At 48.2% G+C, this 56,929-nt stretch carries 54 protein-coding genes and 3 tRNA genes; 27 read left to right on the plus strand and 30 right to left on the minus strand.

Annotated elements, in window-relative coordinates; genetic code table 11:
• Positions 1–165: 165 nt before the first annotated feature.
• The 6 genes from AC5I6P_RS00050 to AC5I6P_RS00075 all read right to left on the minus strand — a co-directional run bounded on the left by AC5I6P_RS00050 (position 166) and on the right by AC5I6P_RS00075 (position 5,287).
• The gene (locus AC5I6P_RS00050; protein ID WP_495691711.1) at positions 166–690 is read right to left on the minus strand and encodes a PAM68 family protein; all 525 of its coding nucleotides are present in this window, start codon (positions 688–690) and stop codon (positions 166–168) included.
• Positions 691–700: 10 nt separating this feature from the next.
• Positions 701–1,024 carry a 30S ribosomal protein S15 gene (gene rpsO / locus AC5I6P_RS00055; protein WP_495691712.1) on the minus strand — a complete coding sequence of 108 codons (324 nt, stop codon included), beginning with the start codon at positions 1,022–1,024 and terminating at the stop codon, positions 701–703.
• A 54-nt stretch (positions 1,025–1,078) separates the two neighbouring features.
• Complete coding sequence (locus AC5I6P_RS00060; protein ID WP_495691713.1) at positions 1,079–1,783, minus strand: hypothetical protein; 705 nt, start codon at positions 1,781–1,783, stop codon at positions 1,079–1,081.
• A gap of 19 nt (positions 1,784–1,802) precedes the next feature.
• Entirely contained in the window at positions 1,803–3,464 is a 1,662-nt protein-coding gene (locus AC5I6P_RS00065) for an alpha-amylase family glycosyl hydrolase (RefSeq protein WP_495691714.1), read from the minus strand.
• 203 nt (positions 3,465–3,667) lie between these two features.
• Complete coding sequence (locus AC5I6P_RS00070) at positions 3,668–4,606, minus strand: 4'-phosphopantetheinyl transferase family protein (RefSeq protein WP_495691715.1); 939 nt, start codon at positions 4,604–4,606, stop codon at positions 3,668–3,670.
• Positions 4,607–5,287 (minus strand): DUF2834 domain-containing protein, encoded by a 681-nt coding sequence (locus AC5I6P_RS00075; RefSeq protein WP_495691716.1) that lies wholly within the window; start codon positions 5,285–5,287, stop codon positions 4,607–4,609.
• A 68-nt stretch (positions 5,288–5,355) separates the two neighbouring features.
• Between AC5I6P_RS00075 and cutA the strand changes: the two genes are divergently transcribed.
• Together cutA and AC5I6P_RS00085 are read left to right on the plus strand one after the other, a co-directional pair.
• Positions 5,356–5,685: a divalent-cation tolerance protein CutA gene (cutA, locus tag AC5I6P_RS00080; RefSeq protein WP_495691717.1), complete on the plus strand. Its 330-nt coding sequence runs from the start codon at positions 5,356–5,358 to the stop codon at positions 5,683–5,685.
• Positions 5,682–6,170 (plus strand): GNAT family N-acetyltransferase, encoded by a 489-nt coding sequence (locus AC5I6P_RS00085; RefSeq protein WP_495691718.1) that lies wholly within the window; start codon positions 5,682–5,684, stop codon positions 6,168–6,170. Before cutA ends, AC5I6P_RS00085 begins: the two co-directional genes overlap by 4 nt.
• Before the next feature lie 26 nt (positions 6,171–6,196).
• On the opposite strand, the gene AC5I6P_RS00090 is transcribed toward AC5I6P_RS00085, so the two are convergent.
• A complete protein-coding gene (locus AC5I6P_RS00090; protein WP_495691719.1) occupies positions 6,197–7,693 on the minus strand; it encodes a TM0106 family RecB-like putative nuclease in 1,497 nt (498 codons plus the stop codon).
• Between the two features lie 121 nt (positions 7,694–7,814).
• Here AC5I6P_RS00090 and AC5I6P_RS00095 point away from each other — a divergent pair, with 121 nt between their 5' ends.
• The 6 genes from AC5I6P_RS00095 (at position 7,815) to AC5I6P_RS00120 (ending at position 12,907) form a co-directional block, all read left to right on the plus strand.
• A complete protein-coding gene (locus AC5I6P_RS00095; protein WP_495691720.1) occupies positions 7,815–9,002 on the plus strand; it encodes an aminotransferase class V-fold PLP-dependent enzyme in 1,188 nt (395 codons plus the stop codon).
• Between the two features lie 105 nt (positions 9,003–9,107).
• Positions 9,108–10,190, plus strand: a complete 1,083-nt coding sequence (locus AC5I6P_RS00100; protein WP_495691721.1) for a glycosyl transferase — start codon at positions 9,108–9,110, stop codon at positions 10,188–10,190.
• Positions 10,191–10,578: 388 nt separating this feature from the next.
• Entirely contained in the window at positions 10,579–11,064 is a 486-nt protein-coding gene (apcA, locus tag AC5I6P_RS00105; RefSeq protein ID WP_162424136.1) for an allophycocyanin subunit alpha, read from the plus strand.
• A gap of 68 nt (positions 11,065–11,132) precedes the next feature.
• Positions 11,133–11,618 (plus strand): allophycocyanin subunit beta, encoded by a 486-nt coding sequence (apcB, locus tag AC5I6P_RS00110; protein ID WP_495691722.1) that lies wholly within the window; start codon positions 11,133–11,135, stop codon positions 11,616–11,618.
• 371 nt (positions 11,619–11,989) lie between these two features.
• Positions 11,990–12,187, plus strand: a complete 198-nt coding sequence (locus AC5I6P_RS00115; RefSeq protein ID WP_495691723.1) for a rod-capping linker protein CpcD domain-containing protein — start codon at positions 11,990–11,992, stop codon at positions 12,185–12,187.
• Positions 12,188–12,496: 309 nt separating this feature from the next.
• Positions 12,497–12,907, plus strand: a complete 411-nt coding sequence (locus tag AC5I6P_RS00120) for a YggT family protein (protein ID WP_495691724.1) — start codon at positions 12,497–12,499, stop codon at positions 12,905–12,907.
• Between the two features lie 178 nt (positions 12,908–13,085).
• Here AC5I6P_RS00120 and AC5I6P_RS00125 read toward each other — a convergent pair whose 3' ends face one another.
• The 5 genes from AC5I6P_RS00125 to murA form a co-directional block, all read right to left on the minus strand.
• The gene (locus tag AC5I6P_RS00125; RefSeq protein WP_495691725.1) at positions 13,086–13,415 is read right to left on the minus strand and encodes a Dethiobiotin synthetase; all 330 of its coding nucleotides are present in this window, start codon (positions 13,413–13,415) and stop codon (positions 13,086–13,088) included.
• Between the two features lie 61 nt (positions 13,416–13,476).
• Positions 13,477–13,671 carry a hypothetical protein gene (locus AC5I6P_RS00130; protein WP_495691726.1) on the minus strand — a complete coding sequence of 65 codons (195 nt, stop codon included), beginning with the start codon at positions 13,669–13,671 and terminating at the stop codon, positions 13,477–13,479.
• A 23-nt stretch (positions 13,672–13,694) separates the two neighbouring features.
• A tRNA-Leu gene (locus AC5I6P_RS00135) sits at positions 13,695–13,776 on the minus strand.
• The gene (locus tag AC5I6P_RS00140; RefSeq protein WP_495691727.1) at positions 13,755–14,627 is read right to left on the minus strand and encodes a M48 family metallopeptidase; all 873 of its coding nucleotides are present in this window, start codon (positions 14,625–14,627) and stop codon (positions 13,755–13,757) included. The genes AC5I6P_RS00135 and AC5I6P_RS00140 overlap by 22 nt, the downstream gene beginning before the upstream one ends.
• A gap of 207 nt (positions 14,628–14,834) precedes the next feature.
• Positions 14,835–16,250 carry a UDP-N-acetylglucosamine 1-carboxyvinyltransferase gene (gene murA, locus AC5I6P_RS00145; protein WP_495691728.1) on the minus strand — a complete coding sequence of 472 codons (1,416 nt, stop codon included), beginning with the start codon at positions 16,248–16,250 and terminating at the stop codon, positions 14,835–14,837.
• Between the two features lie 189 nt (positions 16,251–16,439).
• Here murA and AC5I6P_RS00150 point away from each other — a divergent pair.
• Positions 16,440–16,523 (plus strand) — tRNA-Leu (locus tag AC5I6P_RS00150).
• A 183-nt stretch (positions 16,524–16,706) separates the two neighbouring features.
• Here the strand turns inward: AC5I6P_RS00150 and AC5I6P_RS00155 are convergent.
• The 7 genes from AC5I6P_RS00155 to AC5I6P_RS00185 form a co-directional block, all read right to left on the minus strand.
• On the minus strand, positions 16,707–17,384 hold the full coding sequence (locus tag AC5I6P_RS00155; RefSeq protein WP_495691729.1) for a hypothetical protein: 678 nt from the start codon (positions 17,382–17,384) through the stop codon (positions 16,707–16,709).
• A gap of 96 nt (positions 17,385–17,480) precedes the next feature.
• The gene (mdh, locus tag AC5I6P_RS00160; RefSeq protein WP_495691730.1) at positions 17,481–18,434 is read right to left on the minus strand and encodes a malate dehydrogenase; all 954 of its coding nucleotides are present in this window, start codon (positions 18,432–18,434) and stop codon (positions 17,481–17,483) included.
• A gap of 176 nt (positions 18,435–18,610) precedes the next feature.
• Entirely contained in the window at positions 18,611–18,829 is a 219-nt protein-coding gene (locus AC5I6P_RS00165; protein WP_495691731.1) for an NAD(P)H-quinone oxidoreductase subunit O, read from the minus strand.
• A gap of 54 nt (positions 18,830–18,883) precedes the next feature.
• On the minus strand, positions 18,884–20,233 hold the full coding sequence (locus AC5I6P_RS00170; RefSeq protein WP_495691732.1) for a hypothetical protein: 1,350 nt from the start codon (positions 20,231–20,233) through the stop codon (positions 18,884–18,886).
• Between the two features lie 229 nt (positions 20,234–20,462).
• Positions 20,463–20,936, minus strand: coding sequence for an RNA recognition motif domain-containing protein (locus tag AC5I6P_RS00175; protein WP_495691733.1), 474 nt, complete (start codon positions 20,934–20,936; stop codon positions 20,463–20,465).
• 697 nt (positions 20,937–21,633) lie between these two features.
• On the minus strand, positions 21,634–23,985 hold the full coding sequence (locus AC5I6P_RS00180) for a zinc metalloprotease HtpX (RefSeq protein WP_495691734.1): 2,352 nt from the start codon (positions 23,983–23,985) through the stop codon (positions 21,634–21,636).
• Between the two features lie 117 nt (positions 23,986–24,102).
• Entirely contained in the window at positions 24,103–24,663 is a 561-nt protein-coding gene (locus AC5I6P_RS00185; protein ID WP_495691735.1) for a YIP1 family protein, read from the minus strand.
• 118 nt (positions 24,664–24,781) lie between these two features.
• Here AC5I6P_RS00185 and AC5I6P_RS00190 point away from each other — a divergent pair, with 118 nt between their 5' ends.
• Entirely contained in the window at positions 24,782–25,789 is a 1,008-nt protein-coding gene (locus AC5I6P_RS00190) for a hypothetical protein (protein ID WP_495691736.1), read from the plus strand.
• 31 nt (positions 25,790–25,820) lie between these two features.
• Here AC5I6P_RS00190 and AC5I6P_RS00195 read toward each other — a convergent pair whose 3' ends face one another.
• Positions 25,821–26,486 (minus strand): SRPBCC family protein, encoded by a 666-nt coding sequence (locus tag AC5I6P_RS00195; protein ID WP_495691737.1) that lies wholly within the window; start codon positions 26,484–26,486, stop codon positions 25,821–25,823.
• A gap of 190 nt (positions 26,487–26,676) precedes the next feature.
• Here AC5I6P_RS00195 and AC5I6P_RS00200 point away from each other — a divergent pair, with 190 nt between their 5' ends.
• The gene (locus AC5I6P_RS00200) at positions 26,677–27,453 is read left to right on the plus strand and encodes an SIMPL domain-containing protein (RefSeq protein WP_495691738.1); all 777 of its coding nucleotides are present in this window, start codon (positions 26,677–26,679) and stop codon (positions 27,451–27,453) included.
• A gap of 100 nt (positions 27,454–27,553) precedes the next feature.
• Here AC5I6P_RS00200 and AC5I6P_RS00205 read toward each other — a convergent pair whose 3' ends face one another.
• On the minus strand, positions 27,554–27,922 hold the full coding sequence (locus AC5I6P_RS00205; RefSeq protein ID WP_495691739.1) for a single-stranded DNA-binding protein: 369 nt from the start codon (positions 27,920–27,922) through the stop codon (positions 27,554–27,556).
• Between the two features lie 416 nt (positions 27,923–28,338).
• Between AC5I6P_RS00205 and AC5I6P_RS00210 the strand changes: the two genes are divergently transcribed.
• The 3 genes from AC5I6P_RS00210 to mreD all read left to right on the plus strand — a co-directional run bounded on the left by AC5I6P_RS00210 (position 28,339) and on the right by mreD (position 30,847).
• The gene (locus tag AC5I6P_RS00210; RefSeq protein WP_495691740.1) at positions 28,339–29,343 is read left to right on the plus strand and encodes a rod shape-determining protein; all 1,005 of its coding nucleotides are present in this window, start codon (positions 28,339–28,341) and stop codon (positions 29,341–29,343) included.
• Positions 29,344–29,459: 116 nt separating this feature from the next.
• Positions 29,460–30,293 (plus strand): rod shape-determining protein MreC, encoded by an 834-nt coding sequence (gene mreC, locus AC5I6P_RS00215; RefSeq protein ID WP_495691741.1) that lies wholly within the window; start codon positions 29,460–29,462, stop codon positions 30,291–30,293.
• Positions 30,290–30,847 (plus strand): rod shape-determining protein MreD, encoded by a 558-nt coding sequence (gene mreD / locus AC5I6P_RS00220; protein WP_495691742.1) that lies wholly within the window; start codon positions 30,290–30,292, stop codon positions 30,845–30,847. The genes mreC and mreD overlap by 4 nt, the downstream gene beginning before the upstream one ends.
• Before the next feature lie 19 nt (positions 30,848–30,866).
• Here mreD and AC5I6P_RS00225 read toward each other — a convergent pair whose 3' ends face one another.
• From AC5I6P_RS00225 to AC5I6P_RS00235, 3 genes are all read right to left on the minus strand, one after another.
• Entirely contained in the window at positions 30,867–32,519 is a 1,653-nt protein-coding gene (locus tag AC5I6P_RS00225) for a B12-binding domain-containing radical SAM protein (protein WP_495691743.1), read from the minus strand.
• A gap of 80 nt (positions 32,520–32,599) precedes the next feature.
• A complete protein-coding gene (locus tag AC5I6P_RS00230) occupies positions 32,600–33,391 on the minus strand; it encodes an SAP domain-containing protein (RefSeq protein ID WP_495691744.1) in 792 nt (263 codons plus the stop codon).
• Between the two features lie 3 nt (positions 33,392–33,394).
• Entirely contained in the window at positions 33,395–34,915 is a 1,521-nt protein-coding gene (locus tag AC5I6P_RS00235; RefSeq protein ID WP_495691745.1) for an AAA family ATPase, read from the minus strand.
• A 452-nt stretch (positions 34,916–35,367) separates the two neighbouring features.
• On the opposite strand from AC5I6P_RS00235, the gene AC5I6P_RS00240 reads away from it, so the two are divergent.
• The 4 genes from AC5I6P_RS00240 to AC5I6P_RS00255 all read left to right on the plus strand — a co-directional run bounded on the left by AC5I6P_RS00240 (position 35,368) and on the right by AC5I6P_RS00255 (position 39,711).
• The gene (locus AC5I6P_RS00240; RefSeq protein ID WP_495691746.1) at positions 35,368–36,312 is read left to right on the plus strand and encodes a ParA family protein; all 945 of its coding nucleotides are present in this window, start codon (positions 35,368–35,370) and stop codon (positions 36,310–36,312) included.
• A gap of 168 nt (positions 36,313–36,480) precedes the next feature.
• On the plus strand, positions 36,481–37,212 hold the full coding sequence (locus tag AC5I6P_RS00245) for a glutathione peroxidase (protein WP_495691747.1): 732 nt from the start codon (positions 36,481–36,483) through the stop codon (positions 37,210–37,212).
• 99 nt (positions 37,213–37,311) lie between these two features.
• Positions 37,312–37,803, plus strand: coding sequence for a hypothetical protein (locus tag AC5I6P_RS00250; RefSeq protein ID WP_495691748.1), 492 nt, complete (start codon positions 37,312–37,314; stop codon positions 37,801–37,803).
• Positions 37,804–38,541: 738 nt separating this feature from the next.
• A complete protein-coding gene (locus AC5I6P_RS00255; RefSeq protein WP_495691749.1) occupies positions 38,542–39,711 on the plus strand; it encodes a DUF4114 domain-containing protein in 1,170 nt (389 codons plus the stop codon).
• A 103-nt stretch (positions 39,712–39,814) separates the two neighbouring features.
• On the opposite strand, the gene AC5I6P_RS00260 is transcribed toward AC5I6P_RS00255, so the two are convergent.
• Positions 39,815–39,885 (minus strand) — tRNA-Gly (locus AC5I6P_RS00260).
• A gap of 494 nt (positions 39,886–40,379) precedes the next feature.
• On the opposite strand from AC5I6P_RS00260, the gene AC5I6P_RS00265 reads away from it, so the two are divergent.
• The 5 genes from AC5I6P_RS00265 (at position 40,380) to AC5I6P_RS00285 (ending at position 45,301) form a co-directional block, all read left to right on the plus strand.
• Complete coding sequence (locus tag AC5I6P_RS00265; RefSeq protein ID WP_495691750.1) at positions 40,380–41,216, plus strand: Npun_R2479 family HD domain-containing metalloprotein; 837 nt, start codon at positions 40,380–40,382, stop codon at positions 41,214–41,216.
• 102 nt (positions 41,217–41,318) lie between these two features.
• Positions 41,319–42,464, plus strand: a complete 1,146-nt coding sequence (locus AC5I6P_RS00270) for an AI-2E family transporter (protein ID WP_495691751.1) — start codon at positions 41,319–41,321, stop codon at positions 42,462–42,464.
• Positions 42,465–42,494: 30 nt separating this feature from the next.
• A complete protein-coding gene (locus AC5I6P_RS00275) occupies positions 42,495–43,634 on the plus strand; it encodes an ABC transporter permease (RefSeq protein ID WP_495691752.1) in 1,140 nt (379 codons plus the stop codon).
• Between the two features lie 4 nt (positions 43,635–43,638).
• On the plus strand, positions 43,639–44,586 hold the full coding sequence (gene pip / locus AC5I6P_RS00280; RefSeq protein ID WP_495691753.1) for a prolyl aminopeptidase: 948 nt from the start codon (positions 43,639–43,641) through the stop codon (positions 44,584–44,586).
• Positions 44,587–45,001: 415 nt separating this feature from the next.
• On the plus strand, positions 45,002–45,301 hold the full coding sequence (locus tag AC5I6P_RS00285) for a ferredoxin (RefSeq protein ID WP_495691754.1): 300 nt from the start codon (positions 45,002–45,004) through the stop codon (positions 45,299–45,301).
• Positions 45,302–45,618: 317 nt separating this feature from the next.
• Here AC5I6P_RS00285 and AC5I6P_RS00290 read toward each other — a convergent pair whose 3' ends face one another.
• Positions 45,619–47,166 carry a SpoIID/LytB domain-containing protein gene (locus AC5I6P_RS00290; RefSeq protein ID WP_495691755.1) on the minus strand — a complete coding sequence of 516 codons (1,548 nt, stop codon included), beginning with the start codon at positions 47,164–47,166 and terminating at the stop codon, positions 45,619–45,621.
• Positions 47,167–47,564: 398 nt separating this feature from the next.
• On the opposite strand from AC5I6P_RS00290, the gene AC5I6P_RS00295 reads away from it, so the two are divergent.
• The 4 genes from AC5I6P_RS00295 to AC5I6P_RS00310 all read left to right on the plus strand — a co-directional run bounded on the left by AC5I6P_RS00295 (position 47,565) and on the right by AC5I6P_RS00310 (position 49,840).
• Complete coding sequence (locus AC5I6P_RS00295) at positions 47,565–47,828, plus strand: ParB N-terminal domain-containing protein (protein WP_495691756.1); 264 nt, start codon at positions 47,565–47,567, stop codon at positions 47,826–47,828.
• 113 nt (positions 47,829–47,941) lie between these two features.
• Positions 47,942–48,427, plus strand: a complete 486-nt coding sequence (locus tag AC5I6P_RS00300) for a Dps family protein (protein WP_495691757.1) — start codon at positions 47,942–47,944, stop codon at positions 48,425–48,427.
• 54 nt (positions 48,428–48,481) lie between these two features.
• Entirely contained in the window at positions 48,482–49,135 is a 654-nt protein-coding gene (locus AC5I6P_RS00305; RefSeq protein ID WP_495691758.1) for a helix-turn-helix domain-containing protein, read from the plus strand.
• A gap of 159 nt (positions 49,136–49,294) precedes the next feature.
• A complete protein-coding gene (locus tag AC5I6P_RS00310) occupies positions 49,295–49,840 on the plus strand; it encodes a Dps family protein (protein ID WP_495691759.1) in 546 nt (181 codons plus the stop codon).
• 79 nt (positions 49,841–49,919) lie between these two features.
• Here AC5I6P_RS00310 and AC5I6P_RS00315 read toward each other — a convergent pair whose 3' ends face one another.
• The 4 genes from AC5I6P_RS00315 to AC5I6P_RS00330 form a co-directional block, all read right to left on the minus strand.
• Positions 49,920–51,533: an alpha/beta hydrolase gene (locus tag AC5I6P_RS00315; RefSeq protein WP_495691760.1), complete on the minus strand. Its 1,614-nt coding sequence runs from the start codon at positions 51,531–51,533 to the stop codon at positions 49,920–49,922.
• A 221-nt stretch (positions 51,534–51,754) separates the two neighbouring features.
• On the minus strand, positions 51,755–53,002 hold the full coding sequence (locus AC5I6P_RS00320; protein ID WP_495691761.1) for a glycosyltransferase family 2 protein: 1,248 nt from the start codon (positions 53,000–53,002) through the stop codon (positions 51,755–51,757).
• 240 nt (positions 53,003–53,242) lie between these two features.
• Complete coding sequence (locus tag AC5I6P_RS00325; protein ID WP_495691762.1) at positions 53,243–55,441, minus strand: GumC family protein; 2,199 nt, start codon at positions 55,439–55,441, stop codon at positions 53,243–53,245.
• A gap of 188 nt (positions 55,442–55,629) precedes the next feature.
• Entirely contained in the window at positions 55,630–56,502 is an 873-nt protein-coding gene (locus AC5I6P_RS00330; protein ID WP_495691763.1) for a WecB/TagA/CpsF family glycosyltransferase, read from the minus strand.
• Positions 56,503–56,929: the final 427 nt, after the last annotated feature.

The raw sequence follows: 56,929 nt of genomic DNA on the forward strand, positions 1-56,929 counted from the left end.
ATAATGACTCAACTTGACCAGACCCTACTCCTAGCGTCACTGCGTAAGTCCTGTCAAAGCAATCTTGCACAGACAGTTGGGGCAGGATTTTGATGAGATAATCCTGCCCCAGTGCTACTTTCTTAAATTTAACTATCTACTCCCTAGCTCATAGGGCTGACCTATTCAATCTTGAGTCTTCCGCTTCCTTGCCGACTTCCAAGCGTCTGTTAACCGCCCGAAATTGGTTGAAAACTCTTGGATCCCTAGTAAGCTTCCGGGCTGCTCTTCGTCCCAAGAGGCGGAAAGGAGCCCGTAAGATAGACCGACGACTCCTAACCCAAAGAATCCAAGGCTAATCAGCAAAACGGCTGAATTTGGCAGCTTGAATAACCCCTTCGTTACGACAAAATAGCTCACAACAAAGGTGAGCATTCCAAGACTGGTTGGAACACCGCAAAAGAACGCCATGCGCCCTGCCATTCTACGGCTGACCACATCAGGAATTTGCATTTCTTCGCGTTGACGGGCGGAGCGTTCTACTTTCTTTGCCTTTGTTGGTGAAGCAGTTCCTGCGGGGTTGCGTGCTCTAATTGCAGGAGCTTTAGCGGACTTAGCATCCTTTTTGCGAGTTGGCTCGAAGGGCAAGAGAGCCTTTGGAGCCTGGCTTTGCCCTTCGCTGTTTCCAGATTCTTTGGGTTTAGAGGACATAAAAAATAGCCTAACCGCGAATACCGAGGCGACCGATGAGAGCGCGATACTTTGAAGGGTCTTCTTTCTGAACGTATGCTAATAGGCGCTTGCGGCGACCGATTAGCTTCAGCAATCCGGCGCGGGAGGAGTGATCTTTCTTATTGGTTCTGAGGTGCAGGCTGAGTTTGTTGATGCGCTCGGTTAGCATTGCAACCTGAACATCGGCAGAACCTGTGTCGGTCTCATGGACTTGGTAGTCGGAGATAATTTCTTGTTTGCGCTCTTGCAGCAGTGCCATTGGGATGAGTCGTCCTATCGTAGTAATGAATACGCCAGTTTCTAATGGTATCACAGGGGTTTGGGGAATGAGCAGGGAATTGAGAAGATGCAAGATGACGGAAAAGGCCTAGCGATCAGGGAGAGGGGGGCGGACGCAAAGATAAAAAAGAGGACCTACGATCGGCACTAAAGCGACCGCCCAAAATAGACGAGCATCGCTTAAGCCCCGACGTTCCATATCATCTCCAAGTAATGTGGGAAATAAGAATGCGAAGAGACAAAACGCTAAACTCATACCGTGGATGAATTTGTTGGTTTGCCATTCGTAAAGAAATGCGCTCCAATCGCCAAAGAGCAGTGCGAAGAGGAAGAGTGCGATCGCGCTGATGCTGAGTTGAACGCCTGTCGCTCGGGCATCACAGAAGCGCAACCAACTATCTTTTTGACCCGAAAAATTGGAGTTTGGTTCTCGCAAGGCCAAGTAGGGAATTAATCCGATAACGCCACTGCCGATAGAAAGCAGCATAAAAATCCAGGCTCGAATTCGCTGCATCCTGCCGTCTGCAAAGATCAGACAACTATAAATCAGCAGCCAAATGCCAATCATGCTGAACAGGGAGATGTGGACTGGGTTAATGAAGGGAATTTGCCCTGAGAGAAGCGTTTGCAGGGGTTGAAAGGTGTCTGATTGAATTGGAGGCGCGAACTGAATGATGTAGACAATAAAGCTGACCCACAAAATCCACAACCCGATTCGACGCAGCCATGGATTGCGTGGAATGTTGAGGGAGCGGGAGGATCGACTTTGAGTCGAAAAGGTTGATGGGGGCATAGGAGTGTTTTATAGAGTGTTACGTTTGCAATAGAATCAATGCCGTGTGATTGGGAAGCGTAATGACAACCTTTTTATCTTTTGCGGTGATTTGTTCATCACTGAGCCACTTCCGCCAAGTTCCGTCTGCTGGAAAATGAGGCAGTTCATAGTGATCAAACGATTGGTCGGAGAAGTTGGCAACGACGACGACCCGTTCTCCAGAATCATTCCAGCGCACGTAAGCCAGGATCGGGTGATCTGGGTGTTCGTGGAAGAACTCGATGTTTTCGGTGCGGAGAGAGGATTGCTGTTTGCGGAGAGCGATTAGATGTTTGTAGAACGTCAATAGATCTTGATTGAACTCGTGGTCGAGGAGTGACCAATCGAGCGGATTGGGTTCGGTTGTCTGCTCGGCTTTGTGGGTCGGTTGAGCGAATTCGTCGCCCATCCATAGCATGGGAATGCCAGGAGAGGTGAATTGTAGAATTGCACCAAGTTTGACGCGATCGCTCGCCGCCTGATCAAAAATTCCTTGATCGCCTAATTCAACGATCATGTGTTCGCGATCGTGGGAGGCAAGATAATTAATCACGCTAGTCGTATGCGCGTAGCCTTGTGGTTGAGCCGCGATCGCGTTTTTGAATTCGTCTCGATCAACAGATTCTCCGAGTAGCGCATCTTTTAAAAAGTATCGGAAACTCTCGTGCCAGCAGCCATCAAACATGCCGTTGGGTTTACAGATATCGGCAGTGTCAGGAATGTGTTCGGCAATTTGATAGAACGGTTTGTGACTGACAGTCGATTCTATTTGATGAAATAGCCATTGGAAGAAGTCGTAGTTGTTCAATTGCCGAACGGCGTCGTAGCGAATGCCATCGAGGTGATATTCATGAATCCAGAATTGAACAACATCTCGAACAAATTCCCAAGTCGGACGAATGTTGCGCGTTTCGTCGTAATTGTCGTAATTGAATTCAGGGCCCCAGTAGTTTGCATCGTCATCAGGATAGTGGCGATCGTGATAGTACCAGTAGTCGCGATCGATTTTTAGGAGCGGGCTGTGATCGTCAGTGTGATTGTAGATTCCGTCTAGGAAGACGCGGATGTTGCGGACGTGGCATTCGTCTACGAAGTGCTTCAGGTCTTCGGGTTTGCCATAGCTACTTTCTAAGGCAAAGAAGTAGCGAACGGAGTAGCCCCAGCGATAGTTTCCGGCGTATTCCGTGAGCGGCATGAGCGCGATCGCATTGGTCCCTAAGTCACTCAAATAGTCTAGTTTTTTAACCGCTTGCTTAAATTTGTTTGGCGTTTCTAAATCGACTCCTTCGCCGCAGAAATCGGTGATGTGCATTTCATAAATGATCAGTTCTTCATTGGAAGGAAGTGATGCATTGTCGTGTTGCCAAACATACGTGTCTGATATTCGGTTCCCTTCTTTGATGCGAACAACACCCGTTTCGGTTTGCAGATCCATTTCGGTCATGTAGGGATCATTCAATTCAACCCACTGATCTTTTAAATTTGGGCTGTTAGATTGCACTCGAAATTTATACTGATACTCGTTGTCTTCTAGGTCAATGTTGGTTCGGAAATATCCATCTTCTCCTTTCTGCATTGCAATCTCTTGCCAATCGGAGAATGAACCAACTAATGCAACCTTCTGATTACGAGGTGCAAATAATTTAAATTCGACTGCCATGTATCTAGAAACTTAATAATGTAGATACGTTTAGTATTCGATGGTGGTTTAAGGATCAGCATCACACCGATGAAGGATTGCTCCCATGAATCTGTCTATCGGATTCAATCGTCAGGGGGAGGCTAGAACGAAGTGGCAGCGGATTTGATAGCGGATGTAACGGATGGTTTTCTGGGTTGAATTGCGACGCCGAGCTAATATCTCTAACTGAAGAAGCTAAACTGTCGAAGATTCAAAGATTGTCCTGGTAACGTAGCAGTGGTTTTCTCTAAATTGCGCTTTGCGCTAATTGCGCCTACAAACTCTCCTAAGTCCAATTCCTGAAGATGCCAATCCTGAATCTGTTGGTCGGCTGGCAATCGTTTGAGTTGAGCCGCTTGGGCCATTGGCAAGGCGATTTCTAATTCGCCAAGCTTTCCAAGTCCATCGCCTGTTGCTTTTAGAAAAGATTCTTTGCACGTCCAATAGCGGAAGAACAAGCGGGCTTGAGCGTCAGGATCTGCACTGCAAATTGCGGCGTGCTCGCTCGGTAAGAAGAAGCGACGAGTGAGAGATTCTAGGTTGTCAACGGGTCGGATTTGTTCAACATCGATTCCGACAAGGCGATCGCGGCTAAATGCATACAGTGCGAAGTCCTGCGAGTGCGCCACATTAAATTGTAATGACTGACAATCGAGATGTGACGGCTGCGAATCGAATTGTGATGGCTGCGAATCGAATTGTGATGGCTGACAATCGAGTTGTGATGGCTGCGAATCGAATTGTGATGGCTGACAATCGAGTTGTGATGGCTGCGAATCGAATTGTGATGGCTGCGAATCGAATTGTGATGGCTGCGAATCGAATTGCGATCGCTGAACACTCAATAGCATCGGTTTGCCATGTAGTGCGTAGCCGAACGTCAACCCGTCCGGCGAACAACCGAGGTAACGGGACAGGAGCAATCGCAGAATTCCGCGTCCCGCAATGAAGCGATCACGATGCACCTCAAATTTGAACCGCCTTGCCCTTTTGTGTTCATCGGCTGACAGCGTTTGCGCGAATACCTTTACCTGAGCGGGCGGAACGTCTAATCGGGCTTGCCAAATGTGAACGTCATTCGGCTCTAGCGTCAGTTCATCCGGGGGTGCTTGCCAGTCCATTCACGCGGCAACCTTTGTCGTTTCAAGCGACTGAGCGCGAGATTGCTCGATCGTAGGAGGGCGCAGCGCTAAATAGGCGAGAGTGCCGAGCAACGGAACTAATGTCACCACCCAAAAGACTTTCGGATCTTTAATTCCCCGTCGTGCCATGTCATCTTTTAGCAACACTGGAAACAACAGAACCAAGGTACAGAAGTCCAGACTCATGACATTGATAAACCGGCTCGTCCGCCACTGCTCCGCAAAATCAGTCCAGTTGCCTTGACTAATGCCGTAGAAGAGCAGCCCGATCGCCGCGATCGCAACGAATGCTCCGGTAATGCGTGAATCTAAAATTCTCAAAAACCAGTTCTTTTCACCCTGAAATGTCGGATTCGGTTGGCGAAAAATTAGATAAGGAAGCAGTGCAAAGGCTCCGACGCCAAACGAGACGCTAGTGAACAGCCAAGCCGGAATCTTTTGTCCTCGTCCGTCCAGAAACGTTAGACAACTGTAAGCCAGGGGCAGCACACCCATGATGTTGAACAACGCCACAATCAATGGATTGATGCCCTCAATCTTCCCGGTAGACATATCTTTGATCAAATCAAACGTATCAGGCTGATTCGGTGGTGCCAGAAAGAACGCATAGCCCACAAATCCAATCCACACTAAAGTCAGGACAATTTTTCTAGTCATCATAACGATCGCATTCGTCGCGCTCAGCTTTGTACACTACAGAAGAACGTTAGGTTTTATTGTAATTGCCCATGTCAGACCAAACCGGACACTATGGAGTAATTTTGGTAACGGCTCCGTCTCAACAAGAAGCAGAGATGATTGCTGAAACCCTAATTGGAGCAAAACTCGCCGCATGTGCAACGATTCTTCCTGTTCAGTCGGTTTACACGTGGCAAGGAGAAGTCCACCACGACCAAGAGTGGCAGCTACTGATTAAATCGGAACTGAGTCGCTTCAAGGAACTAGAAACCAAGATTAGGCAAATTCATCCCTACGAAGTGCCAGAAATTATTGCAGTGCCCATTGTGGCTGGCTCGCAGCCCTACCTAACGTGGATTTCTCAGCAGGTCAGCCCATGAGAACCATTCGAGATGCCACCGAAGCCGATTTACCTGCGATCGTCTCGATTTACAACAGCACTATTCTTAGTCGCATTGTCACTGCCGATGTCGAGCCGGTCACTGTTGAAAGTCGCCTCGCTTGGCTACGCAATCGGTCACGCCAGCGTCCTTTGTGGGTGATGCAAATTGATGAGCAGATTGCGGGTTGGCTCAGCGTTGGCTCGTTTTATGGCAGACCCGCCTATGCAGAAACAGTGGAATTGAGCGTTTATGTTGCCGATCCCTATCGGCGTCAAGGCATTGGCAAAGCCTTATTGGAGCATGCGATCGCACTCAGTCCAACTCTACAGATCACAACACTGCTCGGCTTCATCTTTGCTGAGAATGTCCCGAGTGTAACTCTGTTCAAGCAGTTTGGCTTTCAGCAATGGGGTTATCTGCCTACCGTCGCTCGGTTTGGTGCAGAAGAACGAAACTTAGTAATTCTCGGCAAGAAACTTTAGCCGCTATTAACTCGGCAATCAGCAACTCACGCTGCGCCTTCTTCCGCCATTCTTTGAAGCGTCGAAGCTCCCATCGCACTTTCTAGAAAGGCCGTCAGCCATTCTTTAACGACATACGTGGCGCGACAGTCATCCTCGTTGTAAATCAAAATCGAATCTAAATACTTGCGATCGCGCGTTTCCAACCACTGGGCATACCAATAGATGGACTGCGCTCCATTGGCCGTCGAATCGCGCCAATCAAACCCAATCCAGCGAGCAATATGCTTAAGCGCATAGCTCTCGACTGGAAGCGTCACCGTTTGAGTCACGCGATCGTGCAAATCCACAAATCGGCTCAGCAACGGTCGAATCAATTCATCCGGTGTCTCATACAGTTTGCCAAGCCGCTCAACCGTCTGCGTCTCGTAGGGGCAAAAATGAAAAATGGGCGCATCAGGATACGCCCACACTAAATCTAAAAATTGTTGCCACACTATCGGTTCTTGGTCTGGAGCTTCGGCAAGCAGGGGATGAAACGTTTGAGTTTGTTTTATTCGGTCAACCACTAATATGCCGTGAAGGTAAGCGAGATTCAGTCCTGGCTCAGCTTCAATGTCAAAGTAAAGTTCTATCGGAGCCGTTGGAATCGATTGAGCGTAGAAGTGACCGGAACCGTAGGCTAAACCCTCGTCCAGCAGCGCTGAATTGTAGAGCGTTGATCGGGCTTGCCTTACAAGGTTATAAGCCGTTTCGCGCCCGAATCCTGCCAAGGGTTCTAACAGCGTAGGTGATGTGTGAGCCAAGGCTTCAACGGTGGTCAGATTGAGAGCTTGGAGTTGCGCGTAGCGGCTTTGAGTCACCCCAGGCAGCAATGAGAGATGATGATTGGACTTCGCGATCGCATAACAATGGCTATACCAATGACATAAACTACAGCGGCTGCGAGAGATGAATACTTCTGGCTCTTGCGCTTGCCTCAGAGCGACAAGACAACCATTCACAATCTCCTGCATTCGGGGAACCGCTTCCCACAGATCGACCTCAAACAGTCCTCGTCCTCGCAGTTGCAGCCATGCCGTTTCACACCACTCTTGCTGAACTGCAGCCAACACCATCACATGATACGCCGCAATAATTTGATATTCCTGCTTCGGTCGTTTGCTCAGCTTCACATCCGTTGGCACATACAGCCAATCGCCAAACACTGAATAGCCTGGCTGCTTGATCAGCAAGTCAGGAATGCTAACAAGTGTAATTCCTTCATCCTCTGTCGTAAGAACGCCTTGCGAAATGCACTCCACCCCTTCTTGCATCAACTTCAGCGTTTCTTGCGCTCCAGCTATCCAATCTCCGCTGGCATACTTCGGTCGCCGATAGGCTTGGCTCTCTAGCACTTGGCGTCGATGCGCGGTACTGTCTTGAATTAACTTTGCCAGATAATCGTTTGGAGGATCTTTGTGCTGAGCATCTCCAAAGGTATCGAGGAACGCTCGACGGCTGCATCGTTGATAGTTCAGTAGGAGGTCAGCAGTTAGAAACATGCCTATAAACTAACAGAAATTAGCTAAAACAGACGAAGACTTGAAGCGAGATGCGTGAAGACGATTAATCTCAATCGCTAACAATTAGTATTGATTTGTTTAGTTTAAAGCACAACCTCGAATGACAAGTGTTTCTTCAGCAACACCTGAGATAGAACTCCTGCGATCGCGCTTTCCCTATTTAGGGGAAAAGGCGTATTTTAACTACGGCGGTCAAGGCCCAATGCCAAGAAGCGCGATCACGGCCATCATCGACGCTCAAGATTATATTCAAAAGGCAGGGCCGTTTTCAGGGGCTGTGAACGGCTGGTTGAGCCAAGAGGCGAGTCAAACGAGAAGCGCGATCGCGCAAGAACTCGGCACCACTCCAGACACCATTACGTTGACAGAAGATGTATCTGTCGGGTGCAATATTGCGCTGTGGGGCATGGACTGGCAACCCGGCGATCAGATTTTGATGACCGATTGCGAGCATCAAGGCATCATTGCCGCTGTCCGCGAACTCCAGCGCCGATTTGAGCTAGACGTTTCAATTTGTCCGCTGTTAAACACGTTGAATTCAGGCGATCCGGTCTCAACCATTCAACAGCATTTAACGCCCAAAACTCGGTTAGTCGTTCTCAGCCACATCCTATGGAATACTGGGCAAGTTCTACCCTTGGCTGAAATCGTAAAGGTGTGTCATGAATTCTCTGCTGATCAGCAGATTCGGGTGTTAGTCGATGCGGCTCAATCGGTCGGCGTTTTGCCGTTAAATTTAACCCACTTAGAAGCAGATTTTTATGCGTTTACTGGACATAAGTGGTGGTGCGGCCCGGCGGGAGTGGGTGGGTTGTATGTGCGTCCCGAAGCACAATTGAATCCGACATTCATCGGTTGGCGCAGCGTGATTACCAATGCAGCAGGCGATCCAGTATCGTATCAATCTGACGGGCGTCGCTACGAAATTGCCACCTCTGCAGTTCCCCTGTATGCCGGACTGCGTAGCGCGATCGCGCTACATTCCCAATTCGCCCCCGCCGAAGAACGGTATCGATTGCTCTGCGATCGCAGCGCTTATCTTTGGCAACGGCTAACCGATCTTCCCAACGTCACCTGTCTCAAAACTTCTCCTCCTGAAGCAGGCTTAATCTCCTTCCAAATCGACAGTGGAAAGCACCAATCTTTAGTGCAATTTTTAGAAGAAAAAGATTGCTTTGTTCGCACAATTCTCAATCCAAACTGCATTCGCGCCTGCGTTCACTATTTCACGACCGAATCTGAAATAGATGCTCTAATTGACCTAATCTCGTACCAGCTCAATCAATAACTGCGACAAATCATCGATCAACGCAACCCCGTACAGACGTTTCGCCGAAACGTCTCTTCACAATTTCGCACCCTCATTTCAGCCGCCTCATTCTAATCTTTTTCCATGCCCCAACCCATTCTCTATCTCGCCATCACAAACCACGGTTTCGGTCATGCAACTCGTGCCGCCGCGATCGCGGCTGAAATCCAACGGCTTGCCCCAGACATGGTTCTAATTCTGGCAACCACTGCCCCTCGCTCGGTTCTCGAAGCTTACCTTCCCGGCGACTTCATTCATCGTCCTCGCGGGTTTGATGTTGGCGTGGTGCAAAGCGATAGTCTCACGATGGACAAACCCGCCACGCTGACCAGGTTAAAACAAATTCGAGACCAACAGCGATCGCTGATTGCGTCCGAAGTGACGTTTCTTAAACAAAACCGCGTTGGTCTTGTCCTAGGCGACATTCCGCCCTTAGCGGCTCCGATGGCAAAAGCCGCAGGCGTCCCAGGATGGATGATGGGCAACTTTGGCTGGGACTTCATCTACCGCGATTGGGGCGGCGAATTTGTTGAAATGTCGGATTGGATTGGCGAATGTTTTAGTCAGTGCGATCGCTTGTTCAGAATGCCCTTCCACGAAGCGATGAGCGCTTTTCCCTCTGTTGAAGATGTTGGTTTAACGGGGGTTAATCCGCGCGTGGATGCAGCTGAACTAAAATCCAAATTTGGGTTAGAAGAAACGCCGAAAGAAAACATCGTGCTGATGACGTTTGGCGGGTTAGGACTCGATCGCATTCCCTATGAGAATGTTCAGCACTTTCCTGACTGGACGTTTATCTGTTTCGATCTGTCGGCTCCAGACTTTTCAAATTTAATCAAAATTGACGATCGCTTTTATCGTCCGATCGATTTCATGCCCTTGTCGGGTCGTCTCATCTCCAAGCCTGGCTACAGCACCTTCTCGGAAGCCTGCCGCTTTGATGTGCCGATCATCAGCCTCACTCGTGAAGGATTTGCCGAAGCTCCAATTTTGCTTGAAGGCATTCAAAATTATGCTGCTCACCAAATCATTACGCCCGATGACTTCTTCAAAGGAAACTGGGATTTTCTAACTCAACCGATGAACCCGCCTCGTCAATCAGCGCCGCTTGCTAAAGATGGAAATTCTACGATCGCTCAAGTAGTCGTAGATTATTTTGAAATCTAGAGCGGACTTTAAACCGGCTAGCTTTGAATGCTTCGTAAGCTCAACTAGCCCAAAACCATAGCGAATTCAACCGTGTAACAACCTCTCCACAAAGAAAGATCCCCCTCTACCTCAATGCTGAGGAAAATCATTAAAAAATGTTGCGGAACGACGAGGAAGGTGAACAAAATGCCGCAGAATGATTGCGGAAGGTAGTTAAGTTGAAACGCTTGCATAGCCAAGATCACCAGGAAGGGGTGTCAGGCAATATGTTAAGTATTTCCGGACCAAAACCTGTTGACTGGATTCTCAGGAAATAGGGGTGGCTCTCAGTAAATAGACTTAACCAGCCATTTGGGGAACTCCCGTTTAAACACAGTCGGTTACATTCTTTCGGAGGAATCCATCAATGAGTATTGTCACGAAGTCAATCGTGAACGCTGACGCTGAGGCTCGCTATCTCAGCCCCGGTGAATTGGATCGGATCAAAGGCTTTGTCACCACGGGTGAAAGACGCCTACGCATCGCTCAGACCTTGACCGACTCTCGCGAGCGCATCGTTAAGCAAGCTGGCGACCAACTGTTCCAAAAGCGCCCCGATGTGGTTTCCCCCGGCGGTAACGCTTATGGCGAAGAAATGACCGCAACCTGCTTGCGTGACCTCGACTACTATCTGCGTTTGGTCACCTACGGAGTCGTTTCCGGCGATGTAACCCCGATCGAAGAAATCGGTATCGTGGGCGTCAAGGAAATGTACAACTCCTTGGGAACCCCGATTCCTGCTGTTGCAGAAGGCGTTCGCGCAATGAAGAACGTTGCCGCTTCTCTCTTGTCTGGTGAAGACGCGTCTGAAGCTGGTGCTTACTTTGACTATGTAATCGGTGCAATGCAGTAATTGGCCTATGCCACTGCTGTTAACCGGATTCTTTTGATCACTATTACGCGACTTACGGGAATTTAGACATGCAAGACGCAATTACTTCTGTAATCAACACTTCTGACGTTCAGGGTAAGTACCTGGATTCTTCCGCTCTCGAAAAGCTTAAGGGCTACTTTGCAACGGGCGAACTGCGCGTTCGTGCAGCTACCAGCATTAGCGCTAACGCTGCCGCGATCGTCAAGGAAGCAGTTGCGAAGTCCTTGTTGTACTCGGACATTACTCGTCCCGGCGGCAACATGTACACCACCCGTCGCTATGCAGCTTGCATCCGCGACCTCGACTACTACCTCCGCTACTCCACCTATGCAATGTTGGCGGGCGATCCTTCCATTCTCGATGAGCGCGTTCTCAACGGCTTGAAGGAAACCTACAACTCCTTGGGTGTACCCATTGCAGCTACTGTTCAGTCGATCCAAGCGATGAAAGAAGTGACTTCTGGCTTGGTTGGTGCTGATGCCGGTAAGGAAATGGGCGTTTACTTCGACTATATCTGCTCTGGCTTGAGCTAATGAAGGCTACTTGCAGTTAGCAATTAGCGTTCTCTAAGGGTTTGGAAGTCCGGAGTGAATATTAAATCGTCAAAGGCTGATTGACCTAATTTGTAGGATTTTTAGTTTTAGCGATTTAAAGTTGACTCTTGACTTCCAACCTTTTAAACAAGAATTTGGTTTAACCAAACAAACAATTGTGTAATTGTTTTGAGATTTGTTAAGTCACTCTCAGCAGTGTGATCTCGACAATTATTTTTCAGAATTTTCTAATTTTCATCTATTGGGCAGTTGAGTGGTGTTCATCCCTCAACCTTCCCTTCAAAGTGTTGCCGTAAAGCACCCCTCATCCCCGTTTTAGCCTACTTCAGGAGAGAAGAAGATCCATGAGAATGTTCAAGGTTACTGCGTGCGTTCCTAGCCAGACCCGCATCCGCACCCAGCGGGAATTGCAGAATACGTTTTTTACCAAATTGGTTCCTTACGAAAACTGGTTTAGGGAGCAGCAGCGAATTCAGAAAATGGGCGGCAAGATCGTCAAGGTTGAATTAGCAACGGGTAGACCTGGAGCAAATACAGGTCTTGCATAGCTTGTGAAGATAGGCTAGTCAAGCCATTTAATTTTGCTAACTCTGAGCATTGGCAGGAGGTCGTAATTGACCTCCTTTTTTGTGTTTAGAATTTTTTGCATTGAAGTACTACAAAGTATTCTTCAATGCAACTTCCCTTTAGCGAGCGCTCTACCGAAAGATAGAGCAGCACGTCTTTGCCTCCTCCTATGGGTCAATTGGCAAAGAGATCCTTTTTCGGATATCCGTATAGCATGTAATAAAAAGTCTCATCCCTCCATCAACTACAGAGATGATTCCTATCTAAAATTATAAAGTGGAGAACGATTTATGAGCCGCGACCCCTATGACCCAGATAACCTTGCTCGTCAGCGAGGGCTTCAGCGTGAAGAAGAGGCGTTTCGGCTCCGGCAGGAAGAGCGTCGGTTAGAATTGGCTCGACGCAACTCTTCCTTAATTTGGCTCATCAACGGCGTTTGTTTACTAGTCGGATTGCTAGAGATTCTGCTTGGACTGCGCTTTTTGCTGCGCGTGACTGGAGCAAATAGCGGAAACTCCTTTGCACAGGTGATCTACGATCTTTCTGCTCCGTTTGTTGCGCCATTCTCGACTTTGTTTGTTAGCCCAACATCCGGCGATGCCGCTAATATTTTTGATGTCAACGTCTTGATTGCAATGGTGGTGTATGCCATCTTGGGTTGGATTGTGGTGGCGCTAATTCGATTTGTGCAAGGTCGATGATGAGAGGTGTAGCGATAATCTAGCTAAAACAGTTTGCACTTCTCTATCTATTAATGCAGCTCTAAATGCAGGCTAATGGCTTCATTTAGAAGACTCCTCTGATCGCGATCGCGTAGAGTTGCGATCAGAGCGGTTCTTTATTTCACTTCAACTGGGAATGTTATCTTGGCTCGTGGCATCAAACTCCAGAGAAAATCGTTTTAACAGCGATCGCAATTCGTTCGAGGTCTTCATTCAACAATGGCGGACAGTCTAAACTTCTGCGCAGTCCAGCATCAAATAAGCGTCTACCTTCACTAGAGAGGAGAAACAAGGCATTCGCAAGGTTGCGATCAATGTGGGTTTGTCCCTTCAATCCTTCAGACACCACCTTTAACGCCAGCAGTATCGAAGTGACTTGACCAGGAACGGGGGACTTGTCCTGACGCAACCGAGCCAGAAACGTATCAGCGTTTAGATTATCGTCGCTTTGATCGATCAGTAAGCGGCACGCGGTTTCATAATCCACGATCAAACAATCTTGGGAATGTTAACTGAATCACTGTAACGTGAATCTGACAATACTTTTCTCATGCCGCCAAAAAATTAGGGGAAAGAGTTAAATTCTCTTTCCCCTGTTGATTCGGTGTGGAGCCGTTTTGAAGTTTTCGGCGGAGTGCCTGAGTGCGTTTCTTCAGCTGGCGTTGCCTGGCAGAACCGCCGCGACCTTTATCGTTTCGCCCTTCGTGGCGGGGAGATTCCCATCGCTTTAGCTGTCGAGCCATATATAACTCTCCTCTAGTTGAAATGGGCGGAGGGAGAATCGAACTCCCATACCTTTCGGTGCCACATTTTGAGTGTGGTGCGTCTACCAGTTTCGCCATCCGCCCTTGGATTGCGCTTTACTATCATAACCCATAGAGCGCGTTTGAAGCAAGCTTTGATAGTTTTGCGATCGCGCCCAATCATCAATTTCTCTTGCCCGCAGCACCGGAACCGGATGGCTCAGTTGCGCGGTTTGCAGTTGCTTCAGCATGTCTCCGATTTCAGTTTTGCTGACCTCGTCGTAGGCGCGAGCTTGATTAATAAAAGCGTCTAGGTTGAGTTGGCCCACAAGCGAGGGCGAGCCTCCTGTGAGTTTCATCAGCACCGACATCATGATTCTTGGATCTTGGGTGGCGAGCAGCGCGGCGCGATCGCAGGTGAATTCTGCACATCTTACCCACGTCATGATCTGAGTTTGCAATCCTTGAGTGATCAGCGTTCCGCCCGGCAACTGACCTGCCGCCAAGACGAGAATGTTTGCCAGAGTCAGATAAACGCCGTGATCACATTTCAAATGTCCTAGTTCATGCGCAACTACCGCTTGAATTTCTTCAGGAGTCAGCAGCTCGATCAAGGAGGTGTGCATCACAATGAAGGGTTGCTTACCCCGCATTGCAAACGTATAGGCATTGGGAACCGGATGCTGACGAACGTACAGTTGAGGCGGTTCTAAGTCCAGCACCCGACAGGCTTCGATCAACAGCTTGTGCAGCCAAGGAAGCTGTTGTTCTCCCACTAAAATGCTTGAAGCAATATTTTCTAGATAAAAAAACTGTTCCGCTACAGGTCCTAACAGATTTCGGATAATCAGATCTAATCCAGGCAACTGTTTGAGCGAGTTTGTTGCCTCTAAATCTAAGGGGTGACGAAACTGATCCGCCTTTAAACCAATCAAAAGAGACTTTGGGAAAGACATACTCAACCGTAGACAACCTTACCGCTCAGTATAGCGAGAAGGAAACCAGAAAGGGAGAGTTACGGCTTGCACGAGCAAGCAAACGCAACACTCCCAGCTTGGGTCTACCAGTCTGGGCCTAGTAGTCTGTCAGTTTTGAAGCGAGGGATGAAGGATGATGAAAAAATCAGGATCTACTTGATCCCTCATGCCTAGTCTGACGAAGGACTAGGTTGCGGATTGAATCGGAGCAGAAGATACGATCGTTGGTGCTGCTAAACTCTCAAGGACTGGAGCGGAAGTATCCTGAACCCGTTGTAGTTTGGCTCCTAAGCCGCGCAGCTTGTCTTCAAGATGTTCATAGCCGCGATCGAGGTGGTGTAACCCTTGAATTGTCGTCATGCCTTCTGCGGCTAAGCCTGCCACAACAAGTGCTGCCGAAGCCCGCAAATCAGTTGCTAAGACAGGCGCACCAGAAAGTTTTGCAACCCCTCGAACGATCGCAATGTTGCCCTTCATCTTGATATCAGCTCCCATCCGGTTCAGTTCTGCCACATGCTGAAGACGATTCTCAAACAGTGTCTCTGATACCATTGAATTTCCCTCTGCCAAGGTCAGCAAGGACATAAACGGGGCTTGCATATCGGTGGGAAACCCAGGGAAGGGAAGCGTTTCAATATCGGTTCCAGTATGGGAAGCAGAGGGGATAACTCGCAGTTGATTTGGAGCGTCTGACACGACGCTGATGCCAATTTCCTTCAGTTTGGCAATCACGGCCATTAGATGATCGGGAACAACGGGTGAGAGCATAATTTCCGATCGTGTGATCGCTCCAGCAATCAGAAATGTGCCTGCTTCGATGCGATCAGGAACCACCATATAATCAGCTTCGTGGAGCGTTGGAACGCCGTCGATCACAATCCGATTTGTGCCATCGCCGCGAATGCGTGCGCCCATGGCTCGACAGAAGTTTGCTAAATCAACGACTTCTGGCTCCTGTGCTGCATTCTCGATGATGGTTTCACCCTCAGCAAGCGTCGCCGCCATCATGATATTTTCGGTTGCCCCAACGCTGGGGAAGTCGAGATAGATACGTGCGCCCGTCAGCCGCTTGCGTCCGCCGCGAACATAGGCATTCACCATGCCATGCTCAATTTGAACTTCCGCGCCCAGGGCTTGCAGACCCTTAACGTGAAGATCGACAGGGCGATCGCCAATCGAGCAGCCGCCGGGTAATGGTACTCGTGCCACTCCTAGACGCGCCAACAATGGACCTGTTACAAAGAAACTTGCTCGCAACTGACTCACTAACTCGTAAGGAGCCTTGGAGCTAGTTAAATCAGCCGCATTGAGGACGAGGGCATTATCTTGGCGAGTGACTTTCACACCCAACGCCACCAAAATTTCACAAATGCGCGAAACGTCTACAAGAGAAGGAACATTTCGCAATCGGCAGGTCCCGGAGCAAAGCAAAGACCCTGCTAGTAGCACGAGTGCTGAGTTCTTCGCGCCACTAATGGTAACTTGCCCTTTGAGAGGCGTTTTACCCCAAATTTGAAGCACAGGACTATCTTCTTCAGATGAAGAATGAGAATGAGATAAGCTAATCGCCGAAGTAATGGGTCCGTCCTCCTGGGTCAACATTCTTACAACAACTTTAAATTTGGTTTTGATTCTACCGGAAACTTGGCAGATGTCCAGACTATCAGTTGGCAGCAATCAAATACCCTTTCTAAGGTGAGAGGTGCTTGCTTTAGAACTTGAGGGGAGTAACCCTTGACAAACTGGCTGACATAAAGCATAGTAGGAGATTCTGATGCGTAAAGCGTTCAAGCGGGACTGGCGGAATTGGTAGACGCGCTAGATTCAGGTTCTAGTGTTCGCAAGGACTTCCGGGTTCAAGTCCCGGGTTCCGCATTCAAGAGTAAATCTCTGAATGACTAGTTGAAAATAGAGCGGCTTCCTTAAGAACTGTTAGGGTTCTACTTATGGGGGGTCGCCTTTTTGTATAGAAAGTTTAATCATTGGTAGATAGTGAAAAGTTTGAGTAGATAACTTAAGCTGCGTGTTTCTTCTAGCAAATAGCAGACTGATATGAGCTTACAAGCGCCCCGAAATCGGTTGACAAGTGTCACTTTGGGCTGCTTCAGAGTTTGGAAAGTCAATTTCATCTCGCTGCAAAATCTGATTGTCAGCCCCTAAAACGCGCACATCGCAGACTTGGGTTGCGCCCGACGACACGAGTAGAAATAGACCATCAGTAGTACTATCTCTTAGAATCTTGCCATTGTTAAACGTCACCTCGATCGCAGAGACCTTTGGCGAAAGCACTTGTCCAAAAAAGACGGCGTACTGGTTTGCGGCACGACGTTCTGACGATTGATTCCCATTCTCCGAGGTTTTGCCAACGCCGTAGTCAATCAACTCTGAAGTCGATCGAGACTCATCACTCCAATGATTGCCGCTTCCGATCGCTTGCCATTCTGCCCCCGCCCGTTTCACCACGCGGTAACTGAGAACTGATTTGTCAGTTCTCGGCTCACTGGCAAATCCTTTTTCCTGAGTTGGACAGGCTCCACGGTAAAGCGCAACGATTCCTTTTTCCCACTTTCGGACGCTGAGGACTTGAAAGTTTTTTGCGGCAACACTGGGCTGGTCAGGACAGGCAAACGGGCGACGCAGCATTTCTTCTGGAGTGGCGGCAACTAGCGAGTAGGTGTAGCTTACCGTTGTAATGCCCAATAAACCAATCAGACAACCGATCCACTGTCTTCTCATGGTTGGGTGTACTATTGAAAATAGCTTGATCAGCTTTAGTGTGCCTTGTTGCGCCTGATCGCAACTCCTTCTTAGGAGAAGACCTGAGAAAAGTTTTTAGGTGTTTCCTAACAATTCCAGTGCCCGATCGACGTTCTGCCGTACGGATTGAGCCGAGCGATGCAGTGCCTCTCGTTCTGACTCTGTAAGCGGCATCTCCAGAATGTTTTCAATGCCTTGACAACCAATTCGACACGGAACGCCGATGAAGACATCGTTTAGACCGTATTCTCCTTGCAGGTAAGCCGCGACGGGCAGCAGACGGGATTGATTGTGAAGAATGGCTTCTACCATCAGGGCCGCAGAGGATGCAGGTGCAAAAAAGGCGCTTCCGGTCTGCATCAACTCAACGATTTCTGCCCCACCATTCCGGGTGCGATCGATTAAACGATCGAGCGTCGCTTGATCCATTAGTTCTGTGATAGGAATGCCGCCAACGGTGGAATAGCGAGGTAAAGGAACCATCAGATCGCCGTGTCCACCCAAAACCGTCGCGTGGACATCAGCGGCAGACACATTCAGCTCCATTGCGATAAAGGTTTGAAATCGAGCAGAATCGAGAACGCCTGCCATGCCCATGACTTGATGAGCGGGAAGACCGCTGGTTTTCCAAGCGAGATAGGTCATCACGTCTAGGGGATTCGTGACGATCACAAACACAGCGTCGGGAGAGTGCGCGATCGCACCTCTCACCGTGTCTCGCACAATCTTGGCATTGGTGAGCAGCAAGTCATCGCGACTGAGACCGGGCTTACGCGGCAATCCAGCGGTAATTACCACTACGCTTGAATTGGCAGTGTCTGTGTAATCTATCGTTCCACTGATTTTTCGATTGTGTCGTTCGATGCCTCGCGCTTCGATCAAATCTAACGCTAGTCCTTGAGGACGCCCGCTCACCACATCGAGCAAAACTACATCCGCTAAATCTTTTTCGGCAATGCGCTGAGCGAGCGAACTGCCAACATTGCCTGCACCAATCACGGTTACTTGGACCTGTGTACAAGATGCCATAAGTTGTACTGCGTAGTTCGTAGTTTGGGAGCGTGAAGGCTTCACAAACTACGAATTTGGGTATCTAACGCAAGTTTAACGTCCTGATATAGAGGGTGAGCATTTTCGCTGGAGTGATTTAACGATTGTTCAGAAAGAGGCGATCGTAGGGAGAATGCGATCGCTGCAAGTGCTCCTTATTTTTTAAACGGTTCAAGCTGATCGAATTTGAGCCAAACATTGGGTGTCGGAACGATGCCGAACTTGACAAAGGCATAGTCGCCTTTGGTTTCGATTACTTCGCCTTGAGTCTCAAAAATGTAGGACGGAAAGCGGGGGTCGCTCGCTTGCGCTTCTAAACTGTTTTCTAGCTTTTCCCGCACCACTCGAACCATATCGCCTTTCTTAACTGCCATGGCTACCTCACGCATTGCATTTCGTTACATAGCATTTTAGGCGGTTGTCGTCCGCTAATTCAGCCGTTTTTTGGCAGATTCTATGAGTGTTTGTGCATCGGTGTAGGGTGTTGTACCTTGTTTTACCTTTTCAAGCTCTTGGATGATCGTCTGCAATCGGCTAGAAACTTGAGCGCGATTCATCGTGAACGGATTTTCTGCGTTTGTCATCAATTGCTGCGTTAACTGCTGAGCTTTACCATAAGCGCGAGTAGATTCTTCCTCCGCTTGAAGTTGAATTTTGACGTACGCCCGCGCTTTTTTGTAAGTCACCAATAGTTTTTGAGCCTCAGGATAATCGGCATCACGTTCAGAAATTTTAATTAGGGGCGCGATCGCCTCTTCCCATAAGTCTTCAATGGCTCGAAGTTGACCCACATCATGAGGCGGCTTTTGGTCTGGATGCTGAGCAGCCGTTGCAAATTGCTTTGCCGCTCCAATGAGATTTGTCGAAAGCGTATGTGCAACTTCTGCTCCGGTTGTTTGCTCAAAGTCGCGCTTCGCAACGACCAGCTTTTCTTGAGCCATTCGACCTGCTAACGTTTGGGATGGAATTTGCTCCAGGCTATCGATCGCCCCTTGCCATTCAGAAATCGTTTTACGTCGCTCTGCTCCTTTCGCCTGCTGCAAGGCTTGCTTAGCGTCTGCTAATGCCTGTTCTGCCTTGACTAACTCGGTGCGAGCATTGTGTTCTTGAAACAGCGTTGCCTCCATGCGTGCTACGTCTTGGCGAGCTGCTCGAAACTCATCTTGGGTGAACCGCCAGTAACAGTTAGACCACTGACAGTATGCCGTTGGATACTGCCCCAAAAACCAGACTGGCAAGGCATCTAAATGTTGTTGAGCGTCCTTTACTTTGGTGCTGCCCAACTCCAAATCCTCAAACGCGGTGGATTGATTGACCAACTGATCGGCTTGCTCTACCAGTGTGATCGCCCGACGATAGTGATGGTCCATACTGACATAGCTCGGTGTCAGCAGAAAAGGAGCCGCTTGAGCCACCGGAAACCGAATGGCTGGAATCGGCAGATTGGCGATCAAGACTCCACCGATCGTCGTGCCTAACGCCATCAGCGCTAATCGGACTTTGAACGGAATGCCAAGCTTTATTCCTGTCCAACGGGACGAAGGCGGGCGATTCGCGATCGCGGCAGCTCGAATAGCTTTCTCTTTAAAGTCAGGGAGTAGATCAACGATCGCATCTCGAAGGTCGGCATGACCAAGGGGAGTGCCCTCTTGAAGCGTCAACTTCTCTAAGCGTCGAAGCACAATTTCTCGCTGAACTTGCCATGCTAAATCCCGACTCATGTGAGTCTGAATCTCGATTTGAAGAATGTTAAATGCTTCCTGACTGAGCCGATTCATCGCCTGCGTTGATATAGACTAGCAGGCTTCAGAATGCCCCTCTTAGCAGGCTCTGCACTTCAGCAGTTTCCGCAAATATTTTAACCGATGCAATAAACACCCACTAACCTCGGAATGAAAAATTCACCCTCAAGGTTAGTAGGTGTTTCAAAATAAGCGCTTAAAGTAGTCGCTTGAAACCTGGCAATGAAGTCAACAACTCTTAGCCATTAGGGTAAGACATTGCTCGTTAAGAATTGCTGGTTTGGGCGGCTAAAAGCTGCTTTAGCTTCTCAAGATCTTGTGCCCAACGAGGATCGGGCTGTACGGAGTCTGACTCAGGCGCACCGCTACGGCGGGACTTATTGTTATTGGCATTTGCATTAGCCGTGTTGTTGCTTTTGCGCTTACCGCCAGATGCTGTACTGCTGGCAGGCGCTGCTCCTTCAGCAGGAGCGCCTTCAGCTTCACCTTTGGCACGAGGCAACGCCTTTTCAATCTTGATCGCGTTCTCCTTGATCGTGGTGCCATTGTATTTCTCAATGACTTCATCGGCTTGCTCATCACTTTTAACAGTGACAAACCCGAATCCGCGACATTTACCAGTTTTGCGATCTGTGATGATTTTTGCTGTTACGCCTTCACCCGCATCTGCAAATACCGTTTCTAATTCTTGTTTAGTGAGATCTTCGGGCAAATTGCCCACATATAACCGAACTGACATACGCAACACCTCCAGACCTTGATCCTAATACACTGCGCCGACCCAATGAGCCGCGTTGGATAATAACACTTCCTTGCTATTGGCTGAGGATAGACTAGGTAGACCTCGTTATCACGAACTTCCTCCTCTCGCCAACCGCAACAGCACACATAGTCGATTTGAATAAAGCCGCTTAGTCACTATCTCACGTCGCTTCATCTAGAAACCGGAAATAGGTAAATGTAAAGCGGGACTATCTGAGTGTTTGGTCACTACTGGAGGATTGCGGTTCTGCATTCCCATACAGATCGCGTCCCCAGGATATTCATGCCACTTCTAAAGGTATCACGCGGACTTACTGCAAAACAGATTTGAAAACGGATTTCCGCCCAAGAGCATAGAATACCATTCGGATTTAGAGTTCCTACTCAAAATAAATCTCTCAATGGGCTACAAAACAACTAGGTTACAAAGAAGTTGTATTAAAGCGATCACTTACCGTTATCTGTCAATAAAAACCAGCCGCAGAAAAAGCGACTGGTAAATTTGCTGTGTTGGGAGGAGATTCTGATACCGAAGTCTTGAGATCAAGACTGTATCCGCGAACTCAATCGCTAAGGACACTACTGAACTGAGCCATGCCCGGAGTATCAGACTTCTGTAAAGAAATGTTATATTTTTAGCTGCACAATCGCAACTATTGTTCATGAAGATGCCCCTATAGGATGAGAAGAACGCCGATTAAGGTTGCGATCGCCGCGAGAAGGGCAGACCAACTTTGATGACCGCTCCGACAACTCTGTCCCCTTTCAGATCTGCCCTTTTTTTCAGATCTAATCGTGGCTACATCAACCCAAGGTGTTGCGCCTCGGCGAAACCAACCTGTAACTACAACCGATCGCTGAATCAGATCTTGAGGACGAGTCGGTTGTGGCAGCAAATTTCCAATTGCACCCAGTTGAGACAGATAATGCAGTGAAATCAACCCGTCTGAGGTTTGCAAGAGTAAATCTTGTGCTAACGCATTTCCAACTCCGGTTCGTCCCAGTAAGGTTCCGGTTAGCCGAATCGGATGACTATCGACCGGAGCCGCGTCAGGTTGGATGATCAGTGGCAAAAGGGCGGTTTGTTCTGATGCCTGAGCAGATCCTTCGACAGAGTGGAGGTCTGGAAAAAATGAGTTGAAGCGCAGAATTGTGCCAATACCAAAGCCCATGAGCGTAAAACTGAAAAACAGCCTGTAGTCGGTGGCTAACCAGTTGAGCTGTTGATGCCCTAAGCGATACGCAAGATGAGCAGTTAGCCAGAGCAAAAGCGCGATCGCACCTCCAATTCCAACTCCCCAAAGCGGCGCACCTTGCAGCCAAATTTTGCTTCTTATTAGCTCAGGAGAGGGTTCTAGCTCTACTTCCGGTTCTAGCTGCCAGTAGTTGGCGTAATGCATTAACTGCTGGCAGCGCTCACCCATGAGTGAATGCGAATTATTAAGAGCTAACCAGTGTCGATCGGGATTGATTTGATCCCAGAGCAGCCGCGGTTTCAATGCGGTTTGATCCGTCACACTGCCGATGTGTAGCGCATTGCGGTAGCCGATGGGCGACAATAATTCAAATCCTTCAAGTAGATAATCTGTTTGCCTGTGCTGTTGAATGGTTTGAGTGGTTGCGATCGCAATTTTCAAGACGGCTCGCGCTAGCCCGTTTGGGTTGCCAGTGAGATTACAGGCGGCGCGATCGCTATATCGAATTCGCGCTTTAGCAAGCCATAGCCCTGACCAACGTAACAGACGAAAAATGCCGTAGCTGGTTGTGGACGCGATCGCAATGACCGTCGCTCCACCCTTTAATAGCAGAGCAATCCACTGATTCTCTTTCTGCCCAAGGCGGGCACGCTGCTGCATCCAATCGCTAAGCCTTGCTGCTTGCCAGTACAGCACGTAGGGAAGCTGGATCACAACCGCAACAAGCGACATGAGAGCAAAACTCCAGTTGGCAATATGGGCAAGCTCACCCGCGTAGACTGCCGCGATCTCATCGTCTTCTAACTGGTCTAGCAAGCCTTGGCTGACCACAATTCGTGCCATTTTGGGATGAGAACCATAGGTAAACGCTAAAGGTGCTTCCGTTGGCAAGAGTCCTAAGGTGGGTAGCGAAATATGGTGCTGTTGAGAAAAGCGAGGAAGCAATCGATGAGTTTCAGCGCTGTATTTGGCGAGAGAGGCCGTCGAGAGCGATCGCATTCCGTACAAATACTTGAGAAGAGCATCCAGAATCCACGGCGACGCGATGAAAAGTCCCACTAATGCCAGAACAATGAACCAAAATGGCGTCGAGATTGGAGGAATAAAGGCTGACCACTTGAGATGCTTCGTTGCAAAGCGCAGCCACAGGACTTGAACGGCGCTAGTTGAAGCAAATAAACCGCAGATGAGCAAGAGTAAGGCTGCGATCGTACCCATTTCTGCCCATTGCAGCCGAGCAGGGCTTAGTTTAGTTAACGGTTGCCAGCGTTGGGAGCGCCCAGCGTTGCGCCAAAGATGAGTGTTGTGGGGCGTGGAATGTGATGAAGGACTAGAAGAGGGAAGCGTTTTGAGGGTTAGGGGTATCTTGCTTGAAGAAAGAGTGCTTGAAGAAAGAGTCTCAGTTTGAGCCGCAGTCATCTTGGGGCTGCGTTGGGAAGATTGGCGTTGGGGAGAATGGTTAGAGGACAGTTCAAAAGTGCGTCGGGGGGCTTTGGGCACAGCCTCTAGGAGAGTGAATCCTGTTTCGATCGGCTTAGCTTGGCTGCTCAACTCGGTTAGCATCCGAGTTGCCCAATCTTGCACCTTGCGATTTTGGCTGTTGTGGAGAGGTTGACAGAGCGCGATCGCATCCCCGATCCGATCCTGGCGCGAATATGCCACGATCAATCCCATCTGAGCTTTGATGCTATTGGGAGTATCTTTTTCAACAGTAGAGGTTAAGTACTGCTCTAGGGCTGCGATCGCGCCCTGATAGTCCTCTTGTTTAACTGCCGTAAGTCCTGTCTCCAAAACAGAGGCATCAGACGCCGGATCTGGAAACGCTTGCATAAGGTACTTTTAGACACAGCGCTTTCAGGATACCCGCGAAACTCTGCGTAGGTTGTATATTTTTTGAACAGGAGCTTTCAAATGACCCGATCGCTATTTAGTCGATCGGGGAGCAAGTTAGGATTGAACGAGTTTCTGCTCCAATACCTGCACAAAGCCAATTGCTGTTTGCAGCGGCAACCATCCAACCACACTAATAAGCGCTGCTCGGCGAGTTCCAATGTCGAGTCCCTGTCTCACGGCCACAATCACTGCTAACAAACTCCAGATTGACAGAATTAACTCAATCGGTCGTCCTAATAATGGAACTAAGGTAAGAAAGTTTAAGACTTGCGGGGCATACGCGAATCCAATCGGGCTCAGTAGCTCTCGATAGGTAGGATCAATGGGCTTGAGCCATTGCCCAACTTTCCACACGGCGAATGTCCAAAAAAAATAGCCACAAACAACGCTTAACCCATCGAGCAATAGTGCTAACAGCAGCACAGGAAGTGTAGCGCGATTGATTAATAAAATTGCTGTACTACCTAATAGATGTGAGAATGCTGCCATCAACACAATCGTCAACGCAATTCGACGGTTTCTAGGTGTGTTCCGAGCATTCTCGTAGAAATTGCCATTGAGCGCTAGTGCATAGCGCAATGTCGTCCATAAACTGGGTTTTGACAATTGACTCATGGAACTTGCTGCCTTCTGAACGATGGAACTGAGTCTGCAAGCCTGATTGTATGATGGTACGCAGTGTCTTTGTGTTTCTTTTTACGTAAGAATCGATTCTTTCCAAGGATCATGGAATATGCGATGGCTGACCCGTTCACTTCAATGGTTACAAGGCGGTACGCTCAGACTTCTACTAATGGGAGGAGGAATTCTACTGGTGTGGGGCGTCCTTGCCCCGGTTGGAACGCTGACTTGGTGGCTTAGCCAAAGCACTGAGCCGCTTGGGCTGCGAGAAACGAAACGGCAAGCCAATGGACGCACGCTGCTCAAACCTTCATCAGCAGCAAAGATTGATTGTTATATTGTTTATCTTCCAGGGGTGGGTGATTACTCTGCAAACCAACTCACCGCTGGCGAAGAGTTTTTTCTGAATCAACTGACGCGGCAACACCCCAATTGTGTCGCTGTGCCTGATGTGTTTCCCTATTCTGCCAGCAACACCAGTCTAGGAGGACAACGTACTTTGGCTCCTGTCTGGACGGCGATCGAACAAGCAGATGGATGGCTCAAAAATGCGGATGTGTTGATTAAGATCCGCAATTTGTGGCGGTTTGCGATTTCTGCTGACGAGCGCTACGGTCAAGTGTATAACCAAGGTATTGCGATCGCGGTTGTCGATCGGATGAATGCCGCCCATCCCATTCCCCCAAAGTCGGATCAACCGCTCAAGGTCATTCTAGTTGGTACGAGCGGCGGTGCCCAAGTCGCGTTGGGTGCCGCGTCTTATCTCAAGCAGTGGCTCAACCCTCAACTGGTTGTCGTGTCGGTCGGCGGAGACTTTGGAGGAAAGGTTGGATTTGAATCGCCTGACCAGATTCATCATTTGCAAGGCAGTCAAGATTGGATTGAAGACCTTAGCGCCTGGATATTTCCCTCGCGTTGGGGAATTACTGTGGGATCACCCTTCAATCAGGCAAAGTGGCAAGGACGCTATAACGTGCGAACGATCGGTCCTCACGAGCATGATGGCGAGCAAGGCTACTTCGGACTTGCACCCGTGTCAAATAGTCAAATGACTCACGTTGAACTAACGCTACAGCAGGTGAATCAATTACCGATTTGGGGGACTCCTCAACGACGCTGATGAAGACATTTATGAAATTATGAAATAGGGTCTATGAGCGACCTCTGCGCACTGCTTCTTTCCCGATCGCGCTCATCGATTCGCCTAGAGATTCCTTAAAGAGACTGTAGAAAATGCCTTTTGGCGTTGCGGAGTTGGGTTGCGCTTCGATGACTTGAGTAATCAAAACTTGAGTCGGCTTCGCCCCAGCATAGGGTGCGATCGGCTCAATTTTCCAATAGCCTTGTAGACTTTGCAGATCGCCATCGACTTGCCGAAAATCAATTCGGCTCTTTGCTTGCTCGGTGATTGCCGACCGAATTCGAGATTTTATACTGAGCAGAAACACCTGACGAGCATCGATCTGCTCTACGACTTTCTGATTTCCATTGACCGATAAAATTTTGCTCGATGCCACGTTTGGCATGAATTTTGATAGGTTGCCGTAATCGGTTAAAACGGACCAAGCAATGTCCGACGAGGTTGGAATCAGCACTCTCGCCATGTACCGACCCTTTTCGCCTGTCACCAACGGTTGACCCTTTCTGAGCGCAACTCGTTGTTCTACCGGAAGTTGATCGAGAGGGCTGTTGAATAACTGTGCGGCGGCGGGAGACGGTGAGGTGAAGGTCGCGATTGGCTCTGCCAAACTCCACATCATTGTGCTAAGGCAACCTACAAGCAATCCAGAGCGCAATCCAGAGCGAAGTCGTTGCATGATTATCTCCCCTGAGAGTAACAGGTTTGTATCATACGGTATCTGTCAAATCTTCTGAATCATTTTTGGATTACTGGATTACGGCAAACATCCAAAGTTGCGAAAAGTGTAACCAAGGACACGATCAAACGGATTCAGTGCCACAGTAATATCATCCAATCCTATCCAATCCCTGTGAGGAGTCCAAAAGATGATGAGTCTGACACAGAGAAATTTGACACAGAGAAATCTGACACAATCGACCCGGTGGAATCGTTTTAAGGCTGTACCGTTCGCGCTTGGAATGGTGGGACTTACAATACTGAGTCCTGCACTGGTCAATCCTGCGATCGCGCAAGAAAAAGCAATGAAAACCCTAACCGTTACAGGAAAAGGATTTGAGGATATCCAAACCACGTTGGCTCAGGTTCGGCTAGGAGTTGAGGCTCAAGGTAAAACTGCCAATGAGGTTCAGCAAGAAGCTGCGCGGCGCTCGAATGCAGTGGTGACGCTGCTGCGATCTCGCAGAGTCGATAAACTCGAAACCACTGGAATTAATCTCAGTCCAGTCTACAGCTATGCCAATAATACTCAAAAGCTGACGGGTTATTCGGCGTCCAATATTGTCAGTTTCCGAGTGCCGACCGAAACTGCCGGAACCTTGCTAGATGACGCCGTGAAAGCAGGCGCGAGCCGCATTGATGGCGTAAGTTTTGTGGCAGCAGACGATGCGATCGCGGCGGCCCAAAAACAAGCGCTCCGTAAAGCAACACAAGACGCCCAATCCCAAGCAGACGCCGTTTTCAGCGCCCTTAATCTGACGAAAAAAGAGATCGTCAGCGTTCAAATTAATGCGGCATCGCCGCCTCCCCCCATTCCGGTGCAAGCAGAACGGTTTGCGAAGCTCAGCGCGGCAGATGCCTCTACACCCGTTGTTGGGGGTGAACAGCGAGTCGAAGGATCAGTGACATTGCAGTTCAATTACTAGTTCAATGACTGAAGCTCGGATTTGGGATTTGATGTACGTCAAATCCCGTTCGCTTCATAGTCGTGCGATCGCGCTAAACTTTGGCGCGATCGCGGCTGAATTAAAAGTCCTCTTCATACGAGGCAGCATCCGAGCCACCGCCTTCAGAGTCACGCTTTGATCCAAGCAATTGCAGCCGATCGACCACGACGATCGGAGAGGTTCGGTTTGCCCCTGTATTGCGATCGACCCACGAATCAAACTTCAGTGATCCCTTGACGCCAATCAAACTGCCTTTACGAACATAGTTTGCGGCTACGTCCGCCTGCTTGCCCCACAATTCCAGATTAAACCAATCGGGCTGGTCGCTGTTGCGCGTCTGACGGTTCACGGCCAACGTCAGCCGACATTTGACACTGCCCGACTCAAAATACTTTACGTCCGGATCGCCGCCAACCCGTCCCACCAATGTCACGACGTTTAAGCTCATAGTAGTTCACTAGTACTTTGTCTGTCTGCTTCTATTTTAATTTAATCAATCCCTACCTGATGAATTGAAGAGAAGCATCTAAGGTTACACTACTGCCGTGAGATTTGTACTTAACTAACCTACTTATTAACCTGCTTAACCTGCGATCGTCCTATCGCTTAATGCCCAATTAGTAATCAAAGAACACAAAATGATTCTGCCTTCTACTCAGCCTTTCCCGTCGCCTTTTTGACTGAGTGCTTCAACAATTCTCACCATTGACTGGACTATGCCCCTAAACTGTAATAAAATCCACATCGACTAGCGCCAGTGCTAAAAGCTGCACTTTCGTCCGAGCAAATCCGTAGCATTTTTAAGAGGCATAGAAACTAGTGGGTCTTTTCAGTGGCTTCTCCCGCTTTTCCCTATCACGGGACATGGGTATCGATCTCGGTACTGCAAATACACTAGTCTACGTATCCGGTAAAGGCATCGTCTTGCAAGAACCCTCCGTAGTGGCGATGGACGCTAATGACAGAATTCCGTTGGCAGTTGGAGAAGACGCGAAAAGAATGCTAGGACGAACTCCTGGCAACGTTATCGCTCTGCGCCCTTTGCGGGATGGTGTTATCGCAGATTTTGATACAGCTGAACTAATGCTGAAGCATTTTATCCAGCGAGTGAATGAAGGCAAAGCCCTCGTCTCGCCCCGCATCGTGATTGGAATTCCGAGCGGTGTTACTGGAGTGGAGCGGCGAGCGGTCATGGAAGCCGCGTCTCAGGCCGGTGCTCGCGAGGTGTATTTGATTGATGAACCTGTGGCCGCCGCGATCGGGGCAGGGCTTCCAGTCGCAGAACCGACTGGAAACATGATTATCGATATCGGTGGCGGCACGACTGAAGTTGCCGTTCTCAGTTTGCAAGGCACGGTTCTGAGTGAATCGGTTCGCGTCGCCGGAGATGAACTGACCGATGCGATCGTTCAATACATGAAGAAAGTCCACAACCTGGTGATTGGGGAACGGACGGCAGAAGAAATCAAAATTCAAGTTGGATCAGCTTACCCTGGTACGTTTGATGACGATTCTCTGATGGAAGTGCGAGGCTTGCACCTCCTGTCTGGCCTACCTCGAACCGTCACAATCAAAAGTCCCGAGATTCGCGAAAGTATGTCAGAGCCGCTATCTGTGATTATCGATGCGGTGAAGCGGACGCTAGAGCGGACGCCTCCCGAATTAGCGGCAGACATCATCGATCGCGGTATCATGCTGGCGGGGGGCGGCGCATTGCTCAAAGGCATTGATACCCTCATTAGTCACGAAACTGGAATCGTGGTTCACGTCGCGGCTGATCCGTTAAGCTGCGTCGTTTTGGGTACAGGTCGCGTCCTAGAAAACTTTAAGCAGCTAGAGCGAGTGTTCAGCACTCGTCCACCCCGATAAAAATCTGCTACACTTTCCCGATCTCCATGCTGGAACTGAGGAAATTGTGCTAAGGCTCTGACAATTCGGAGCTATACTTTTGTGAACGTTAACCAGCCAAAGAACGAGAAATTCGCATGTTTGCACTGCGCCGTTGGTGGGATCGGTATGGCATCCAAGCCACTTTGACAAGTGTTGCTATAGGAACGGCATTGTTGATTCGGCAAACCCACGGAGGGGTGGTGCTAGAAACCTATCAATGGTTGACCCGCCCCTTTTTATCAAAACCTGCTCCTCCAGCCCAATCCTCTAATCCTGAGATGCTAGAGCTCCAGGAGCGATTAATTGAGCTTGAGAGTAAAAATCAGCGCCTAGAAGAGCTTCTCGGATTTGCGCAGTCTGCTAAAGCGAAAGGCATTACGGCTCCAGTGATTGGGCGGAGTGCAGATCATTGGTGGCAGCAGATCAGCTTGGGGCGAGGCGCTCAAGATGGGGTTGAGACGGGAAGCGTTGTTCGGAGTCCGGGTGGGGTTGTGGGGCGCGTGACCAGTGTGACCGCCCGTACCAGCCGCGTGCTGTTGCTCAGTGACCCAACCAGTCGCGTTGGCGTCATGATTAGTCGCAGTCGAGCGATGGGATCGATGCGGGGAAATTTGGGAAATCGGGCGGTGATCGAGTTTTATGAGAAGAATCCGGATGTACGTCGCGGCGATGTAGTAACGACTTCTTCGCTCAGTGGCCGATTTCCGTCTGGGCTTCCGGTAGGGCGTATTGAATCCGTTGATACGGCAAAAAGCCCAGCGCCGGAGGCAGTGATCGAACTGTCAGCGCCAATCGGCGCTCTAGAATGGGCGATCGTTTATCCGAAGTCGCCTGGTGAAGCGGAGTCGTTGCCTGCTCCTGCGCCTAGCGATGTGCCTGCTTCTCCTACCCCAGAAGAGTCTTCTACCCCCTCCCCTACAGCACCATGAGCCAGGCGTTAGATAACTTTATCGAGCAGTATCCTGCTTCTCGCCCATTTATCAATTGGGGAGTTACGGCTGGTTCTGTGTTTCTGTGTTTGCTGATTTTGCCAGCTCGATTGCCTGGAATGGAATTAGCTGGCATTAGTCCAAATTGGTTATTAATTTGGGTGGTGGCGTGGAGTGTGAAGCGTACGCTCTGGCAGGGCGCGATCGCAGGGCTGGTTCTCGGTTTGCTACAAGATGCGATGACGGCTCCATTTCCCACTCATGCAATTAGTTTAGCGATCGTCGGTGCTGTTACGGCTCGACTGCAGAAACAGCGCTATGTACAGGAGGACTTTATTTCGGTGGCACTGATTGTGTTTGGCATGGCGGTGGTAGCGGAGACGATAATAGCGATTCAGTTTAGTTTTGAGGGCGGGCGATCGCTGCTAGAAATCTGGACGTATCATCAGTTTGTTGCCCTCAGTTCAGCCATTCTCAGCAGTTTGTGGGCACCCGTTGTCTATTTTCCGTTGAATCGCTGGTGGGAATCGATGGGGCAGTCTGACTCTATCTAAATCTATCGGCCTAACGGGTCTACCCAACAGGCTGGGCGACGGCTAGTTCCTGCGGAGGCTGAGGAAACAGCGCGATCGCACCTTGCAAATGTTTTTCTAGGGTGGCTGGAGGTAATGCACCTTGCAGATGGCTCCAAGGCAAGACTTGATCTAGTGACCAATTCTGATGGACATAAAACTCTAAGTCAGGAAGGTGGCCCCGCAATTCTTTAAAGGCGCGACGATAACTGCCTAAAGAATCTCCATAGTGGCGAGTGAGTTCGAGCAGGCGAGAAAGGCGACGATCGCCACGAGATAATAATGCCTGAATAACTGACCAGTTGTAGCTTTCAGGGCGAAAGTCAATGCCTTGCGATCGCAGGTTTTTCTGCAAGAACTGGAGCCGTTTTTCGGCTTTTGAGTTAACGCCAAACCATTGAAACGGGGTATGTGCTTTCGGCACAAAGGTGCTACATCCAAGCGTGAGCCGCAAGCCAGGAGCGGCTTTCTTCAGATCTCGCATCATCTTGACGGTGTGATCGAGGTCTTCAGATTCCTCGCCCGGAATGCCGACCATTCCATATAATTTGACGCTGCTCAAACCGCCTGCCTTTGCGTTAATTCCGGCTTGAATAATTTCGTCAGTAGTCAGTTTTTTATTGATAATTTGGCGTAAGCGAGCGCTGCCGCTTTCCACTGCGATCGTGATCGATTTTGAATCGTGTTTGACTAGCGTTTTCGCTAATTTCTCCGTCACGGTGTTGGTACGAACTGAGGCAAGACTAATTCGTACGTCGTCATATTTTGGGGCGTTGAGGTAGTCTAGCAGCGTCTCAAATTCTGGATGTTGAGTCACCGAAGCTCCGAGGAGTCCGAGCCGATTGGTGACTTCTAATCCTCGTGCGATCGCGGGCATAAGCGAGTCTTCTACATCGGCAATCCGAAACGGCAGAGTAAGATAGCTGGCGAGGCAGAAGCGACACATTTCAGGGCAACTGCGAACAACTTCCACCATAAAGATGTTTTCCCACGCCGCTCTCTCGGTCACTACGGTAGAGGTCGATAAGGTATTGCCGCGATAGGTTTGCTTTTCGACTCGTGCGGGGATCGTGCTGTCGATGGGATGGATGGCTGCGATCGCGCCCTCTGAACTTACATACGTCACTTCATACAAACTCGGAACGTAGATGCCTGGGACTTGCGCGAGATGTCGGAGCTGTGTGTTGCGATCGGCGTGGCGAACCTCTTGATACGCAGTGATGAAAGCATTGAGCAAAATTTCACCATCGCCGAGCAGAAATACGTCAAAGAAGTCTGCATAAGGTTCGGGATTGGCAGTGAGAACAGGGCCGCCACCAAACACGAGGGGATGAGCGGACGTGCGATTTTGGCTCCGAATCGGAACGTTTAACGATTCTAACAGTCCTAAAATATTGACGTAATCCAGTTCCCACGACATCGAGAAGCCGAGAATTTCAGGGTGTGAAGGTAGCGGCTCATGACCATCCGTAAACAATCGGCTGACTTCTAAATCAGGTCGCGATGCCAACGTTGCCCAAACGACCTGAAAACCTAAGCTCGTGATGCCAACGGTATATTCATTAGGAAATGCGAAAATAAGCGGAATTGCATCTGCTTGAGGAGTCGCAGGTGTAAATAATAACTGTTCATCAGAGAGAGGAAGTGAAGTCACCAATTGCATCATCAAAAGAATGAATTGAAAAATAGTCAGGTCAATGACCCAAACTATCTTCCTTCAGCCTAACACTCTGCTTAGCTAACCAGGGATTGATCAGCGTTATCTAGCAAATCGATGAGTTCCTGCTTGAGTAGGCGTGAAGGTGGGTTTAACTGACGTTCCTTAGCAAGCTGTCGAAGCTCAGCAACTTTCATTTTGCTATATCGACTCTCGCTCGATGTTGCTACTTTTCGGCGAGAACTACTCTGTTCGGTAAAAGTTTGCTTGAGTTCGGCGATCGCGCTATTCACTGTCTCAGAATGGTGACTAATCTTCTGCTCAAGTGATTGCTCTAGACGCTCAAACAAGACATCTATCTGCTGAGTAATTCTTTCCTCAAATGACTGCTCTAGGTGTTGCAACAAACTGTTAAATTGTTGGCGTATCTTCCTATCAAGCGACTGCTCCGATCGTTGTATCAAAGTACTTAACTGCTGAATTTCGTCAGGCGACGATGTGGAAATTGCCGAATTACCGAGTAACAACTCCATCTCTAACCTAGTAACAGCAGCCTGTTCATCATCGAGATCAAACACCCAAACCCATAATCTCGCAATGTCTAGTTCTCTCGCAACCAGACACCAATCTGCTCCATAAATGACCTCATAGTCTTCATCGGCGTAAGCTTCAGTGCGACGCACAACTAGAGGAATCAAATTGCTACCTTCTTGGACAAGGCTATCTTTGAGAACTTGCCATCGCTCAGGTGAAATATCTTCAGGGCTTAAATTTGGAACAGCGATCAATATCGTTTCCAATTGACCATGATGAACAGGTTTCGGACGTAACCTATCAATAATCTGTTGTTGTCGCCTAGTAAAATCCATAGATTAGTTTCCTTGTTCCATTAGTAGTACCAAATGTTGAGCCATTTTCAAGTAGCAATTAAACGCATCTTGAGCGGCTTCCTTATCTGCTCTGATTAAAGAAGAATCAAACTCTGCATAGCAAAGCGGATAGCCTTTTTCAGGTATAGAAGACACAATTTTAAGTTGGGGTATCCAGGTTTCTTCAGGAAACAAACCAATATTTCCATAAGTAGGAAAACCCCTTACAATCTCTTTGATTTTTTCAGCCATTTGTCGATGTAAAATTTTCACTTTTTTGTCGTACATACTGACGGCAATCCCCAATATTGGTAGAGGATTATCTCGCTGCACTTCTATCGCTCTGCCAATCACAAATTCCAGTGCCCGAATTGGATAGGGAGCTAATTGAGTCGGAATCAAAATCGCTGAGGCTGCCATCAAAGCAATCTCGTTGAATTTGCCGAAAGATGGAGGCGGGTCAATAAATATATAGTCATAGTCGTGTCGATAATCTCTTAGTTTTTTTCTTAGAGCATATTCACCGTCTACCGCCTGAATCAGAAAAGCTTCTTCCTTAATCAGGCGAATATTAGAGGGAACAATATCTAATTCAACATCTCCCCAAGTCTTGGAGATGATCGTACTAGGTAGAAGAGTTCTCGACTCAGTTAATAGATGAACAATATCTTTTTTGCCCTGATCCTCAACATCTTCTAGAGGATCAATTCCTAACCCCATTGTCAAATTTGCTTGTGCGTCAACGTCAATCAAAAGAACCCGTTTACCTAGCTTGCTTAGAGCGGCAGCAAGGTTAATCGTCATTGTCGTTTTACCAACGCCACCCTTGTTGTTGAAGACCGTGATCACCATGCCTTTCCTTTGCACACGATCGCTAGATGGAGATGCGGTCTCTCGCTCGATCGGAGATCTGGCGGGTGTGGTTTCTTTAAAGTTACGCTCTGGGCTAACTGCTGCGCCAGAAGGATTTCTTCTTTTAAATAGTTCAAACATGTCTTGGTTCTCAAAAGCAGTTGCAATGTGACTTAGAAAATTAGAGTGAACTTGCTGCTGACTTTGATGAATCGCATCACCAAATTTTAGGCAAGTTTCTTTACTGCAGAGTATGTAGAACAACGAAAAATTTTCGATCAGCGTTTCTTTAGAATATGAAGCGATCGCGCTAATTTCTCCATCATAGTGATAGAGCAAGTGAAACTGATAGCCGTTCGTTAATAACCCCAACGCTGCGCCCGTTTCCCGCAAGTAGCTCTTCAACTGCCAAAGATTTCGAGAGAGATCTTTTCTAGGAGATTTTGCTTCAATCACTAAGTACGGCAAAGCATGAAGCGTGGAAGGATGCGACTGTACCAAAAAATCTAGCTTGACTTTGCCGATCGTTACCTGCGTTTTCCAGTCCCCATCGTGATAGCCGAGAGCTTGTAGAAGCGGAATGATGACTTTGTGTTCGACATCTGACTCACTGCTACTGAGAGTGATAGAACCTAAAAACTTAAATCGAGCAGGATTTGCTGAAACTGGCATAGCGGTCACAGGAGGGTATTAGAGATGCATCGAGCGAGAGCCGAGATCAGCGAAAAGCGCCACTTCAGAGGAATGATTTAGCGATATCAAGCGCACTACTTTCTCACTTGTCTTGCTTGATCGACGTTGAAGGTTCAGTGGTTCTACAAGAGAGGGATGAGTTTTGGGAAAAGCTTTAATTCTGTAGAGAAAGCTTTATCGTTCACTCACAAAGCGAGTCGCGATCGCTCGGTAGTCATAGCTAAGTATGTAAGATCCGTAGCTATTGGTCGAGACGTCGAAAGCGAAAGCTTGAACATAGTTAGCTCTCCTTAAAAAATAACTATTTTTATTTTTAGAAAATGCTATTTAATTCAAATGCCTTTCTCACCTTGGGTTGCAAATTCATATTATGATGTGCCAGATGATATAGTCTCGTTCGGAGAGGCATCACGACTCAGGAGGCGCAACGCATGGCTCACATCATCGCAACTGCAAACATGAAAGGCGGTGTTGGCAAAACCACGCTGACGGTCAATCTTGCTACTTGCCTTGCCAAGCATCACCAAAAGCGCGTTCTCATTGTTGATCTAGATACTCAAATCAGCGCAACACTGAGCCTCATGACGCCTGCTGATTTCGCTAAAGTTCGTGGTGACAAACGTACCTTAAGAAACTTAGTCAAACGAGCAATTTTATCTGACAAAGAATTGCCAACGGTTGTACCCGAAGCGATTCGTGCCTATATCTCTAACGTCAAAGGCTTAGATTTGTTGCCAGGAGATATTGAGCTATACGATGAGTTTCTCGTCTCTGACATGCTGCACCGGACTGCCGTTCAGACAGGAGTTGCAGACTTTGAGCAAGTGTGGAACGATTTTGAGAAGAATTTGATTCGTAAGCTCTTGCAACCGATCGTCAAAGACTACGACCTGATCATTTTAGATTGCGCTCCTGGGTATAACCTCATTACTCGAAGCGGATTATTAGCCAGCGATTTCTATTTTATTCCAGCTCGCCCAGAGCCGCTGTCGCTCATCGGAATCCAGCTTTTAGAACGCCGGATTTCAAAGTTAAGAGAGCTTCATCGGACAGAAGCAGGACCCTTAGCGATCGAGCTTTTAGGCATTGCGTTTACGCTCTCTGGCAACCTGTTCTCAAGCCGCTATCATGGGCAAGTGATGAAGCGGCTCAATGAAGATTTCAGCGAAGCGAAATTATTCAAGACACGCATTCCAGTAGATGTCAATGTTGCAAGGGCAGTTGATGCCTTCACGCCTGTTGTGCTGAGCAACCCAGGAACGGCAGGGGCAAAAGCATTTTCAACGTTAGCAGAAGAATTTCTTCAGAAACTGACAGCCGCTACAAAAGTTGAGCGGCCTGAAAATAAGTATGCGTTTGCAGCGTTAGACGACTAATCAAGAAGCATTTACTATTTCAAAGAATGTCATAGAGAGTGCCGAAGTCTGTGCAATTAGCACGCGATGCTCAAAGAAGTTGCTTTGTAAGCGCTAGAAAGTTCTTAGTTGACAACTCGTACTCGTTCCGAATACGCTTAGAGGGTTTAATTAACAGGAGACTCATTTATGCTTGCCAATCGAGAAGGGCAAAAAGTTCCTAGCGTTACCTTTCGCGCCCGTGAAAATAATCAGTGGGTCAACATCACCACTGACGATATTTTTGCTGGTAAAACTGTAGTCGTTTTCGCATTGCCTGGAGCATTTACGCCAACGTGTTCTTCAACTCATGTTCCTGGATACAACGATCTTGCAAAAGTGTTTAAGGACAATGGTGTTGATGAGATCGTTTGCATTTCTGTTAATGATACGTTTGTGATGAACGAATGGGCAAAAGATCAGCGCGCTGATCATATTCGGCTACTTCCCGATGGGAATGGCGAGTTTACCGAAGGCATGGGAATGCTCGTTGACAAGACGGATCTAGGATTTGGTAAGCGATCGTGGCGCTACTCGATGCTGGTGAAAGATGGCACGATTGAAAAGATGTTTATCGAACCCGATGAACCGGGCGATCCGTTCAAAGTATCTGATGCAGACACGATGTTGAACTACATCAACGCTCATGCAGAAAAGCCCAAAACCGTATCGCTGTTTACGAAAGTAGGCTGTCCGTTCTGTGCCAACGCGAAGCAGACGCTGAGCGAGAACGGCTTGGATTACGAAGAAATTGTGCTGGGTCAGAACGTCACCTTGCGATCGCTAAAAGCGATGACAGGTGCAACCACCGTTCCTCAAGTGTTCATCGATGGCAAATTAATCGGCGGATCGGAAGCCGTCGCCTCGTACTTTGCTGCGTAATGGTTCATTCGTTCGTAATTCGTAATTGGATAATTCTGATTACGAATTACGGATTCATCCCTACAATGGATAGGATAGTGCCAAAAATAATTTTCTGTAATGGACAAGTTGTTGGATGCTGAGCGATCAATTGAGATTGCAAATCGTCTCAAAAGCAAAGCGAAAGCCAGTTTTGAGAATACTGCAAAGGCAGTTGCGCTAGTCGAAGGCGCACAATATGTTCAAGGTTTTTTGGTGTTTGCAGGTGCGCCTCATAAACCCATTGAGCATAGCTGGTTAGAACTTAGCGAGTCTCAGAACGGTACAGAAACGACACGCATTATTGATCCAAGTTTTTCTTCCTTAAATCGCAAGCCGGAAGAACTTTATTATTTTGCGGCACAACAGCTAACTGCCAAGAAGTTGAAAGCAGCGATCGAGGAAGCAAAGGAAGATTATCCTGAAGACGATCCGCTCCCGATCTATGGCTCCATGCCTTATGAGTACTATGGCGATGTCATGTTGGGTGGTAAAGCTTATCTCGAAGCGTTTGAAGCGGCTCAGGAGAAGTGTAGAGCCTTAAATCGACCGAAAAATAACGGTAATTCCTAAGCGATCGCAGTAACGCTATTTTTCTCAGCTTCACTTCTCGTATAAGTTTAGATACGTTTGCCATTTTGAAGCGATCGCTGATTTAATAGCAACTCTGTTCATTAGCGCGACAGGTCGTAAGGACACTTCATGCCCTTACCGACTGATCTGATAGTGGCATCTTTTAGTTGATTTGCTTATCGCTAAACAGTTTTAGATTGATTAATTATAGATTTCTAGATAGCTGAAGGTGACACCATAGTGTGTCTCAAGAGAACCAAAACAATGATTCTAAGCGTTTCGTTAAGCAGCAAAAACTGAGTATTGATTACAACTTTGCCCTTAGTGTAAACATCACTCATCTAAGTGAAATGCGATACGTGAAATGTGAACATTATGTAGAATTAATCTGTATTCATTAATTCAGTTAAAAATTTTTATAATTAATTATCTTTGTGCTCAATGAAACAAAGATGTTTGGATTCAGTTCATTATTGTGTATTGCTTATTTTCACTGTGATACTGAGTTTTTTTAGCGCTTCCTTTAATGAAGTTTTCCGTATTGAAGAAATTATTTATGTAGCAATTTTTATTTCTTAATTCAGTATTTTTACGTTGTACAAAATTATTTTAGCTTTCGTTTGATTTACTATCTATTAAGGGTGAATCCGGTCGCACTGCTGGTGCAATGAGCGACCGATCTTTGATATTGCACGTAGAAGACAAAGACTGTTGTACATTTCTCAGGGAGTTATCACCATGGTTATGGGTGAATCCATTTCTAGCTCGTCATCTGCGGGCCTAACCACCGACATTCTTCAAAATCAGACTACCGTATTAGATACAACTCCCAGGCCCCTTACCCCGCCTCCAACCCCTCCCAGCGGTGCATCAAGCGCAAGCCTTCCTGCCGCTCCTCAAGACCAAGTGTTTGACCTGCGATCTTTAACGGGACTCGTTCGAGGACTCTTTAATACCACGACCATTACTGCAGATTACAACAACACCGTCGGTATTTACCGAGTGGAGGATACTCTAGGTACAGTCATCGATCCAAGCAGTGGAACCTCTTATGCGCCTGGGGATGCTGGATACAGTCAGGCAGCCGTGCGGCGATCGCAAACCGCTGGTGATGGCATTACGTTTGATCCAAGGGCAGGAAATGTCCCGGTTGCGCTTCAAGGGGGAGCGCTCTATGCGCCCTATATCGTTGCCAACAATACTGCCGAGAGCGTTCTGCAAGGGGGTGACGTAAACGCTTACTTCAACTTCACGGCAGCTAACTCGGACGGTGGGTTTGACCATTGGCGCACAACCGAAGATGGCAAAATCGTGGTGGAGGATCTGTTTGGCGGCGGCGATCTCGACTTTAACGATGCGATTTTGACAGCGACATTTGAGACTCCGCCCATTAATTTGCCTGCTGCACCCCAAGACCAAGTGCTTGATCTGCGCGATCGCACGGGTCAGGTTAGAAGCTTGATCAATACCCAGAGCATCACAGCTAACTACAACAATACGGTGGGCTTGTACCGCATCGAAGACGCGCTTGGAACAGTAATCGATCCGAGTGATGGAACGTCCTATAAGCCAGGAGATGCAGGCTATGGTTTGGCAATCGTCCGGCGATCGCAGGCAGATGGCGTTACCTTTAGCGCGAGAGCGGGAGATGTAGCGGCAGATCTGACGGGAGGTGGAGTCTACGCGACCTATCTGATTGCGGATGCAACAGTAGATGACGCCCTCAATGGCAAAAATCCCAATATCTACTCCAACTTCGTCGCTGCAAACGCAGATCAGTTTGATCACTTTATTGGCGCAGGTACAACTGCCGCCGGAAGTACTAGCTTTAGTATTGAGGATCTGTATGCTGGTGGCGATCTCGACTTTAACGATGCGGTCATAACCATCACATTTGAGAACGTTTAAGAGCGTTCAGTCATAGTCGGTAATCGCTGTGGAATACGTTCTCTACAATTATTGGATATGCAACAAGCCTCCTGATACTGTTATCAGGAGGCTTGTTTGACGAAGCGGGTAGCGGGAATCGAACCCGCAACTAAACCTTGGGAAGGTCTCATTTTGCCACTAAACTATACCCGCATGTGACAAGTATTATAGCGACTTTTAGATAGAACAGAGCAGAGAGTTTACAACCGCTCATCAAACTCTATTGGCCTTAAAAGCGGTCTCATACTTAAACTTAATACTTTCTTAAAATTAAAATATCAAGTAAGGCAAATTCACAATTAAAAATCCTCATTAGAGAATAACTCTATAAGGATTTATTTCTAAAACAAATTAAAGGGGACAAGAGAATAGGTTCATGTTCTCTCTCTGGGAAAGGGGCTTCTAGGTTTAAGAAAACCCCTTACTGAAACGTCCAAAGTGGCGATCGCTGGTCCCGCTTCCATGCACTGTCCTTCCTAAACGCGAATTTCCTGAATCTGTGGCCCTGCCCCTTTTGGAATTACAGATACTCAATCTCCTGCTTGGGCTGTTCCCTATTTTGAGCAAGGATCTTTGTGAGCAAGAATTTTTGAAAATTTGGGGAAAAATAAGTCAAATTGCCTGCATTGCAACTTTTGAGCGCCCCCATGTTTAACGCAACCGAGCTTCTAATCGACGATTTTGTCTGCAAACTCAAAGAAGGCTATCACCGTACATACGGTGGCTGGAAGTCCGATTATGAAGACATTATTGGCTGGGTTGGATCGATGGCAATGGAAAATATTGCTAACAGCGATGCCCTCTATCACAACGTAGAGCATTCCATCTTAGTAACGCTGGTCGGACAAGAAATCCTTCGAGGACGACATATTCGGGAAGGAGGAGTGTCATGTGAAGATTGGCTGCACTTTGTGATTGCGCTGGTCTGTCATGACATTGGCTATGTCAAAGGAGTATGTCGTCAAGATCAAAAGGGAATGTATGCCACCGGGCGCGATCGCAAAATGGTGTCGCTGCCTCCCGGATCTTCGGATGCGGCTCTCACGCCCTACCATGTTGATCGCGCCAAACTGTTTGTGGATGAGCGCTTTGGCGGGCATAAGCTGATCGATGCTGAAGTGGTGAAATATAACATTGAACTGACTCGGTTTCCGGTTCCAGCTGCCGAAGACCATCAGAACACCACCCACTATCCGGGTCTGATTCGGGCGTCCGATTTGATTGGGCAACTCAGCGATCCACGTTACCTAAAAAAGATCAGTGCGCTCTACTATGAATTTGAAGAGACAGGCGTAAATAGGGCGTTAGGCTATCGTCATCCGGGAGATTTACGCAAAAACTATCCAAAGTTCTACTGGCATGGCGTTTATCCCTACATTAAAGACGCGCTGTACTACTTATCGTTGACCCAGCAGGGTAAACAAATTGTTGCAAATTTGTACTCGAATGTGTTTGTGGTTGAACACGAACCATTGGACGACTAGAGAGCAGCACTGGGTTCGAGAACGCGTCACCATTTCATCGAACGCAAAAGCGATAGGATGTAAAGACAAATTTGGCTCTCGATCCTCGTTCAGTCTTTAATTATGGATCGTTTTTTCTCTCCAATTCAACAGTTTCTCATTACCTGGCTGCTGATTCTCGTCACGGGTTGGTTGACGCTGAACGCGCTTACCTATTTTGGCGAATTACTCAGCGTTCTGGTAACGGCGGGGCTAGTCGCGTTTGTGTTGAACTACCCTGTAGTGCGGTTGCAGCAAGTTCTTCCAAGACCGCTTGCCGCCGCGATCGTCTATCTTCTTGCCGGAGTGGCGTTGGTTGTCGCTGGGCTGACGATCGCGCCGCCCATTCTTCACCAAGCTCAACAGCTGATTACGAATCTACCCAACCTGATTGGATCGGGCCAGCAGCAGTTAACCGACCTCCAAGATTGGAGCGACTCGCGGCGATTAGGGATTGATCTGTCGTTTTTAGAACAGCAGCTTTCAGCTCAGGTTCAAGGGCAGGTACAGGCGATCGCATCAACTGGAATCGGATTAGTCGTTGGTACGTTCAACTGGGTGCTGGACTTAATTTTGATTCTGGTGATTTCGTTCTATTTTGTACTCGATGGCGGCAAACTTTGGAATGGGCTAACCAGCATCTTCTCTGACCCGATTCGAGACAGTCTTACAGCCTCCCTGCGGGATAGCTTACAGCGATTTGCCTCGGGGCAACTGCTGTTAGGGCTATTTATGGCAACGACGCTATCGGTTGCGTTCTGGTGGCTTAGGGTGCCGTTCTTCCTCGTATTTGCCGTGTTCATTGGTGTCCTAGAAGTTATTCCCTTTGTGGGAGCGACGCTGGGCATTGCGACGGTGTGTGTTGTCGTCGCGTTTATTGACTGGTGGTTGGCACTTCAAGTGTTGGGGACAGCGATCGCGCTGCAACAAATCAAAGACAATTTCATCGCGCCGCGAATTTTGGGCAATCTTACGGGCTTAAGCCCCGTGATTATTCTGGCGTCGCTGCTGTTTGGAGCTAGGGTCGCCGGACTGCTCGGCGTGATTTTGGCGATTCCCCTAACCAGTGTGATAAGAACCATACTAGATATCATTCTTAATCCTAGTTTGCCGCCTCAATCGGGTTCGATCTTCTCGGAAATCGTAGAAAATAGTATCCTTGAACCCATCTTATCAACCGAGTCAGACGACGAAGACCAAAAGATTTCGGTTGTTGGTCAAGAACGTTAATCGCTCTCTACCCCACATCGCGTACGCCTTATGAACTGGTGGCAAAAGCTCAAGAAAAATCCATTAGCCCGCTGTGGTGCGCTACTTCTGCTGGTGTTCTATCTTGCGGTGATTGGGGCTGAATTTGTCGCGCCCTATGATCCCTACGAATCTCAAATCGATGGAGCGCTCTTGCCGCCCACCGAGATTTACTGGACAAATCAGAATGGCGAGTTTGTTGGTCCCCATGCATATCCCACTATTCAAGGCCCAATCAACGTCGAGACGGGGGAACGAAATCTGATTGTCGATCGCTCAAAACCATCGCCAATCCGACTCTTTGTGCAAGGCGATCCGTACCGTATTCTTCAACTGCGCCTGCCGCTGCCAACGCAACTTTCTCTCACTGATCCAAGATTTGAGGAGATAGAGATTCTTCCTGGTATTCCTAGCAATCTCCACCTGTTTGGCACAATCGGCCCTGCTAGATGGAACCTTCTTGGAACCGATGAGCAAGCGCGGGATCAGTTCAGCCGATTGCTTTTTGGCGGCAGAATTAGTCTCAGTATTGGTTTAGTCGGGATTGCGCTCTCGTTCCCTCTAGGCATGCTAGTAGGCGGGATTTCCGGCTATTTTGGTGGCGGGCTAGATGCGGGACTCATGCGCTTTGTCGAAGTGCTGATGACGATTCCTGACATTTATCTGCTCGTTGCTTTAGCCGCCGTACTGCCACCCGGGTTGTCCAGCGCTCAGCGATTTCTGCTGATTATCTTGATTACTTCCTTTATCAGTTGGGCTAGCTTGGCACGCGTGATCCGCGGTCAGGTGCTGTCAATTAAAGAGCAAGAATTTGTGCAAGCGTCACGGGCAATGGGTGGCAAGCCGTTGTACATTATTCTGCGCCATGTGCTGCCTCAGACGGCAACGTATGTCATTATTTCCGCCACGCTAAGAATACCGAGCTTTATCGTCGCGGAGTCCGTTCTGAGCTTAATTGGATTGGGCATTCAGCAGCCTGATCCATCGTGGGGCAACATGCTGTCTCTTGCCACAAATGCATCAATTTTAGTTTTGCAACCGTGGTTGATTTGGCCCCCCGCTTTGCTGATTATCCTGACTGTATTGGCATTTAATCTTCTAGGCGATGGCTTGCGCGATGCGCTCGATCCTCGCAGTTTACAGCAACGCTAATGCTATGCGTAAGCTTTATCCCGCGATCGCACCCTATCAAACTGGGATGCTTCCCGTCTCGGAGATTCACACCCTCTATTACGAGCAGTCAGGCAATCCGAACGGAAAACCGGTTGTCTTTCTGCATGGTGGCCCAGGTGGTGGAACGATTCCTGAATACCGACAGTATTTTGACCCGAGCCAATGGCGAATTATCTTGTTTGATCAGCGTGGTGCTGGCAACAGTACGCCCCATGCCGAACTGCGAGAGAATACGACATGGGATTTGGTGAGCGATATTGAGAAACTGCGATCGCATCTCGGCGTTGATCAGTGGGTCGTATTCGGCGGCAGTTGGGGCAGTACTCTGTCCTTGGCCTATGCTCAAACGCACAGCGATCGATGCTTGGGCTTAATCTTGCGCGGCATCTTTCTACTTCGGCGTAAAGAAATTCTCTGGTTCTACCAAGAAGGCGCAAGCTGGATTTTTCCTGATGCGTGGGAATCATATCTTGCGCCGATTCCTGAAGCAGAACGACAGAATTTAGTCTCGGCTTACTACAAGCGGCTCACGAGCGACGATGCAGGAATCCGTCAACGTGCCGCGAAAGCTTGGTCTGTGTGGGAGGCAAGTACAAGCCGATTGTTGGTCGATCCTGATTTACAAGACCGTTTTGAGGAAGATGCCTTTGCTGAAGCGTTTGCGCGAATCGAGTGTCACTACTTTACCAATCGAGGCTTTTTTGAGGTAGATGACCAGTTATTAAAAGGGTGCGATCGTATCCGTCACCTTCCCATCGTCATTATCCAAGGTCGCTACGATGTGGTCTGTCCAATGGCGTCTGCCTGGGATTTACATAAAGCTTTACCTGACGCTGAATTTATCGTGGTTCCTGATGCTGGACATTCCATGATGGAAGCCGGAATCCTAAGTGCTTTGATTGAGGCAACGGATAAATTTGCAGCTTGCTAGGAGACAATTTGCATCCTGCAAAACGGCTAACGTTTTGCATCTCCAACAAGTCTGATCTTTTCTAATCGACCCGTTACTACCCTAATTTCCCAATTCGTCCAACAAGCTCTGCAACAGCGCAGCAGTCTGACGTTGAGGCATTTTCGGCAACAACTAATTCAATGATTTTTGTGCAATTTTTACCTTCTTAGCTCTCTTTTCCGACACGTCCTATAAGTATAAGTAGATTAAATGGGCAGTTTTTATTACGAATCCCATTCACAAAAGCGCGAATTGACCGTTGTAACTCTTAAATTTTCCCGTAGTATCAGAATTGAAGTTGGCAAACGGTATAAACCAAGTATTGGTAAAACTTAAGTCAACGATTTCAGAAGGCAATCAATGCCGTTTCTACAAATAGAGAGGATCACACCGCATGGCTAGTTTCAAAGTCACGCTAGTTAACGAAGCCGAAGGGCTAAATACCACGATCGACGTGCCCGAAGATGAGTACATTCTTGATGCGGCTGAAGAGCAAGGTATTGACCTGCCCTACTCCTGCCGCGCGGGTGCTTGCTCGACTTGTGCTGGTAAGATCACGTCCGGTACAGTTGACCAGTCTGACCAGTCCTTCTTAGATGATGACCAGATCGAAGCAGGGTATGTGCTGACCTGTGTTGCATACCCAACTTCCGACTGTACTATCCTGACTCATCAGGAAGAAGAACTGTACTAGATTCTTCTAACCAAACAGAGAGGCTTCTCGCTTCTCATCTCTCTGCTTGGCAATGATGGAAGTAGCCCCTTGCTACTGCCGCCGCTCTGATTTTAAGGAGCGGCAATTCTCAAAACCCCTATGTTTTTTGCAGGTTGCAGAAGCGCCGCTCTGGTGCTTCTGTTTTGTTGCATTTAGGATAGGGAGACTGAAATCAAATCGCTCAAATCCCGCCTAGTAGTCATTTATCCCTAGTGTTTTGCAGTTTCCGTCTTCCTCAGTTATCGAGCCGTTATCGAGATTGTGAAGGTTTGGAGTTGTGAAGCTTGTGTCTCTCTTCAAGAACGATCCTTCCACAATGCGATCGATTGATTAATTGGCTGCAACTGAGTGCCAGGAAAATAGAAGTTAAGAATTTTTGCACTCGACCAGCCTGCTGCCCCTAGACGGTAGGTTCCCATCTGGCTCAAACCGACTCCATGCCCAAAGCCGCCGCCCACAAAGGTGAAGCCCTTCAGCACGCGGTTTTTATCAACCATCGGTTCGACGTAAAACAGAGTGCTTGCAGGTTTGGAGAAGACATTTAGAACATCGTCTTTTGCAAGTTCAACGACGCCTGCATCGGTTGTGATAGATGCTTTGAGAATCCGTCCCCCGTGCGATCGCTCAGTGACCTGAATATTCCGAATCGTCTTAAAATTTGCCAGCGGATGCTGAACGCTCTTCAGGTACTCGTGTAGCTCCAGATTCAATTGCTCAAGGCTGCTGGGATATTTCCACCGAAACAACTCCGCTTTATCTTCGTTGAAGCCTGTCTTTTGGGCAATGAAGGCGCGGAAATTGGTTTCATCTGCCAAACTGCGAGTCTTCAGATCCCACACGGGATTCGCTGAATCGATAACGGTCGTCAAGTAAGGCCGATTCCAGCCGCGCCAAACGTCGTTAAACGAGGCCGTGACCCCGCCACTGGTTGAGGAATAGAGCGCATCGACTAACTCATTCTGGTAGGTGAGGACTAAGCCGCGAGTTGCCGCGATCGCGCGATCGGTCGTATCTGCCGCTGTTCCCAAGCCAAAATAAACTTGACATTGTGTGGTGGCACAAAGCTGATAGTCATCTGCCACGAAGCGACGTAAGTTTCTCAATACATAGGTTCGGGCAAGTATCGCTTGCGCTTCGAGAACGGATTGAGTGGCCCATCCTCCAATCTCATTGGGCACGACGCCGCGCAAATACGTTTCTAATCCAACAAAGTTCACCAGCGAATAATTTCCGTAGGCGTTAGGTTGAATGCGGAATGCTCCTCCATACAGGCGCTTGGGAACATCATCGCGATCGCGATCAACAAACACCTTGCCGTAACCAGATGAGATATCCAGCCGATCTGCACTGTAGCGGCGACCGTTGAGCGTCCAGCTAACGCGAGGCACTGAGGTCAGTACTCGGCTGTCAAGCCGCACCTGTTTAACGCCTTTCGCTTCTAGACTTTGCACCAACAGTCGCCGAAGTAGCGGCGTATTGTAAGTACTGCGCTTTGCCCACACTTCCCATCGATTTGGTTGTGCCATTTCGACCTCAATACCCTGCGCTTTCCACTGCTGCGCTTGGTCTTCTGCCGTCTCGAAGCTGCGATGAGTGCTAAACACAACTCGCTCGTAAAGTTCCGGGTGAGGAATTGACTGATTGGCAATTTCTAACTTTAAATTAGAGGCGGTCAGTGCTTGGGGCTTGCCGTTGACCTCAAACCGTAGAGTTAGGCGATCGCCAGAAGCCGCTTGAAGCTGCATTGTATCTTTCTGCTTTTCGCCAAACCGTTGCACAATGCCAATTTGTAGCTGTACGTCTTGTTGAGCGGTTGCTGGTTTGGGGTGAATGATGTCACCCATGAGAGAGCCGATTGCAAGGGCAATACTAGAGAAAAGATGAAAGCGGGTAGATATCCAAAACAAGGGAGTCAAGCCTCGCTATTTTCAGAAAGGGCAAATAAAGAAAACGAGAAGTCGTACAGCAATAGCGTGCGTCTGATGGTTAGAGACCACTGGGTCCTCCTGACGCAAGAGCCTGATAGATCTTTCCTACATCCCTGGGTGTTTTCCGGGCAGTTAGGCATGAATACAATAGTGGCATTGGCAGTAATTGCAACCCGCGTGAAGGTGATCTTACTCCAGAAATAACAACTCGACGCATCTAGAATCTATGACAATAGGTTGCAACTCGTACTCATAATGAGTATGATTTAGAAGTGAGACAAAACTGAATTCAAACCCAACTTAGACTTGAAGCCATGGTGAGAGTACAAGAGATTCCAATCAAGCAAATTCGCCGCCCTCTATTTAGACAAAATGATCAGGCAAAAGTTGCAGCCTTGATGGACTCGATCGCAGAAGTTGGACTGCAAGAGCCGATCGACGTGCTAGAAGTAGACGGTGAGTACTACGGCTTCTCTGGATGCCACCGCTATGAGGCCTGTAGCCGGTTGGGACAAGAGACGATTTTGTGTCGTGTGCGTCGTGCCCCTCAATCTGTTCTTCAACGGCACTTAGCCTAAAAAACGACCCTTCTTACGCATCCCCGGTTTAAGACTTTTCTACTTTGAGATATTTTGTCTAAGGGGAAGGCAATTCTCTAGGACTGGTTGATACACGCTATAAGGAGAAAGCAATGGTTGCTCAAGTGAATACAATCGATATTGGGATCGAAGAATCGAAGCGCAAGGAAATCGCTGAAGGGTTGTCCCGCCTGTTGGCAGATACCTACACACTGTATCTGAAAACCCATAACTTTCACTGGAACGTCACAGGTCCGATGTTTCAAACTCTGCACCTCATGTTTGAGACGCAATACACAGAGTTAGCATTAGCTGTCGATTTAATTGCAGAGCGCATCCGCTCTCTTGGCTTTCCCGCTCCCGGAACCTACAGCGAGTATGTAAAACTAAGTTCCATCGAAGAAACTCCGGGTGTTCCCAAAGCAGAAGATATGATTCGCCTGCTGGTTGCTGGACAAGAAGCCGTTGCTCGTACTGCGAGATCTGTATTTCCGATCGCGGACTCTGCTAGCGATGAACCAACCGCAGATTTGCTGACCCAACGGCTACAAATCCATGAAAAGACAGCGTGGATGTTGAGAAGTTTGTTGGAACAGTAAAAAGGGTGAGCGGAACAGGGTAAAAGAAAACAGTACTCTTTTCCGTCAGCTTCAATGAATCAATCGAAGACTTATGACTATACCCCTCAACTCCGGCAATTGATGCAAGTGAGGGGTATTTCTTCGTTTAAGCAATTGAGCCAGCAAGCGAGTGTCTCCCAAAAGCAGGTGAAACATTTGAGAGCAGGACAGATTGGGCAAATGCGCCTAGAAACTCTGATGAAGTTGGGAGAAATATTGGACGTTACGATCGCAGATCTACTATCCACCTTCAGTCCAAGCATGAATGTTGCTCATCCATCGTCCGCTACTTCATCCGAGATACGCAATCTTCAACAGGAGTATCAACGCTTGCAAACTCAGCTTCAGAATCAAAAACAAGAACTCTGGAATGAATTTCAAGCATCATGCATCCAAACGCTAGAACCTTGGCTTCTGCAATGGTCAGCCGCAGCCTATGCTGCTCAACAAAACCCTCAAGCCCCAGCCGTCAAACTATTGCCCTTAGTGCGCCCAATTGAACAACTACTCCAACAGTGGGAGATCGAAGCTACAGCGATCGTAGGAACTGAACTTCCTTATGATTCTCGTCAGCATCAGCTGATGGGAGGCACAGCCAATCCTGGAGACTTAGTGCGCGTTAGATACGCGGGCTACAAGCAAGGCGAACGACTTTTGTATCGCGCTAAAGTGAGTCCTGTCAACTAAGATCCTTAACACTCCACTTTCTAAATTTCAGGCTTTTCAAGTTAGATCTATCCAAGAGTCAAGAGATGATGTCTTATCCTTCTCCCCTTTGATTGATGCTGCTTTACTCTAAATTTGGTGAAGTAGGTAGAGAAACCCGCGCTGGAGAATGTGATTGTAATGCGTAAGCTAAACATTGGTCTATCTGATGAGCAACGCCAAGGCGTTTGCGAATTGCTCAACCGCGATCTAGCAGATGCAAATCTTCTGCTGATTAAGACGAAGAAGTACCACTGGGATGTTACTGGGCCCGAATTCCGTTCTTTGCATCAAATCTGGGAAGAGCAGTACACGATCTTGAACGAAACAATTGACGCTGTTGCTGAGCGTATCCGAGCCTTGGGCAACTTTCCTATCGGAACTGCAGAAGACTTTCTAAAGTACACCTCTATTAAAGAGCATAGTGGAGATGTCCCTGTTGCTCAGAAAATGGTGTTGAATCTAGTTGAAGACCACGAGCAAGTTATCCGCAACTTGCGGCAACACATTGATCAGTGCTCTGACGATTTCCACGATGAGGGAACCGCAGACTTCCTTACTGGCATCATGGAACAACACGAAGAAATGGCGTGGATGCTGCGCTCCTTTGTTGAAGGGCAAGCCGTTCAGCCAGATGGTCAACAGCCTCCAAGTGACGTCCGCTTCCCTGCTGGTGTAGCTGGCTAAGTTTAGTACGATCGCACTTTGATCCATTGAAGAGGTGAGGAGAGCTGATCTTCCTCACCTCTTGTTTGTATGGAGTTCGCTAAAATAGGGTCGCCAAACTGAGCCAACGAGTTAAATTAGCAGGCAACTCGTTGTTTAGCCGCAACGGTAGAGTTGAGGTTGAAAGCGATTGAGCGTAAGCAGATGACAGGAACGGTTTATAACTTTTAGCATCAGGCGTAAGTTGTCTGACAAATGCTAGGCTAGTTCCTTGCAATAGACGGCGCAGGGGTTCAACATCTTGACCTTGACGCTCCTTTACAATCGTTCCTTGAGTCCTCACCTTCCCAAAATAAATTGGATCGCTCACGCTAAGATGAGTTGCTCCAATCGATGTGATGAGATACTTAGGCGTTGGAAGCTGCAAGAAGGGTTGAAGCTGCTGACTGAAGGCAGGTGCGAGGGCATCGTCGGTACTGGTAAGGATCATGGTTGGCGTTGCCACTTGCTGGAGTCCTGACTTGCCAAAAATTTGTCCAATCGCAGGATTGAGCGCGATCGCTTGCTTGATCCGCTGATCCCTCAAACTAAGCTGTCGCTCAGAAAGTTGACTCGCCGCACATTGCAACCAGTCAGCAGGAACCCGTTGCAGCACGCCACTCGTGCGACAAAATTCGCGCAACTCATCCAACCGTAGTTCTGCTCCCGCCAGCGCAAGCGCATCATAGCCTCCAAGCGAATGACCGATGATGCTAACTTGCTGCGTGTTGAGCTTGCCTTGAAGAACCCCAAACTGATTGAGTTTGACAAATTCATCTAGTAAAAAGCTGATATCCTTTGGACGCTCCACAAATTCCTTCGCTGATATCAATCGCTCTGGGTCAAAGGATGCAGACGGCCCGTTCTGAACATTAGAGGGATGCTCGGTTGCAGCAACCGTAAACCCATGAGATGCCAAATGACGCGCTAAATAAGCTAAAAACTTTCGATTCGCTTCAAATCCGGGTGAGATGACCACTAGTGGAGCTTGAGTGTTGGCGCTCCAATATAAATCAACGGGTAGGCGACGGTTTCGCGTTCTATCTTCAAACGTGAAGTCTTGTTGCTGAACCGATTCTGAACCGGAAGCCGCCGGATCAAACGATGATTGAAACGCCGAATTACTAGCGGTGAGGTTCTTCTCTAGCAGCGAACTCACGGCTTGGCTTTTCCAGTACGAAAAATTTAGCTTGGAGGCGACCCCCAAAGCTTGAGTGACATCGACTGTAATTGTCCCTTGAGGAATCGCTTTAATGACTCCGATTGCATCAAGTCCATTTAACTGCCGAGCCGCTAGCCAGAATCCAGCTTGCAGGTCTTCTAGACTCAATCCCGGCGAAGCTTCGCGAATCGAATCCAATATCCGTTTGCCAGAAGCCGATTTCAGTAACTCCTCGACAACTTGACTGCCTGACTTTGGATCAAGTTCTAGGCGATTAGTCAGCGCTTTGCGGAAATCCGAAGTTAAAAATGGAGAATAAAGCTGTAGTGCAGAAGGAACTTTTCCTGTCTTAGCGTAGGTTTCTAAATCAGTAACCTGAATCGATTGCTGAAAGGGACCCAGCTTCAGGTTCAGTCGTTCTGCGGCGTACCCCGGCGCGCTCAGCCCAAGCGCGATCGCACTGCATGTTCCTAGCGGAACGGCAACTCCAACCAATTTCTGAAGAGATGCCACAAAAGGGAGCTTACTTATCTTTGACGTTAATACTTGCCGCTTCACAATAACCGTCCTATCACAACAGCTTTGGTTCTTGAAGACATCCAGCCCTGAGAGTTGATTTCTCAATTGAGGTCATTAACTCAGTATAGAATCTCCACTCCTGTTCTCGATGGGTTGCTCCAAAGGTTGCGACTCGCCCCAGCACGATTTAGTTCCTACACCACTTTTCAAAGGCTTTACTTATCTAAAAGTTCTACAATTCCCTGCTTTGAAGCCCCCTCTGAATCTCGTTCTGTACGAACCCAGGCCCGTTGTGGTTGCACTAGGAATCTAAAATATAGAGGAATTTTCCAAAGAATATAAAATGGAACCGAGAGTAGCTGCCTTAACGGTAAATCTGCGCGTCCAAATTTTGCCCAAGCTAGCAGAATGGCTAGAAATAAACAGATGCCTGCGATTGCCATTAGTTCTGCTGCCGTCCATAGAGCAGAAGTAGTTCCCCATACCAAAGCTGCGATTGTAAGTCCAAGCCAGCCCATCACAAACAACGATAGAGGAGGAATAGACAACTCTAAGGCAAGGGCAAACGCTTCTGGTCTCTGTTTTTCAATGCCTGCTTTTAGAAGCAATGGTACGTACATCCTAATCGCTTGAAGATGCCCATGCTCCCACCGAGTACGCTGGCTACGAGCGGCGCGTTCCTGCTGAGGAAGATTGCCGATCACCAGCGCTTCAGGACAATAGATAGGGGCATAGCCTGTGATCGTAAGATCTAAACTTAACTTCATGTCCTCTACCAGATGCCCATTTGCCAAATCCACGGAGCGAATTACTGCCCAAGGAAATGCCATCCCGGTTCCGGTGAGCAAACACGGCAATTTGAGTTGAGAGAGTCCTAATGGACGAACCAAATTCTTTACGGTAAAGGCGAAGGCTGACACTGCATCTTTAGGACTCGGAACAGCAGGTTTCTCCATTAGATAGGTAGCCTGTGCAGGGCGACCTGTCGCGATCGCGGCCTGTGTTAATTGAGCGATTGTATCGGGTTGTACCCGGCAATCCGCATCTATCAGTACTACTACATCTGGTGGATCAGCAGCTAGATGTCTCAAGCCATAATCTAAAGCATACCCTTTTCCTACCTGAGCTAAATTGTGACGCTCAATCACGGTTGCCCCCGCTTTGCAAGCAATTTCTGCGGTCGCATCAGTACAATTGTCTGCAATCACAACCACTTGATCACGAGGCTTGAGTTGAGGCACTAAATCTGCCAAGGTCAACCCCAAACAAACCTCTTCATTGTGAGCAGGTACTAAAACGGCAATTCGATGCTGCTGGTGATGAGTTTTAGCAATTCTTCTAGAAATAGGTAGGAAAGCAGCAAAACATTCGATTAGAAGAAAGCTGCTTAGAACTAAAAAACTTAGCGTGCTAACTAGTGCAATAGAATTAACGAACGAACTTATCAACTGGTTCATCAGCATTGACTGGTACCTCAAGCTCTAAACCCCTATTGGATCTAAAGCAAACAACATATTGGTCGTAGATTCTGTCATTCCATGAGACTTTAGCCTGAGCAAAATTTCAGATTTAAGTCATCTTTATACATTTCAAGCCGTGCTGCCTTACTCGCTCTTCCACAACACTTACACCCAAGCAAATCGAGAGCGCTGACTTGGTGCAGCGCTCAATAGCCTGTCTACTCCCGTTAAGCAGTTCGCTTTCTACCGAGCTGAAAGAGACTTTGGCAGTCGAAGAGCCTCTCCCTTCTCCGACATCTGCTCACGAGGACTGCTGTAGTAGAAGTAGCTATCAGGCTCGTGCTTCATATTGACGCCGTTTGCCACCAGCCCAAGAATATTGGGTTCAGACCGTGCTAGAAGAGATTTCGCTGCCGTTGCGCTTGAAGAATCTGCAACGCCTGGACGGACAACGACTAGCACTCCATCTGACATTTTGCCAAGAACAGCAGCATCAGCTGTTCCTGCTAGAGGCGGTGTGTCAAACAGAATGTAGTCATAATCTTTCGCTACGGTCTCTAACAGTACCGTCATTGCTTCAGAGTCAATCAAAGCAAGGGGGTTGGGGGGCATGACTCCCGCTGTCAAAACGGAAAGATTACTGGTAATGGGCTTCACCGCATGTCTTAACTCGCTCTGATCAACAACCACATTGCTCAATCCAATCGTATTGACCAATCCCCACAAATGGTGCTGAGTTGGATTACGCATGTCAGCATCAACAAGGAGCACTCGCCGCCCAGACTGCGCCATGATTGCTGCAAGATTTGCTGCCACCTCTGACTTTCCTTCACGAGGAACAGCACTACTGACAACAATCGTTTTAACTTTCTTGTCCAAGCTAATGAACTTCAAATTCGCTTGAAGCATTTGATAAGCTTCATGAATCATTGAACGCGGCGAGGTCATTGCGATGACTCTAGGCGACACGCCATCAACGCTGGCAGAAACTGCTGTAGGAGTATCGCTCGTCTCAAACTTGGGAATTAAGCCCAGCATGGTATAGCCGTAAAGCTCTTCGGCTTCTTTGACCGTTTTAAGTGAGCGATCGATCGCATCAACTAAGAACGCCGCCGCTATGCCTAGCAACAGTCCGACTAGTCCACCACCTGCCAAGAATAGAAGACGCAAGGAACTAGCTGGTTTGGTTGGAGCAGTTGCAGGTTGAATAATCCGAGCGTTGCCAACCTCCTGTGTCTTAGCCACTTGAATTTCTTGCAGACGATTAGAAAGGTTTTCATATGCTTTCTGAGCAAGAATTAAGCGGCGCTCCAGATCCCCCTCACCCTTATCAAGGGTTGGTAGAGCGACGGCTCTCTGGCGATAGCCAGATTCTAGGGCTGCAAGTGTCGTAATCTTACGCTCTAGCCCCAATCGCTGCACTTGAAGTTGTACAAAGTCACCTGCCAACTTGCGCTTGATGTCACCCATCTGCAAAGTGCCTACATTCACGGGAGCATCTGTTCCCATAGCTTGTGCAACTCGTTCTTGCAGCAACCCTGTCAGTTTTCCTTCCTGATCTTCTAAAGCCGAGATCGCAGGATGCTTTCCTTGGAAACGAGTCTTTTCAACAGCTAACTTGGTCTGAACGCGTTGATATTCTGCCAGAACCTCCTGGACTCCTGCGTTTTGGCTGAGAGAGGCAATGTCTACCGCTTGTGCTGCATTGACTCCAAACTGGCGCTGTACAGCCGCTTCTTGTGTTCCAACATCCGCTAATTGAGTCCGAGCCTGATTTAATTCATCCTGTAAAGTACTAATTGTCGTTACCGCGGCTGATGACTCTTTATCAAGATCAACAATCTGATTTCGGGTTCTAAACTGGCGTAAAGCCTCTGAAGCTTGCTCTAGCTCTGCCTCAGCCCTTGGTAGCTGTTTATCAATGTACTGCCCTGCGGCCACTGCCTCCTGCTGGTTTTCCTCAATGTTGTTGTTAAGGTAAGCTTTCATTACCTGGTTAACAACGGCAGAAGCCCTCTCCGGATCTTTGTCAGTGTAGGCAATCTTGAGAACATCTGTACCAACAACCGGCTCAACCTTAAGCTTGAGATCCTCTGGATTAAGAGGACGCCCTTTGTTGTCCTTTAGCTGCAACGAATCGATCACCTGCTGCAGAATTGGATATGACTGAACCACAACAGCCTGAGTGTCCAAAGGGTTACCCTCACGTTTGAGGGATTCTAGAGCACCAATCTTCTCACCCACACCTGTTAGAGAGGTTGTTCGGTTGGATTGAACGAGAACTCGTCCACTCGCTTGATAGCTGGGTCTCTGCATTGAGGTTGCCAACGCCACTAGCCCAATGGTTGCTGCAAGAACGCTAGAAGTAACTAACCAACGGCGTTTTAAAACCAGCCAGTAGTTTTGAATATCTAGCTCTTCGGAATAGCGCTTAGTCTCCATAATGTATCGCTCACCTATAAGTTAGGGATCTCAGGAACGGGGGGTGCATTAGAACGGGCTACACGAGATTGAGAAGTGGAAATCTGAAGATTGTTAGAAGGTCATCGTCCAAGTGAATAGAAAGATAGATACTGCTTACATGGAGACGTTCCAGTGGTGTCTCTAAACAGGCAATGTTCTGACTCCAACTATGCCACGATCTTGAAGGATCTACATAGAGCATCATAGGGACGTTTAAGGAATCTTTTTGTTTGATGTCCTAATCGCCTTGCCAGCGATCGCGGTTCTTGAGGCCGAGAGGAATGCTCAGAGGCCCAAGGATTGCGATATAGACTGAGTCGCTGCTGCAAGATTAACCAGAAAAAAGGAAGATCATGAATGAGATAGCGCTTCCACAGTCGGCGCGGCTCACAAACAACTCGATAAAGCCACTCTAAGCCAACTTCGCTCATCCACTTAGGAGACCGCTTGACGTTTCCCGCTTCAAAATCAATCGTTGCTCCAATCGCCAGAAATGTTTTGATATTATGAAGTTGATCTCGATATCGCATAAGCCAAAGTTCCTGCTTTGGTGCACCTACCCCGATCGCCAAAACAGTCGCTCCAGAATCGTTAATTAACCGAACAATCTTTTGGCATTCCTCCTCATTTGTCTCAAAACCAAATGAGGGCGAATGAGCCGCTACAACAATATCGCGACCTACTTTCGCATTAATTTTTTGCCTTGCTCGCTCTGCAATGCCAGGAGCAGAACCGAGTAAGAAAATCTTCACACTCTGCTCATGCTTGTAGTAGGTGTAGAAGGCCGGAAACAGATCTGAACCAGATATTTTTTCCTGAATGGGCGTTTTCAAAAACCTTGCTGCATACATCAGAACTTTACTGTCGCATACCATGTAGTCAGCGCCTTGGTAGGCTTGATAAAACTCTTGATTGTGCTGAAGCTTGACCAAATGATCTACGTTTGGAGTGAAAACTGTCCCACCGAGCCGTAATTTATCTAGCAACTCGATCATCGCGATATTATGAACGTTGATATTCAAGAGATGAACTTGTTGCATTGCCACTACCCAAACTTCTCTACAGCGGCTTACATCAGATACTAGGTCAGAAATACCAAGCACTTTCGGAAGAACGCTTATAGTTCAAAAACTGCTTCAGGTGCTACGCTCCAAAGAATTAGAGGAAACCCCTAGTCTCTTTCTGTATCAGGACCGCTCCGTATGTAATTTAATTTAAGGGGGGCATTAGAGTTAAGTCAACTGAAGCCCCTAGTTACTTCACTGAATCTTTACCTAAACCATGAGGAATTTGCTGAAATTCTATACAGTGCAACTACAGAAGAACTTCAACTTATAAACTTGACTTTTGTGATTTCTGTGTAATTTCACGCAAGACGGGATGAATACGATACTTAACCTTCTCCACAGGCAGCCTTCAACAAAAGCTGCAGCGATCCTGTCTCAGTGCTGAAGTAAACTGTAGATT

The sequence above is a fragment of the Myxacorys sp. genome (genome assembly GCF_059501405.1).

Excerpts from the sequence above, each read along its gene's own strand:
- AC5I6P_RS00240 (WP_495691746.1), top strand. The coding sequence starts at position 35,368 with ATGGCTCACATCATCGCAACTGCAAACATGAAAGGCGGTGTTGGCAAA.
- AC5I6P_RS00295 (WP_495691756.1), top strand. The coding sequence starts at position 47,565 with ATGGTGAGAGTACAAGAGATTCCAATCAAGCAAATTCGCCGCCCTCTA.
- AC5I6P_RS00060 (WP_495691713.1), bottom strand. The coding sequence starts at position 1,783 with ATGCCCCCATCAACCTTTTCGACTCAAAGTCGATCCTCCCGCTCCCTC.
- cutA (WP_495691717.1), top strand. The coding sequence starts at position 5,356 with ATGTCAGACCAAACCGGACACTATGGAGTAATTTTGGTAACGGCTCCG.
- AC5I6P_RS00115 (WP_495691723.1), top strand. The coding sequence starts at position 11,990 with ATGTTCAAGGTTACTGCGTGCGTTCCTAGCCAGACCCGCATCCGCACC.
- AC5I6P_RS00305 (WP_495691758.1), top strand. The coding sequence starts at position 48,482 with ATGAATCAATCGAAGACTTATGACTATACCCCTCAACTCCGGCAATTG.
- AC5I6P_RS00170 (WP_495691732.1), bottom strand. The coding sequence starts at position 20,233 with ATGAATCGGCTCAGTCAGGAAGCATTTAACATTCTTCAAATCGAGATT.
- AC5I6P_RS00175 (WP_495691733.1), bottom strand. The coding sequence starts at position 20,936 with ATGTCAGTTCGGTTATATGTGGGCAATTTGCCCGAAGATCTCACTAAA.
- AC5I6P_RS00065 (WP_495691714.1), bottom strand. The coding sequence starts at position 3,464 with ATGGCAGTCGAATTTAAATTATTTGCACCTCGTAATCAGAAGGTTGCA.
- AC5I6P_RS00245 (WP_495691747.1), top strand. The coding sequence starts at position 36,481 with ATGCTTGCCAATCGAGAAGGGCAAAAAGTTCCTAGCGTTACCTTTCGC.
- AC5I6P_RS00180 (WP_495691734.1), bottom strand. The coding sequence starts at position 23,985 with ATGCAAGCGTTTCCAGATCCGGCGTCTGATGCCTCTGTTTTGGAGACA.
- AC5I6P_RS00185 (WP_495691735.1), bottom strand. The coding sequence starts at position 24,663 with ATGAGTCAATTGTCAAAACCCAGTTTATGGACGACATTGCGCTATGCA.
- AC5I6P_RS00090 (WP_495691719.1), bottom strand. The coding sequence starts at position 7,693 with ATGTTTCTAACTGCTGACCTCCTACTGAACTATCAACGATGCAGCCGT.
- pip (WP_495691753.1), top strand. The coding sequence starts at position 43,639 with ATGCGTAAGCTTTATCCCGCGATCGCACCCTATCAAACTGGGATGCTT.
- AC5I6P_RS00120 (WP_495691724.1), top strand. The coding sequence starts at position 12,497 with ATGAGCCGCGACCCCTATGACCCAGATAACCTTGCTCGTCAGCGAGGG.
- mreC (WP_495691741.1), top strand. The coding sequence starts at position 29,460 with ATGTTTGCACTGCGCCGTTGGTGGGATCGGTATGGCATCCAAGCCACT.
- AC5I6P_RS00130 (WP_495691726.1), bottom strand. The coding sequence starts at position 13,671 with ATGGCTCGACAGCTAAAGCGATGGGAATCTCCCCGCCACGAAGGGCGA.
- AC5I6P_RS00325 (WP_495691762.1), bottom strand. The coding sequence starts at position 55,441 with ATGGAGACTAAGCGCTATTCCGAAGAGCTAGATATTCAAAACTACTGG.
- AC5I6P_RS00140 (WP_495691727.1), bottom strand. The coding sequence starts at position 14,627 with ATGTCTTTCCCAAAGTCTCTTTTGATTGGTTTAAAGGCGGATCAGTTT.
- AC5I6P_RS00050 (WP_495691711.1), bottom strand. The coding sequence starts at position 690 with ATGTCCTCTAAACCCAAAGAATCTGGAAACAGCGAAGGGCAAAGCCAG.
- AC5I6P_RS00265 (WP_495691750.1), top strand. The coding sequence starts at position 40,380 with ATGTTTAACGCAACCGAGCTTCTAATCGACGATTTTGTCTGCAAACTC.
- AC5I6P_RS00255 (WP_495691749.1), top strand. The coding sequence starts at position 38,542 with ATGGTTATGGGTGAATCCATTTCTAGCTCGTCATCTGCGGGCCTAACC.
- AC5I6P_RS00200 (WP_495691738.1), top strand. The coding sequence starts at position 26,677 with ATGATGAGTCTGACACAGAGAAATTTGACACAGAGAAATCTGACACAA.
- AC5I6P_RS00085 (WP_495691718.1), top strand. The coding sequence starts at position 5,682 with ATGAGAACCATTCGAGATGCCACCGAAGCCGATTTACCTGCGATCGTC.
- AC5I6P_RS00100 (WP_495691721.1), top strand. The coding sequence starts at position 9,108 with ATGCCCCAACCCATTCTCTATCTCGCCATCACAAACCACGGTTTCGGT.
- AC5I6P_RS00270 (WP_495691751.1), top strand. The coding sequence starts at position 41,319 with ATGGATCGTTTTTTCTCTCCAATTCAACAGTTTCTCATTACCTGGCTG.
- AC5I6P_RS00205 (WP_495691739.1), bottom strand. The coding sequence starts at position 27,922 with ATGAGCTTAAACGTCGTGACATTGGTGGGACGGGTTGGCGGCGATCCG.
- AC5I6P_RS00155 (WP_495691729.1), bottom strand. The coding sequence starts at position 17,384 with ATGAGAAGACAGTGGATCGGTTGTCTGATTGGTTTATTGGGCATTACA.
- apcA (WP_162424136.1), top strand. The coding sequence starts at position 10,579 with ATGAGTATTGTCACGAAGTCAATCGTGAACGCTGACGCTGAGGCTCGC.
- mdh (WP_495691730.1), bottom strand. The coding sequence starts at position 18,434 with ATGGCATCTTGTACACAGGTCCAAGTAACCGTGATTGGTGCAGGCAAT.
- AC5I6P_RS00230 (WP_495691744.1), bottom strand. The coding sequence starts at position 33,391 with ATGGATTTTACTAGGCGACAACAACAGATTATTGATAGGTTACGTCCG.
- AC5I6P_RS00210 (WP_495691740.1), top strand. The coding sequence starts at position 28,339 with ATGGGTATCGATCTCGGTACTGCAAATACACTAGTCTACGTATCCGGT.
- AC5I6P_RS00165 (WP_495691731.1), bottom strand. The coding sequence starts at position 18,829 with ATGGCAGTTAAGAAAGGCGATATGGTTCGAGTGGTGCGGGAAAAGCTA.
- AC5I6P_RS00290 (WP_495691755.1), bottom strand. The coding sequence starts at position 47,166 with ATGGGTGACATCATTCACCCCAAACCAGCAACCGCTCAACAAGACGTA.
- AC5I6P_RS00310 (WP_495691759.1), top strand. The coding sequence starts at position 49,295 with ATGCGTAAGCTAAACATTGGTCTATCTGATGAGCAACGCCAAGGCGTT.
- AC5I6P_RS00330 (WP_495691763.1), bottom strand. The coding sequence starts at position 56,502 with ATGCAACAAGTTCATCTCTTGAATATCAACGTTCATAATATCGCGATG.
- AC5I6P_RS00275 (WP_495691752.1), top strand. The coding sequence starts at position 42,495 with ATGAACTGGTGGCAAAAGCTCAAGAAAAATCCATTAGCCCGCTGTGGT.
- AC5I6P_RS00075 (WP_495691716.1), bottom strand. The coding sequence starts at position 5,287 with ATGATGACTAGAAAAATTGTCCTGACTTTAGTGTGGATTGGATTTGTG.
- AC5I6P_RS00095 (WP_495691720.1), top strand. The coding sequence starts at position 7,815 with ATGACAAGTGTTTCTTCAGCAACACCTGAGATAGAACTCCTGCGATCG.
- apcB (WP_495691722.1), top strand. The coding sequence starts at position 11,133 with ATGCAAGACGCAATTACTTCTGTAATCAACACTTCTGACGTTCAGGGT.
- AC5I6P_RS00250 (WP_495691748.1), top strand. The coding sequence starts at position 37,312 with ATGGACAAGTTGTTGGATGCTGAGCGATCAATTGAGATTGCAAATCGT.
- murA (WP_495691728.1), bottom strand. The coding sequence starts at position 16,250 with ATGTTGACCCAGGAGGACGGACCCATTACTTCGGCGATTAGCTTATCT.
- AC5I6P_RS00190 (WP_495691736.1), top strand. The coding sequence starts at position 24,782 with ATGCGATGGCTGACCCGTTCACTTCAATGGTTACAAGGCGGTACGCTC.
- AC5I6P_RS00070 (WP_495691715.1), bottom strand. The coding sequence starts at position 4,606 with ATGGACTGGCAAGCACCCCCGGATGAACTGACGCTAGAGCCGAATGAC.
- AC5I6P_RS00300 (WP_495691757.1), top strand. The coding sequence starts at position 47,942 with ATGGTTGCTCAAGTGAATACAATCGATATTGGGATCGAAGAATCGAAG.
- AC5I6P_RS00235 (WP_495691745.1), bottom strand. The coding sequence starts at position 34,915 with ATGCCAGTTTCAGCAAATCCTGCTCGATTTAAGTTTTTAGGTTCTATC.
- AC5I6P_RS00195 (WP_495691737.1), bottom strand. The coding sequence starts at position 26,486 with ATGCAACGACTTCGCTCTGGATTGCGCTCTGGATTGCTTGTAGGTTGC.
- AC5I6P_RS00320 (WP_495691761.1), bottom strand. The coding sequence starts at position 53,002 with ATGCTGATGAACCAGTTGATAAGTTCGTTCGTTAATTCTATTGCACTA.
- mreD (WP_495691742.1), top strand. The coding sequence starts at position 30,290 with ATGAGCCAGGCGTTAGATAACTTTATCGAGCAGTATCCTGCTTCTCGC.
- AC5I6P_RS00285 (WP_495691754.1), top strand. The coding sequence starts at position 45,002 with ATGGCTAGTTTCAAAGTCACGCTAGTTAACGAAGCCGAAGGGCTAAAT.